Origin of the sequence: Bradyrhizobium sp. 186 (genome assembly GCF_023101685.1) — a bacterium.
In the GTDB taxonomy this organism is placed as follows: Bacteria; Pseudomonadota; Alphaproteobacteria; order Rhizobiales; family Xanthobacteraceae; genus Bradyrhizobium.
The window spans coordinates 5577461-5634166 of sequence record NZ_CP082164.1 but is presented as its reverse complement, the minus strand read 5'-3'; the positions used below and the strand labels follow the sequence as shown (position 1 = coordinate 5634166).

Genomic DNA, 56706 nt, shown 5'->3' with positions numbered 1-56706 from the left:
TTCGACGCAGGACGAGATCGGTGAGCTCGCCGCCGCCTTCAACCGCATGATCGAGCAGTTGCGTCACAATGAGCGCGTCCGCGAGACCTTTGGCCGCTACATCGACCCCAAGGTGGTGCAGGGGCTGATCGACCGGCCGGAGGTCGCCATCGACGGCCAGCGCCGGGTGATGACCATCATGTTCTGCGACATGAGCGGCTTCACCTCGATGAGCGAGGGCATAACCCCGCGCGGCCTCGTCAAGGTGATGAACCACTACTTCACGATGATGTCCGGCCCGATCAGGAACAATCGCGGCGTCATCGACAAATATATCGGCGATGCCATCATGTCCTATTGGGGCCCGCCCTTCATCGAGGAGGACGAGCAGGCGCTTCTTGCCGGGCTTGCTGCCATCGACATGGCCGATCAGGTGCCGGCGCTCCAGAAGCAGTTGCCGGATCTCCTCGGTATCCGCGCCATGCCTGCGCCTTGCGGATCGGCATCGCCACTGGCGAGGTCCTGACCGGCAGCATCGGCTCCGAGCTGATGATGAGCTTTACCGTGATGGGCGATGCCGTGAACCTCGCCTCGCGCCTCGAGGCCGTCAACAAGGCCTACGGCACCCGCATCCTGATCTCGCAGGCGACTGCGGACGCGATCGGATCGAGTCTCGAACTGCGCGAGATCGACCGTCTTGCGGTGGCAGGCCAAAGCGCGTCGCAGGCTATCTTCGAGGTAATGGGCAGGGCCGGCGCGCTCACCGGTGCGCAAGCGACCCTGAGCGCGCATTATGCCGACGGCCTCGCTGCCTACCGCGCCAGGCGTTTCGATGAGGCGCGAGCCGCGTTCAACGCGGCGCTCGAAGCCGTCCCCGGCGACGGCCCCTCGCGCACCATGCTCGCCCGCATCACGCAGTTCGAGGCCAATCCGCCGGACGCCGGTTGGGACGGTGCCTGGCGGTTGGAGCAGAAATAGCCGTCTGCGTCGGGAAAAATTGATTCTACCTCATAACGATGTTCGCCGTGACCTATTTCCCGGACTTAGGTTGAGTGTCCTTGAGGCGTTTGATGGGGATACGCCGATGACAGAATTTGAGGACAGGCTGGAACGGTTCGAGACGCTCACCGCCGAATGCGAGCTGATTACCAAGCTCGCCACCGACAGCACCAAGCGCGAGTTTTACCTGAAGCTCGGGGAGCAGTACCGCCAGCTGGCTGCGGATATGCGGCAGGTGATTGCGGCCAAGGCTGCGGCCTGAGGCCGGCTGCAATCCGTTCTTAATCTTTGGCGCGCATCCTTCCCGGATGTGAGCGTCGCGATCCGCGATTGCTCGTAGTGGGAATGCCGAGGTTCGTTGCGGTGCAGCGCGCCCCGCTGATTTCGCTTTGCCGGTTCTTACAGGGCAATCCCATGCGCCTTCTTGCGGTTCTCGTACTCGCGCTCATGACGGCAGCCTGCAATCAGGAACAGGACATCACCGGCTCGACCGCGTTCTGCCCGATGCGGAACTACGGCTCCTACAATCCCCGCGAACATGAACCAGTGCGTCAGCGCCTGCAAGTCGTGCGACCACGGCAACACGGTCACCTGCACCACGTCCTGCACCCTCAAGGGCGCGCGCTGAGCGCTCCCAATTCACGCGGCTTGAGCCCGGCGACGTCATCGCAACCGGCACGCGGGGCGGCGTTGGCTCCCGGCGAGTAGGACGTGGAGTCCAATGGAATGGGTATGCTCGATCCCGGTCGGTTTCTGGTGTCGTGCTCGCATTGCGGTGCCTGGCTGATGGCGGCCAATGTCAAACGTGCGAGCTGGTCGGCGTCCCGACACGAGGTCCGTTTCGTGTACCGGAGACCCGCTTGGGCTTGTTTCCACCGGATGTGTCCAAATGGGATCGTCTCTCGACAAATATGCTAGGATCACCGTTGGGAGACCAATCATGGCCGCTGACACGCTTTTGCCACATGCCGACCGTTTTCGGCTTCATCCGGTCGCACCGCGCCATGCGCCGATGTTCTGCTTTGCGCTGCTGACGGTGTCATGCGCACTCGCAAGCTTCGCGCTCGCCTGCGCAACGCCGTTTGCAGCATTCGCAGTCGCCGCGGCCGCGATGCTGCCGCTGCGGCCGGCGCTGCTGGTCGTCACCGGCGCGTGGCTGGTGAATCAGATCATCGGCTTCGGCGCGCTGCACTATCCCGTTGATGCCAGCACGATCGTCTGGGGCTTTGTCATCGGCGCCGCGGCGCTCGTCGCGACTGCGGCGTCGTCGGCCGTTCTCCGCGCGCTGCCGCAGGGCCGCACGCCACTGGTGTTGGGGTTCACCCTCGTTTGCGCCTACGCGGCCTACGAGCTCGCACTGCTCGCCGCGACCCCGTTCCTGGGCGGAGAGGGCGCCTTCACCGCGGCCATCGTGACGCGGTTCGGGCTTTTGAGCGCCGCCTGGCTCGCCGGCCTCGTCGCCGCCTGTGAAATCGTCCGCCTGGTCGATCCGTTCGGCCGCGCGATGCGGAACGCATAGGCCTCCGAGCTTCCAAGCGCTGAAGTCCGGTCATTGCGCTGACCGGACTTTGCTCCATCGCCGCAAGGCGACCGCCGTCCAGATCGTCTCGACAAGCCCGAACGGCCATGCGCCCTGGAGAAAGCCGTAAGCCGCGCTGAGCGCGCACGCCGCCGCGAAGGCCAGCACATAATGCGGGCCTCGCGCTTCCAGCGCGTAGAACAGCAGCATGGCGCCGACCGACAGCAGGCCGAAGACTGTCAGCCCTTCCATCAAGCGCTCGGCGGCTTCGGCTTCTTGGCGATCCCGAGGGAATGGAAGACGACAGGCTCGATGACCGGCCACAACGCGGCCGTCGCGGTCAGGACGGTCGCAGCGCACATCGCGGTCAGCACGGACGCTCGAATTTTCAGGCCGGTCGTTCGCGATCGCCAAACGATCCATGCCCAGGCGACCGACAGCTTCGTCATCAGGCCGTGGGCATGGTCGAGCGTGGCGATCAGGCCTCCGGCGCTGGCAAGCACGACAGCGGGCAGTGTGAAGGGGAGCACGCAGCACGCCGTGCAGGCCGCAGCGACCACCGCAGTGGTTACCGCCGCGCCTGCGGCCTTGCCGCCAGGCTGCACGGCCTTCTCCGCGCAGCCGCATCCTGGCGATGTCTCGGACGGAAGGTCGCAGGACGGTCCAATAACGCTCATGTGATTCTCCTGATGCTTGTGCGTCTCAGACCGGATCGGTACGCCCTCAAGCCTCTTGAGGTTCAAGCAAAAAGTGAGAGCTTCCATGAGAATTGGCGTCCTCGCCAAAGCGGCCGGTGTCTCGGTCCCCACGATCCGCTACTACGAGAGCATCGGTCTTCTGACGCTGCCGGCGCGGCGAGGCGGCCAGCGCGTCTACGGCGGCGAAGATCTCAAGGCACTCAGCCTCATCCGGCACTGCCGCGAACTCGATTTCTCGATCGACGAGACTCGCGACATCCTCGCATCGGTTCAGAACCGGTTGCCGTGTAGCGAAACGAACACCTTCGCGAAGAAGCACCTCGGATTGATCGGGAAGAAGATCAACGAACTGCGTGTGCTCGAAACGATGGTAGGCTCGCTGGTCAGCGGTTGTGAGGCGACATGCAGCGACGGCGTGGCATCGGATTGCGTGATCTTGCAAGCAGGCTGCAACGCCGCGTGACCCGGATGTATGGTCCGGCCGCGCGTTGCAAGAGGTTTCGTCAACCTGGCAGATGCGGTCTTGCATCAATGTATCCGGCCTCTGATTGGAGCGTGTTGTGCTCCGGGCCATCATGGATATCAGCGCGCATTCGAGCTAATTAGCGGACAGGCCTCGAAGGGGCCATTCGGGTCACCAGTGTTCGCATGCGCCGGGAAGACCGATTCTCCATCGTCGTCTCATCCTCTCGCAGACCTCGGCGGGTAAGGGATGTTGGTTACGTCATCGATAGCTCCTCACTTCGCACTGTTCCTTTGTTCGTGCCTGGCGGTCGTTCCTTCGTCCCGGCCTGCGCGCGCAGACGCGCCGCGCGCAAGGGCCGTCAAGGCCGGCCGTCGTGCTGTCCTGACGGCTTGCTCGACCGCTGCCAGGCTGCGCCTTGACGGCCCCGAGCACGGCGCGAGGATCAAGCAGGTCGGGACGCCACCTCATCTGTCTTGACGCACTCGAAGGCGCGCCCCTTGTTGAGAACCGCCCAGGCGATGCGGGCGAGCTTGTTGGCGAGCGCAATCGCCAGCACGTTGTGGTGCAATCGTTTCTTGGCGGCTTCGATCCAAGATTTGAGGCCATAGCGCTCCCAACACTTGACCTTGACCAGCACAACCCACGCGGCTTGCACGAACAGAACGCGCAGGTAGCGATTGCCGCGCCTTGATATCTTGCCGAGGATCGTGCGGTCGCCTGTCGATATCTGCTTCGGCACCAGTCCAAGCCAGGCGCCGAAGTCGCGGCCTTTCGAGAACACGTCTCCAGTGCCGATCGCGGCTACCATCGCGCTCGAGATGATCGGGCCGATGCCCGGGACCGTCATCAGTCGCTCGCAGCCTTTGTCTTGACGAGCCAATGCTTCGATCTCGCTGGAGAGGTCCTCAATGCGCGCGTCCAGTCGGCGCCAGTCTCCTGCCAGGTCCTCGATGATGCGCAACATGCGAGGCGCGAGGACATCGGTGCGCGTCGCGAGAATACCCGGCAACTCGGACCGCAGCGAACGCAGGCCTTGCCGCACGGCGATGCCCCGCTCCAGCAGGAACGCACGGATCTGATTGATGACGCCGGTACGCTGGCCGACCAATCGCTCGCGCACGCGGTGCAGCGCCTGCAGGTCGAGCTGGTCGGCGGTCTTGGTCGCGACGAACTTCATGGTCGGGCGTTGGACAGCCTCGGCGATGGCTTCCGCATCACGGAAGTCATTCTTCTGTCCCTTCGAATAGGGGCGCACGTATTTCGCGGGCATCAGACGGGCGTCGTGGTCGAGCATTTGGAGCTTGCGACTGAGATGATGCGCGCCGACGCAGGCCTCCATACCGATTAAGCACGCTGGCAGGTTGGCGAGCCGTGCTTCTACCTGGCCGCGTGACCACTTCTGCCGCAGCACGATTGCGCCGCGCTGATCGTGGCCCACGATGTGGAACGAGTTCTTGCCGATATCGATGCCTATCACGGCGATCGCTGAGCTGAGTTTCTGAGACATGGCGTGCTCCTGTCTTGGGCGCCCCTTGCCAGCTTGTCGTGCTGGCAGGGCCGGAGCACGGCCGGACCATCCCATTAGCGGAGCGGCGAGGCCGATGCATCGTCGCTCGGTTGAAGGCTCGGTCCGATCGCACGACCGCCTCCGCTGCATGCACAGCGGCTGATCCCCAGCCTTCGCTACGCTAGGACGGAAAAGCTCGCAAATGACGGGGGATGTGGCGGTACGTCGCGTAGTGTCTGCCCATGATGCAATTTTGCCGGTGTTTTGCCCGACGAGTCAAACGTCGGAGCGGCTTAAAACTCCAACGCTGCCAGCGCCGTTCTACTTTGCATGGGGTTGTTTTCGAGTTTTTTTTGAAGCGCCCCTAACCCCGGCGCCGGAAATGGGAACTCCCTCCGTCTCCCGCGGGTTCTCCCCTGTCGCTGCCGGCACCTTGCCGGGCGACTTAGAGGGGAAAAGACACCCGCATGCAGTGGAGCCTGCTCCGACCGGTTGGCCTTGCCCCCGCGGCACTTGTCCTTACGACCATTGCGGCCAGTGCCGAGGGCGGCAAATCGGCCGGTCCGTCCGAATTCCTCCTGGTGGCGCAGATCGTGCTGCTGATCGGCGTCGGCCGCGGTCTCGGCGAGATCATGCAGCGAATCGGCCAGCCCTCGGTGATCGGCGAGCTGCTCGCCGGCATCCTGCTCGGGCCGTCGCTGTTCGGCTGGCTCTGGCCGGAGGCGCAACAAGCGGTGTTCCCGAAGACGCCCGAGCAGAAGGCGATGATCGACGGTATCGCGCAATTCGGCATTCTGCTGTTGTTGCTGCTGACCGGGATGGAAACCGACCTCAAGCTGGTCCGAAGGGTAGGCAAGGCCGCGATCGCGATCTCGATTACCGGCATCCTCGTGCCCTTCGCCTGCGGCTTCGCGCTCGGCGAGTTTCTCCCCGACGCGCTCTTGCCCGATCCGCAGCAGCGGCTTGTCGCCTCGCTGTTCATGGGAACCGCGTTGTCGATCTCGTCGGTGAAGATCGTCGCGGTGGTCGTGCGCGAGATGAATTTCATGCGTCGCAATGTCGGGCAGATCATCGTCGCGACCGCCGTCATCGACGACACCATCGGCTGGATCATCATCGCGGTGATCTTCAGTCTCGCCTCGCACGGCACGCTCGATGTCGTCTCGGTCGCGAAAGCCGTGCTGGGCACACTCACCTTCCTGGCGGTCAGCTTCACCATCGGCCGCCGGCTGGTGTTTCAACTCATCCGCTGGGCCAATGACAACCTCGTCAGCACCGCGCCCGTCATCACTGTGATCCTGCTGCTGATGAGCGGCATGGCGCTGATCACGCATCTGATCGGCGTTCACACCGTGCTGGGTGCTTTCGTTGCGGGCATTTTGGTCGGCGAGTCCCCGATCCTGACCCGGCAGATCGACGAACGCCTGCGCGGGCTGATCTCGAGCTTCTTCATGCCGGTGTTCTTCGGACTTGCCGGGTTTAGCGCCGATCTCTCGGTACTCCGCGATCCCAATCTACTGATGCTCACCGGCCTGCTCGTCGTGATCGCCAGCGTCGGGAAGTTCGGCGGCGCCTTCGTCGGTGGCACCGTCGGCGGCCTGAATTATCGGGAGTCGCTGGCGCTCGCGAGCGGGATGAATGCGCGCGGCTCGACCGAGGTGATCATCGCGACCATCGGCCTCTCGGTCGGCGTGCTCAGCCAGAACCTGTTCACGATGATCGTGACCATGGCGATCGTGACCACGATGGCGATGCCGCCGATGCTGCGCGCGGCGCTGGCAAAACTGCCGATGAACAAGGAGGAGAAGGAGCGGCTGGAGCGAGAAGAATTCGAAAAGCGCGGCTTTGTCGCCAATCTCGAGCGTCCCTTGCTGGCGGTGGACGAGAGCGTCAATGCCTCCTTCGCCGCGCATATCGCCGGCCTGATCGCCGGCATGCGCGGCCTGCCGATCACGGTGCTGCATATCGGCCGGCGCGCGACGGAACAGGAGAGGGGCCGCGACGAGGACGAAAGCCACGAGGCCGCGGTGAAGAAGGCGGCTGAAGCGGTGTCGATCAATGGCGCCGGGGACACCGGCAGCGTCGATGTCAGCACGCGAGTCCGTAAGTCCGGGCTCGGCGATGCAATCGGGGAAGAGGCAAAGAAGGGCTTTGATCTCCTGGTCGTCGGCATCGACAAGGTCACCGCGACCAAGGATCGTTTCGACAAAAAGATCGAAGACATTGCAGCGGAGTTCGAGGGGCCGCTTGCGATCGTGGCGGCCAAGGGCAGGCATCTAAAGCAGCCCGTGCCTGACGCGCTCAAGATCCTCGTACCGGTCTCTGGCAGCGGCGTCTCCAAGCGCGGCGCCGAGGTCGCGGTGGCGCTAGCGCAGTCCGGATCAGGCTCGCTCCGCGTGATCTATGTGGCGACGACGAGGGACAAGGGCGCGCAGCGCGGCGCCTCACGTGGCCCGAGCCAGGAGGAGGGCATTCTGAAGGATACCAGCGATCTTGCCGCCCGCTACGAGGTCGACATCACGACGACACTGCGAGTGAACCGGGCGCCAGAGGCGGCGATCCTGCGCGAGATCGACACCACCGATGTCGATCTCGTGGTGATGGGTGTCGATCGTATCCAGGCCGATCACCTCTCCTTCGGCGGCGTCGCCGATGCCGTGATCAGGCAGTCGAAGGTGTCGGTGCTTTTGGTGTCGAGCGGCGAGGCGCACCGGGCGCCCGCGGAGAAGGCCTAGGACTTCACCTCGGCGGCCGGCTGCGCCGTCGGCGCCGCCTTCTTCGACGAACGCCAGTTCTCGAAGCGCTGCACCACCACGAAGAAGGCCGGCACGAACAGCACGGCGAGGCAGGTCGAGGCCAGCATGCCCGAGAATACCGTGATGCCGATCGACTTGCGCGCGCTGGCACCGGCGCCGGTCGCGATCACCAGCGGCACCACGCCGAGGATGAAGGCGAACGAGGTCATCAGGATCGGGCGGAAGCGCGCACGCGCCGCCTGGATCGCGGATTCCAGCACCGGCTTGCCGTCGCGGCCGTGCAGCTCGAGCCCGACCTCCACGATCAGGATGGCGTTCTTTGCCGACAGCGCGATCAAGAGGATCAGGCCGATCTGGCAATAGAGGTTGTTATCGATCTTCAAGGCGTTGAGGATCAGCATCGGCCCGATCAGCGACAGCGGCACCGCGAGGATCACCGAGATCGGCGCGTACCAGCTTTCGTACTGGCCGGCGAGGACGAGATAGACCAGCAGCATGGCGAGCCCGAACACCCAGTAGATCTGGTTGGAGATGGCCTTCTCCTGGTAGGACATCGCGGTCCATTCAAAGCCGGTGCCCGGCGGCAGCGTCTTGTCGGCGATCTCTTCCATCAGTTGCAGCGACTGGCCGGACGAATAGCTCTGCGCCGGCAGGCCGACGATGGTCGAGGATGGATAGAGATTGTAGAGGCTGATCAGCGACGGGCCGGTGACCGGCGTGATCGTGGCGACGGTGCCGATCGGGATCATGTCGCCGTTCTGGTTGCGCACCATCATGTTGGCTATGTCGCGTTCGGTGACGCGGAACGACGGATCGGCCTGGGTATAGACCTGGAACACGCGGCCGAACTTGTTGAACTGGTTGACGTAGGACGAGCCGAGATAGGTCGATAGCGCCGCGAACACCTGATCCGTCGTCACGTGCAGGGTCTGGATCTTGATGCGGTCGATCTCGACGTTGAACTGCGGCACAGAAGAACGGAACGAGGACGAGACGCGCTGCAGCGCGCTCTGGCTCTGGGCGTTGCTGACCATCGCGCCGGTGATGGCCTGGAGTTTTGCGAAATCGCTGTTGCCGTCACGCAGCTCGACCTGCATCGAGAAGCCGGCCGCGTTGCCGATGCCCTGGATCGGTGGCGGCGGCAGCACCAGCGTGCGCGCCTCCATGATGGTCGCGACCTTGTCGTTCAAGCCATACACCAGCGAGCGCAAATCCTCGCCTTTGCCGCGCGCATCCCAATCCTTCAGGATGATGTAAGCGACGCCGGCATTGGCAAGGCTCGCGCTGCTGTCGAGTGCGGAGATGCCGGCGATGGTGATGACCTGCTGGACGCCCGGCGTCTCCTTGATGAGCTCGCTCGCCCGATCAAGCACCTTCTGGGTTCGCTCGAGCGAGGCGCCGTCGGGCAGCTGCACGGCGGCGATCAGATAGCCCTGGTCCTCGATCGGCAGGAATCCGGTCGGTACCCGCGACAGGCCGTACCCGCCGATCCCGATCAGGACCAGCGCAACCGCGACCGATACCGTGGCATGCCCGACCAGGAAGCCGATCAGCCGGATGTAGCCGCGCTCGACGCGGTTATAGACCGCGTTGAAACCGCGGTAGAAGAAATTGCGCTGCTCCGGCGGCACCGTCGGCCGCAGCCAGAGCGCGCATTGCGTCGGCTTCAGCGTCGCCGCGTTGATGGCGCTGAGCAGCGCGGTCGCCGCGATCACCAGCGCGAATTGCGAATAGATGCGGCCCGTGAGACCCGCGAGGAACGACGCCGGCAAGAACACCGAGATCAGCACCAGCGTGATGCCGACGATCGGCGCGAACAGCTGGTCCATTGCCTTGATTGCGGCGTCGTGGCCGTTCATGCCCTGCTCGATATTGTGCGACGCGCCTTCGACCACGACGATGGCGTCGTCGACGACGATGCCGATCGCGAGCACAATCGCAAACAGCGTCGACATGTTGATGGTGAAGCCGAGCGCCGCCATCGCGGCGAAGGCACCGATGATGGTCACCGGCACGGTCGTCGCCGGCACCAGCATCGCGCGCCAGTCCTGGAGGAACACCAGGATCACGACCAGCACGAGCAGGCCGGCTTCGATCAGGGTCATGTAGACCTCGTGCACCGAGGCCTGCACGAACTTCGTGGTGTCGAACGGCGTGTCGTATTTGATGCCTTCCGGGAATCGCTTGGCGAGCTCCGCCATTTTCTTCTCGACGGCCTGCTCGACCTGGAGCGCGTTGGCACCGGGCGACTGGAATACGCCGATGCCCGTGGCGGGCTGCTTGTTGAGTGAGAAGATCTGGCTGTAGGTTTGCGCGCCCAATTCGACCCAGCCGACGTCGCGCACGCGCGTGACGTCGCCGCTGGTGCCGGTCTTGACGATGATGGTCTCGAACTGGCTGGTATCGTCCAGCCTTCCGTTGACGTTGAGCGTGTACTGGAATGCCTGTCCCGGCGGCGTCGGTGGTGCGCCAACCTGGCCGGCCGAGACCTGCTGGCTCTGCTGTTGGATCGCCTGGATGACGTCCTGCGGCACCAGTCCGCGGGCCTGGAGCTTGTTCGGATCGAGCCACACCCGCATCGAATATTGTCCGGCGCCGAACACCGTAACGTTGCCGACGCCGGGCAGGCGGGACAGCTCGTCGCGGAGGTTGATGGTGGCGTAGTTGCTTAAGTACAGGCTGTCGAACCTGGAGTCCGGCGAGGTCAGCGCCACGAACAGCAGGATCGAGGTCGATCGCTTCTGCACGGTGACGCCCTGGTTCTGCACAGAAGCCGGCAGTTGCGACAACGCGCTGGAGACGCGGTTCTGCACCAGTACCTGCGCGAAGTTGAGGTCGGTGCCGATCTTGAAGGTCACGGTCAGCGTGTAGGTGCCGTCTGAGCCGCTGTAGGACTGCATGTAGAGCATGTCCTCGACGCCGTTGACCTGCTGCTCGATCGGCAGCGCCACGGTGTCGATCACGGTCTTGGCGCTGGCGCCGGGATAGCGCGTGGTGACCTGTACCGTCGGCGGCACCACGTCCGGGTATTGCGCGATCGCGAGATTGAACAGCGCTACCCCGCCGATCAGGATCATCAAAAGCGCGATGACGTTCGAGAGGACCGGCCGCTCGATGAAGAATTTTGAGATCATGGCCGGCGGCTCCTACTTGGCAGACGCCTGCGGCTGCTCGATCTTCGTCAGTTGAGGGTCGATCTTCTGGCCCGGGATCACCCGCAGCAGTCCCGCGATCACGACGCGGTCGTCCGGCTTCAGGCCGTTCTCGATCACGCGCAGGCCGTTGTCGACGGGGCCGATCTGCACCTTGCGCTGTTCGACCGTGTTGTCGCCGCCGACCACCAGCAGATAGCGGCCGCCCTGGTCGCTGCCGAGCGCGGTGTCGGGAACGAGCAGCGCCGCCTTCTCCTGGTCGAAGGGAACGCGGACGCGGACGAAATAGCCGGGCAGCAGCACCCGCTTGTCATTTGGCACCAGACCGCGCACAGCGAGCGTTCCGGTCGACTGGTTGATGGTGGGCGCGACGTAATCGAGGTGGCCTTCATGCGGATAGCCAGACTCGGTCTGCAGGCCGACTTGGAGCGGGAAGTGTTTGAGGTCGGTAGGCGTAAGGCCCCGCCGAGCCGCCTCGGCGCGAATGCGCAGCACGTCCTGCTCGTTGACGGTGAAGTTCACAAAGATCGGGTCCATCGCAACGATGGATGCGAGCTGGGTCGGGGAGGCGACGCCGACCAGCTCGCCGATCGAGACCATGTGCGCGCTGACGATGCCGTCGAACGGCGCGCTCACCTTGGTGTAGCCGTAATTGATCTCGGCAAGCCTGGTGCTGGCCTGGGCCTGCTGAAGATTGGCCTGGGCGTTGTCGCGGGTCGACGTCGAGGTGTCGAGGGTGGCCTGCGAAACCGCCTGGCGCTGCACGAGGTCGACCTGCCGCTTGAAGTCGGCTTCGGCCTGCTTGAGCGTGGCCTGCGCGCCGACCTCGGCGGCCTGCGCCTGCTCGAGCTTGAGCTTGTAGGTCTCGGGCTCGATCGTGAAAACCTGGGTGCCCTGCTTGACGAAAGTGCCGTCCGTGTAGTCGATCGATTGCAGGAAGCCTTGCACGCGCGCCACGAGATCGACGCTCTTGATCGGCGCCGTGTTGCCGGTGGCCTCGACATAGCGCGTCACCGCGCGCTGCACCGGCGTGGCGACGTCCACCTTGGGCGGCGGCGGCGCCACGAACGTGTTCTTGTCCTCGCAGCCGGCGAGTACGGCCACGGCCGCTACGGCGGCCAGTGCCCGCCCGATATGTCTCCACTCTCCATTGCGATGTGCGGGACGAGCGAGATTCGCGCAGGTCATTCGATGGCCCCCGATAGCTGTCTGTCGGAGCGGCAGGCTAGCAACAAATGACCCGCCGTGGAACACCATAGCCATGGCAGTCACAGGCCTTGCACTGCAAACGGCGGCGTGGCCTTTGACAAGTTTGTCATGACAAATCGCTTTTCACCGAGCGCATGATCGATCAGAATTGTGTCAAAGGCCGCGCGACGGGCGCGAGGCTGGCGGAATGAAGCAGATGAGAAAAGAAGAAACGGTGAGGAGAGAATGACATGCCAACGCCACTCCGATCGGCCCTTGTCGGCCTCGTTCTCGCAGCGGCGGTTGCCATGCCCGCGCTAGCCGATGGCCTGAAGGACGACATCGCGCCGACCGGCAAGCTGCGGGTCGCGATCGCGATCAGCCCGGCGGGCGGCGCGTTCTGGTCGACCAAGACGGAAGCCGGTTATGCCGGCGTGCCGGTCGACCTCGGCAGGGAGATGGCCGCCCAGCTCGGCGTCCCCGTTGAATATGTCGTGCACCAGAATTCCGGGCAGATCACCGACGCGGCGTCGAAAGGCACTCTTGAAAAAGGTGCTTGGGACGTCACCTGGCTGCCCAAGGATCCCGAGCGCGAGGCCAAGATGATGTTCGGCCCGATCTACGAGGTCGCGGACGCCACCTACATCGTCAAGCCCGGCTCCGCCGTCACCAATTTCGCGACGCTCGACCAGCCCGGCATCAAGGTCGCGGCCGTCAACGCCACGACCACCATGCGCGGCGCGATCGCGCATCTGAAGAATGCGAAAGTCACGGGCTATCAGACCTATGACGAGATCTTCGGCCTCCTGAAGAGCGGCGAGATCGACGCCTTCGCACTGTCGCGCGACCAGCTCAACAAGATGGCGCAGAAGATTCCGGGCACGCGGGTGCTGGACGAGACCTTCAAGAAGACCGTCACGGCAGTCGCCGTGCCGCTGGGTCATCCCCAGGCGTTGACCTTCGTCACCAGGTTCATGAACGAGGCGGTGACGAACGGCACGCTGCGCAAGGCCTATGACAATAATGGCCTGAAGGACACGCCGATCCGGACGGAGTAGGGCAGGCGACTCCGTGAGAGAGATTGAAATCCGCGCCTTCTCGCCGCCCGATGCAGCCGCCGTGCGCGAGCTGTTCATCCGGGTGAATCGTCTGTTGGCGCCCGCGCACATGGCGGAGGAATTTGAAAGCTACATTGCCCGCTCCCTCGCCGAGGAGATCGATCAGCTTGCCGATTATTATTCGAGCCGGAACGGCGGTTTCTGGGTCGCTGTCGATGGCGACGAGATCGCCGGCATGTTCGGTCTGGAGGCCTCGGGCGAGCACGCGATGGAGTTGCGGCGTATGTATGTCGCTCCCGGCTTGCGCCGCCGGGGAATTGCGCGGAACATGCTGGCGTTCGCGGAGAATGAGTGCCGCCGGCGCAATCGGCTGCGACTGCAGCTGAGTACGTCGGAGCTTCAGAACGACGCGCTGGCACTGTATCGAAACGCGGGATACCAAAGCGTACGCGAAGAGATTGCCGATGCCACCAGCAATAAGACCGTAGGCGGCGGCATTCGTCGCTACCATTTCACCAAGACGCTTTGACAACCTTTCCCAGCTCTGTGCCTGCCATTCCGTGATGTGGTGACGGGATCCGCGGTCGCGCGTTGTGAAAAACTTTGTCTGAACCACCGCGCAAAGTGTCTCGTGCGTCAAACTGACACGGCTTTGTCACCCGTGATCGCTAAGGTCCCCGACGTCGGCGTCATTCCTTTGGGGCAAAAAAGATGAAATCAAAACTTCTTGCGACGGTCGCGTTTTTCGCGGCCGCGACGGCACTTGCGTGCAGCATTCCGGTGCTCGCGGACGATTTCGGCCGGGACCGTGATCACGATCACGATCTCGACCATCACCGTCATCCGCATGACATCCACACCGAGACGCCGATCAAGCATCTCGTGATCATCTTCAACGAGAACCGCTCGTTCGATCATTACTTTGCGACCTATCCGAACGCGGCCAATCCATCGGGCTCGATTCCGTTCGTGCCGAAACCGCGTACGCCGAAGGTGAACAACCTCGCCAACGCCAACCTGCTCGTCAACAATCCGAACGGCGGTCCGGCCAACGGCACCGGTGCGACGGATCCGTTCCGTCTCGACCGCACCCAAGCCAATACGCGTTCGCAGAACCACGCCTACACGCCCGAGCAGCAGGCCGTCGACAACGGCAAGGAAGACCTGTTCCCGAAATTCACCGGCCGCGGCACCGCTGGTGGCGCCGGCGCGTTCGGCACCAACGGGCAGGTGATGGGCTATTTCGACGGCAACACCGTCACCGCCTTCTGGAACTACGCCCAGCACTTCGCCATGAGCGACAATCACTGGACTGATACGTTTGGTCCGTCGACGCCCGGCATGCTCGAAATGATCTCCGGGCAGACCAACGGCGTGCAAAACATCGTCGGCACGTCGGCGTCGGTGGCCGACGGCCAGGGCGGCCTGACGCTGATCGGCGACACCGATCCGGGCAACGATTCGTGCTCGAGCAAGACGAGCACGATCCTGATGGACGGCAAGAACATCGGCGACCTGCTCAACGCCGAGCACATCAGCTGGGGCAGCTTCATGGGCGGCTTCGACCCGACGCTCAAGAACGCCAACGGCACCACCGGCTGCGCCCGCAGCACGTTCTCCAGCAACGTCAACGGCACCATCGTGGACTACATCCCGCACCACGCCTGGTTCCAGTACTACAAGTCGACCGCCAACCCGACCCATGCGCGGCCGAGTTCGGTCCACGCGGTCGGCCATACCTACGCGATGGACGGCAAGCTCGATCCCGCCAATCACGGCTACGATCTCGAGGACTTCTACGCCGCGGTGAAGGCCGGCAATTTCCCGGCCGTCTCCTATATCAAGATGCCTGCGTTCCAGGACGGTCATGCCGGCAACTCCGATCCGCTCGACGAGCAGGTCGGCAACGTCGAGCTGATCAACTTCCTCCAGAAGCAGCCGGAGTGGCGCGAGACCGCCGTCATCATCAGCTATGACGACTCCGACGGCTGGTACGATCATCAGTACGTTGCGCCGAAGAGCGCCTCCTATGATCCGACCGCTGATCAGGTCAACGGTCCCGGCCTGTGCGGCCTCGGTCCACAGAAGCAGCCGGCGCCGAAGGGCCTCAGCGGCAAGCCGGTGAATGGCCGCTGCGGTCCGGGCACGCGCGTTCCCTTCATCGTGGTCTCGCCCTACGCCAAGACGAACTTCGTCAGCCACACCTACATCTCGCAGGCATCCGTGGTGCGGTTCATCGAGGATAACTGGCTGCGCGGCCAGCGTCTCGGCGGCGGCTCGTTCGACGCCAGCGCCGGATCGATCATGGACCTGTTCGACTTCGATCAGGACCATAGCCACGACTTCCGGATGGACGCGCTGTTCCTCGATCCCACCGCCGGCACGGTCATCGTCAGCCCGCCGGACGAGCATCACCATCACTAGCTAGGACGTCTGGTCATATGAACAGCCGCACCAAGTGGCTTCTCGGCGCCGGCCTGCTTTGTCTGGCCGGCGCCGTCTTTGCCGTCGAGACGAAAGGATTTGCGCAAGTGAACCCGGCGGGTGCGAACCCGAACCCGGTTCGTCTCATGCGTCCGCCAGTCGCTCCGTTGTCCGCGATGGCGCAGCTCGGCAAGGAGATCTTCTATGACGTCTCACTGTCTTCGTCCGGCGCGCTGTCCTGCGCGTCCTGCCACAGTCCGGATCACGCCTACGGCCCGCCCAACGACGGACCGGTCATGCTCGGTGGCGCGACCCTGTCGCGGCAAGGCGCACGCGCGGTGCCGTCGCTGACCTATCTCGATCGCCACCCGAATTTCAGCATCGGCCCCGACAAGGGCGACGACGACAACATCATCGACCTCGCGCAGATGGCCGCGCTCGGCCAGCAGACCGCACGTACCACAAAAACCGCGGGCGGCACCGCGGCGTCCGCTGCGAACATCGTGCCGCAGGGAGGCCTGTTCTGGGACGGCCGCGCCGATACGCTGCAGGACCAGGCGCTGTTCCCGCTGCTCGACCCCAACGAGATGGACGGCGGCAGCGCCGAGATCGTCGCGGACAAGCTGCGCCGCGCGCCTTACGTCCAGCGCTTCGTCGAGCTGTTCGGCGGCCGCGTCCTCGACAACCAGCGGCTGCTGATCGCGGAGGCAATGTTCGCCGTCGCGCGCTATCAGGTGGAAGAGCCAAGCTTCCATCCCTACACCAGCAAGTACGATTACTGGCTCGAGGGCAAGGCGTGGCTCAGCGAGAGCGAGCTGCGCGGCCTGCAATTGTTCAACGATCCCGACAAGGCCAATTGCGCCGGCTGCCACACGTCGGCGCCGACCCGTGACGGGCTGCCGCCGTTGTTCACCGATCATCAATACGAGGCGCTCGGTGCGCCGCGCAATACCGCGCTCGCCGGCAATCGCGATCCTGATCATTTCGATCTCGGTGTCTGCGGTCCGCACCGCACCGACATTCCCGAGCAGACGCAATATTGCGGCATGTTCCTGACGCCGACGCTGCGCAACACTGCAATGCGCCGCGCGTTCTTCCACAACGGCGTCTTCCGCAGTCTCGAGCAGGTGCTCGATTTCTACAATTTCCGCGACACCGACCCGGAAAAGGTTTTAGCGCGCGCCGCGGACGGCACGGTGCAGAAATACGATGACTTGCCGGCGAAATATCACGCCAATATCGACGTCAGCGATCCGCCTTTCGATCGTCACCTCGGCGACAAGCCGGCGATGACGGAGCAGGACGAAGCCGACATCATCGCGTTCCTGAAGACGCTGACGGACGGCTACCAGCCGGAGAACTAGGGGGCTCGATGCGGACGAAGCGGGCGGCGGCCGCGTTGGTGCTGTTGATGACATCCCCATCGGGGCGCAGAGGATGTGGGATATGAAACCCATGACATCCAGTGGTCGGCGCAACCGATCCCTCAGCGGGCCCTGATCTCCGCGTATTTCGCCATCGCGCGCTCGAACTTCCGATTGAACAGCCACATCGCAGCGAGAATTTCGCGGAAGCTTGCCGACGTCCTCGCCCGGTCGGCCTGTCCGAAGGCGAAGATGCTGTTGTTGCGCAGATGCTTCATGATCGTGGGATTGGAGACCCTGTAGTCGAGCAGATTGCCTGACTTGAGTGCGGACCGCGTCGGGGTGGGAACGATCTGAATCAGCTCGAACAATTTCATCTGGTCGATCGGGTCGGGCAATGTCTTCACGATCACGGGGATCTCCCGGAACAGATCCGCATGCGCATTCATGAGGCCGTCGCGCACCGCGGTCCAGTGATTGAAGCGGTGATCGGCGCCGCGAGCCCGCGCCTCTTCCTTGTCGTCGCGCGCATTCAGTTCGGGATCGGCCGTCGCGATCTCGGGCTTGATGGCCTCCCATTTCCTGCGCCCGTTCCGGTCTTCGGACGGGCCGGTTTGCAAGCTGCCCATATAAGTGTTCGAGCGCCCGTTGCGGACATTCTGCTTGCCGTTGGTCTCCGCGAAGAACAGCCCGAGGCTGATCCGGCCCGCCGCTTCGGCATGAACCGGCGCAAGCCCCTTGGCGCGCGCGATCGCAACGGCGAGATCGACGACGTCCTTGAACGGTGTCGCCGAGGCTTGCGCGCCGGCAGGCGGCGCCTCCATGAGGTCGAACAGCCCTCCGTATTCGTCGATCAGCGGTTCGATGTCGGCATCGAAATAGGCTGGAGGAATTTCGAACTTGTTGGGTCGGCCGATCCTCGACGGCATGGCATCCGTGAGATCCTTGTAGCTGCTGATCACCGCGACCCGAGCGAGGTAGATGGCCTGGCCCGGCAGGTTCGGCAGCGGCTGCTTTGCCTCGATCTGGCCGCGCCGCTCGGCAAGAATCGATTTGAAGTCGCCGAGCGCGCGATCATAGGCGGCAAGCGCATCCGATTGCTTTGTCGTGGACGTTTGCGCCTGGCTCGCGGCGAATGTCGTGAGGATCAGCGCAAACGCCGCGATGGCTGCGGTGGCAAGACGTCGTGCACGCATAGCCGGTTCCCCTGCGATTCGTTGTCAGGGGATCGTAAGCATCAGATGGGAAGGCTGGCGAGATGAAATCCCATCCCGCCGCCGCAGCACCGCGGCACAGAAGGCCGGCCGCCTAGTCGTTGGCTTCGGGCGGCAGGAAGTCGACCTCATGCATGGCCGAGATGCGCACAACCTCGGCTGGGTCGGTTAGATTATGGAGCTGGTTGAACAGTGCCTCCAGCTTCTGCATCGGCGAGACCCAGAACAGCGCGCGGCACGGCTTGTCGGACTTGTTGAAATAGCCGTGCGGGATGCCGCGCGGCATGCGGACGAGGTCGCCGGCATGAGCCTTCACCCACTGGCCGTCGAGCTTGAGATCGAGCACGCCTTCCTGCACCAGGATGAACTCGTCCTGGGCCGGATGGATGTGCACCGGCACGAACGGGCCGGGCTCGCTGTTGGTCTCGAACGCGAAGGTGGAGTCGGTGATGGCCTTCGGGAAGTAGACCTGGCCCAGGATATTCCAGCTCTTGCCGCCAAAGCCTGTGCCGTTCGCGGTAATGCCTTTTTCGAGTGCAGTCATGGCTCGCCTCCAATGGGATTCCAACTGTGTCGGAGTTTTGCGCAGGCGTCGCGCGCTGTCCATCCGCGAAACCGGCCTTTGCCTGCGCTAGCGCCCGTCGCGATCCGTCGCCTGCTTGCGTAGGAATCCCGCGACATCGGCCTGCACCGAATAGGGCGTCGGGATCGGGTCGCCTGCGGAATCGACGGCGGTGTCGAGGGAGCGGCGCAGCATGCGCGCGAGCTCCGCCTTGCGGTAGGGTTTTGTCAGCAGCGGCGCGCCCATTGTGGCGCGTCCCTGCGCGTGGAGCGAGTCATAGGCATAGCCCGACGTGAACAGGACCCGCAGCGAGGGCCGCGCAGCTACCATCTGCTCGGCAAGCTCCCGCCCGTTGATGCCGCCGGCCATCACGATGTCGGTGAAGAGCAGATCGAACGGCGCACCTTCGGCTGCGATGGCGAGCGCTTCGGTCGCGTTGGCGGCGGGGATGACCTTGTAGCCGAGGCTCTCGAGCTGGACCGTGACGTATTGGCGGACATCGCGATCGTCCTCGACGCAGAGGATGGTTTCCGCCCCGCCCACGACCCTGCGATCGTCATAGCCTGTCGGGCGAAGCGCGCTGGTCTCGGCTTTCGGCAAGTAGATCGTGAAGCTCGTGCCGCGGCCTTCCGCCGAATCGACCTTGATGCCGCCGCCGGACTGCTTGACGAAACCGAACACCATGCTGAGCCCGAGACCTGTGCCCTTGCCGACCTCCTTCGTGGAGAAGAAGGGATCGAAGATCCGCTCGAGTATCGCTTGCGGAATGCCCGTTCCGGTGTCGGCGATCTCGATCTCGACATAGTCGCCGGCATAGCCGGCTCCGACCGCCACGGCTTCGCCGACGCCGAACACGACGTTGCGCGTCGTCAGCGTGAGCCTGCCGCCATCGGACATCGCGTCGCGGGCATTGATTGCGAGGTTGAGCAGCGCCGAGCTCAATTGTCCGCGGTCGACGAGGGCCAGCCAGACGTTGCCATCGAGCTTCGTCACGATTTCGATGTTCTTGTCGAAGGTCGCCAGCAGCAGTTTTGCGAGTTCTTCAAGGAGCTCGTTGACGTCGATCTCGGCCGGCTGCAGCGCTTGCTTTCGCGCAAAGGAGAGCAGGCTCGATGTCAGCGCAGCGCCGCGATCGGCCGCCTCGCTGATCAGCTTGGTGATGGTCGAAAGCGGCGGGTTGTCCTTCACCGCATCCGCGAGGATCTCGATCGTCCCCGTGATCACCGTGAGCATGTTATTGAATTCGTGCGCGATGCCGCCGGTGAGCTGGCCGACCGCTTCCATTTTCTGGGCCTGGACCAGCTGCTCCTCGGCGGCTCGCTTCTGGGTGATGTCTCTCACGAAGGTATTGACGACGTAACGCTCTCCCAGCCGCAGCGCCGTGCTTGAAGCCTCGGTCAGGATCCGATCGCCGTTCCTGTGGATCAACGTCACCTCGAAGCGCATGCCGGTCGGCGTATCAGACAATTCGGGCACGAGCCGCATCATGCGTTGTCTGAAGCCCGCGCGCAGCGGCGCGGCGACGACGAGGTCGACGACGTCGGCGCCAACGGCCTCCCGTCGTGTCCATCCGGTCAGGGCCTCGGCCTGAGCGCTCCACTCCAAGACGACGCCGTTTTCGCTGGTCTGAAGGAAGGCATCGAGCGCGGTCTTGACGATGGCCTGCATCATCTGGGTGCTATCCGCGCTGGCCTGCGCCGGATCGGCCGATTGCGCGGCGCGCTTCGCCTGTGACGTCTCGATGGCGCGCGCGCAGAGACGCGCGAGCAGCACCGCGACGACACCGCTTGCCACGACCGCGACGAGCTGGGCCATGCCGAACCCGCGCGGGCCGGCGGTGCCGGTTAGAGCATAGGAGGCTAGCAAGGCGGCGGCGGTCACGATGACCTGCGCGGCCATCGCGAGTGTCACTAGCCCCCTGAGTTTCATGGTCTCACACCAAAGACGCCAGCCGCGGACCGTCCCGGCCGCCCTGTCGAGGAGTCCGGCTTCAGTTGAGCTACAGACTCCACGCGTTCCCGTCGAGGGTCAATTTCCGGCAATGCGGGGCGTGGGCTTCAACTTGCAGGCGAGTCGGTCTGGCGCAGTGTCGTGACCCAGATCACGCGCGCCACCTGCTGGGTCGGGTTGTCGAACATGTGCGGCACGATGCTCGGAAAGCGAAAGCTGTCGCCGGCCTCGAGCAGATGGGCCTGGTTGTCGAGCCAGAGCCGCAGGCTGCCCGACAGGATGTAGCCGGCCTTCTCGCCGGTGTGCTGCAAGAAGTCGGTGCCGGACGAGGCGCCGGGATTGAGCGTGAGCTCGTAGAGTTCGAGCTGGCCGTTGTCCGCCGGCGTCAGCGCTTCCTTGACGACCCCGCTGGCGGTGAGCCGCAGCAGGCGCCGGCTGTTCTTGCGCACGATATAGCGCTGCACGTCGGCGGGATCGCTGGTTTCGAAGAAGTAGGAGATAGGCACGTCGAGGGCGATGCTGAGCAGGCGCAGCGTGCGTATCGACGGCATGGCGCGCGCGCGTTCGAGCTGGCTGATCATGCCGTTGGAGAGGCCGGTGCGGTTGGCGACGTCCTGGATCGAGAGGCCGGCGCGCTGGCGCAGCAGCCTCACGGTCTCGCCGAGGCGCTGGTCGACGGCATCGTCGCTGTCGATCGTCGGGGCGTCCTTCGGACTGCTCGTGTCGCCGCGACCATCCATGTCGCTCTCCCATGCATCTCTCGCCGCCGGACCGCATTGGTCCGAGGCTTCAGTCGGAGTGAAAAGGTCGCGCATTCTAGCAATGTGATTGACAGATGTATTTAGTCGTGATGAAATTTTGGTAGAAAAATTTAGAAGCACTAAAGCCCACTCCTGTCCCTTTGCCGGGGTCTCGGGGCGCGGGAGACGGTGCCGCATGCGACAACGGAGAGTGGTCATGGCAGACGACACCGGCAAGTTCGGCGTGGGGGCACCGCATCTCGGCATTCCGAATCGCCGCCAGTTTTTCCAGCTCGGCGCCGGCGCGGCGGCGGGATGGACTGTTTCGGGCTCCGCCTTTGCGCAGAGCGAGCGCCCGGGCAACCCGCCGGACAAGCCGCGCGGGCAGGTGATCGCGGCGCTGTCGCAGGAGCCGACCGTCTTTCACCCCCTGATGCCCGGGATCGAGGTCGATCAGGGCATCTGGTGGCAGGTGTTCTCGCCGCTCTGGTACATCGATCCCGACGGCAACTTCATTCCCGACCTGGCCCGCGAAGTCCCCACGATCGAAAATGGCGGGCTGTCGGCCGACGGTTTGACCTGGAAGATCAAGCTGCGCAGCGACGTGAAGTGGCACGACGGCACGCCGTTCACGGCGGACGACGTGAAGTTCTCGCTCGAACTGATCAACAATCCCGATTTCCGCGCGCGCAGCCGCGTCGGCCATAGCCTCGTGAAGGACATCAAGATCGTCGCGCCCGACGAGATTCATTGGCGGATGGAAGCTGCCTATTCGCCCTATATGTCGATCCTGGGGGCGCTGACTTTCATCGTGCCAAAGCACATCCTGGAGAAGCTGTCCGATCCGAATGCCTCGCCGTTCCACAACGCGCCGGTCGGGACTGGGCCGTTCCGCTGGGGCGAGCGCGTACCGGGCGACCACATCCAGTTGAATGCCCATACCGGCTACCACGGCAAGGGGCCTTACGTCGAACGCGTGGTCTTCAAATACATCCCGGACCTCACCGTTCTCTACACGCAGTTCCGCACCGGCCAGGTTGACTACACCGGCCTGCAAGGCATTCTGCCGAACTTCGTGCAGGAGGCGAAGACGTTGAAGGGGCGCAAGATCTTCGTTTCCTCGACGTCCTCGGTCGAGCACATCGCGCCCAATCTGGAGTTCGGTGGGCTCGCCGACCGCACGGTGCGCGAAGCGCTGTATCTCGCGATCAACAAGCAGGCGATCATCGATGCGCTGAACTACGGCCTGCCGACGCTGACCGAAAGCTTCGTGCCGCAGCAGGCCTGGTCGTTCCAGCAGGGCCTGCCGCAGCACAAATATGATCCTGCCAAGGCCAACGCGCTGCTCGATGCGGCGGGATGGGTCCGCGGCTCCGGTGGCGTGCGCGAGAAGGGCGGCGTCAAGCTCGAATTCACCAATTCGACGACGTCAGGCAACGCCGTGCGCGAGCAGACCCAGCAGCTCCTGATCCAGGACTGGCGCGCAATTGGTGCTGCGATGCGCGTCAACAACATGCCGGCTGCTGTGATCTGGGGCGACTTCTGGCAGCAATCGAAATTCAACTCGGTGATCGTGGGGGTGAACTTCATGCTGGGCAGCGACCCCGACGTGACGCCGCGGTTCGGCTCCGGCGCTACCCCTGCCAAGGGCGGCCGCGGCTACAACACCTATCAGTATCGCAGCCCGGAGGCGGATCGGCTTCTCGCCGAAGGCGCCAAGCAGTTCGATCTCGCGCAGCGCAAGACGACCTATGGCGATCTGCAAAAACTCATCCGCAACGACCTCGCCATCCTGCCGCTGTTCCAGGGCTTCATCGCCGAAGGCGTGAAGGAAGGGCTCCAGGGTTTCCGCCCCAACATCAACATGTCGATCAACTGCTGGAACATCCGCGAATGGTATTGGGCCTGATGCGTCCGGTGCGCGGGCCAGCCTGAAATGGCGCGTTACGTCATCAATCGCCTGGCGCAGGCGATCATGTTGCTGGTGATCGTGTCCGCGATCGGTTTCGCCATCCTGCATCTGGCGCCTGGCGGTCCGCTCTCGCAATTTGCGGCCTCCGCGCAGATGACGCAGGAGGACCTCGATCGTGTCACCAAGCAGCTTGGCCTCGATCGTCCGCTGCCGATCCAGTATCTCGACTGGTTCGGCCGGATGCTGAGGGGCGACTGGGGCCGCTCGTATCGCGATGGTGAGGCGGTATTGTCAGTGATCTCTTCGCATCTCGGCGCCACGCTGGAGCTGATGGCGACGGCGACGATCATTGCGGTGCTGCTCGGCTGTTGGATCGGCGTGCTCGGTGCGCTGCGCCGCTATTCGCTGTTCGATACGCTCGCAACCGTCGGCGCCATGATCGCGCTGTCGATCCCGACCTTCTGGTTCGGGCTCGTCACGATCTATGTGTTCTCGGTGAAGCTCGGCTGGCTGCCGGCCGGCAACCGCGAGACCGTCGGCGACGGCTCGCTGCTCGACCTCCTGCATCATCTGATCGCACCGGCTTTGGTGCTGGCGCTGGTCGAGACCGCGATGTGGGGCCGCTTCATGCGCTCCTCGATGTTGGAGGTCATCAACCAGGATTACATCCGTACAGCGCGGGCCAAGGGCATGCCGGAATGGCGCATCCTCACCGTGCACGCCTTGCGCAACGCGCTGCTGCCGATGATCACCGTTGCTGGCCTTCAGTTTCCGACGCTGCTCGGCGGCGCGCTGGTTGCCGAGACCGTGTTCACCTGGCCCGGCATGGGCCGGCTGTTCCTCGATTCCATCGGCTATCGCGACTATCCGGTGGTGATGGGCATCCTGATGTTTTCGGCGACGATGGTGCTGATCGGCTCGCTGCTGGCCGATATCTTTTATGCCGTCGTCGATCCGCGCATCCGGGTGGGCTAGGCGATGACGACTGCGGCCCTCTCTACCGATCAGCTCGCGCCCGGCCAGGCTGCCTGGCGGCGATTCCGCCGTCACCGGCTTGCGCTCGCCGGCGCCGTGATCATTCTGGTTCTCGTTCTCGGTTCGGCGCTCGGTCCTTATCTGCTGCCGTTCGACGACACCTATATCGACATCATGAAGCGGTTCGCGCCGCCGTTTTCCGGCGCGCATATCCTTGGCACGGACGAGCTCGGCCGCGACGTGCTGGCACGGCTGATGATGGGCGGGCGCGTGTCGCTCTCGATCGGCATCGTCGCGATGGTGATCGCGATGGCGGTCGGCATCGTCGTCGGTGCCTTCGCCGGCTTCTATGGCGGCGTCGTTGGCGCGGTGCTGATGCGGCTTGTCGATGCGGTGCTGTGCTTCCCGACGATTTTTCTCCTGCTCGCGCTCGCGGCACTCACCGAGCCGGGCCTCGTCACCACCACCGTGCTGATTGCGGCCACCGCCTGGATGGGCGTCGCCCGCGTCGTCGAAGCCCAGGTGCGCTCGCTGCGGGAGCGTGAATTCGCAGTCGCAGCTCTCGCCTTCGGCTCGTCGAACCTGCGGATCATGTTCCGCGAGCTCGTGCCCAATGCGATGGCGCCGATCGTGGTGGCGGCGACGCTGAACGTCGCCAAGGCGATCCTGCTCGAATCCTATGTCAGCTATCTCGGCTACGGCATCCAGCCGCCCGCCGCGAGCTGGGGCAACATGCTCAACAACGCCCAGATCTATCTCACCAGCGCGCCGTGGCTGGCGATCGCGCCGGGCCTTGCCATTACGCTTGCGGTGACCAGCTTCAACTTCCTCGGCGATGGCCTGCGCGATGCGCTCGATCCGCGAATGAACATCCCATGACGAGCCGCCTCGCTTCGATCGAACTGAATACCAGGAGTGTCCCATGTCCCCGCCGCTCAACCGTATAACCAGCGACGAGCGCCTGCCGGCGCAGGTTGACGTCGTCGTCATCGGCGGCGGCGTTATCGGCGTTTCCGCGGCCTATCATCTGGCGAAGAAGGGCCATTCCGTCGCGCTGGTCGAGAAGGGCCATGTCGGCGGCGAGCAGTCGAGCCGCAATTGGGGCTGGTGCCGCCAGCAGGGCCGCGCGCGCGAGGAGATCCCGCTCGCCCGCGAGGCACTGCGGCTGTGGGACGACATGCAGAACGACGCCGGTGTCGATGCCGGCTTCCGCCGCACCGGCGTGCTGTTCCTGACCAAGAGCAAGGACGAGCTCGCTAGTTGGGAGCGCTGGGCGGCGATGGCGCGCGAACAGCAGGTTCACTCTACAATCCTGACGCCGGCCGAGATCGCCGAGCGCCTGCCCGGCAGTGCCGACAAATGGATCGGCGGCTTGCACACACCAAGCGACGGACGCGCCGAGCCGTCGATGGCCGTGCCTGCCCTGGCCACGGCGGCCCGCAAGCACGGCGTCACCATCCATCAGGGCTGCGCCGCGCGCGGGCTCGAGACGCAAGGCGGGCGGGTCAGCGCGGTCGTCACCGAGAAGGGAACCATCCGCACGCAATCGGTGCTGCTTTCGGGCGGCGCATGGTCGTCGCTGTTCTGCCGACGCCACGGCATTGAGCTGCCGATCGGCCTCGTCAACGCCACCGCATGCAGGACCACGCCTGGGCCGGAGATCACCTCGGGCGCGCTCGGCACCGATTTCTACTGCATCCGCCGCCGCCTCGACGGTGGCTTCACGCTGGCGCTGCGCAACCGTGGCACGGTGGAGCTATCACCCGATCTGTTCCGCTACGCGCGGTCGTTCTGGCCGACCTACCTGCATCGCCGCAACGGGCTAAAACTGTCGTTCGGCAAGTCGTTCTTCGACCAGATCGTGCGCGGCACAGGCTGGAGCTTCGACAAGGCGTCGCCGTTCGAGACCGAGCGCGTACGCGATCCGGCGCCGGACATGTCGATCGTCAACTCCGCGCTCGCCGCCCTGATCAAGTCGAATCCTGAATTGAAGGACATCGAGATCGCGGAAGCCTGGGGCGGCACGATCGACTGCACGCCCGACACGATCCCGGTGATCTCGCCCGTCGATGCGCTGCCCGGCTTCTTCCTCGCGACCGGCTTCTCGGGCCACGGTTTTGGCATCGGGCCTGCGGCCGGCAAGCTCGCAGCCGACATCGTGACGGGCTCGACGCCGCTGGTCGATCCTGCCGCTTACAGCCACAAACGCCTGATTGACGGCCGGCGGCTCGCGCCGGTCAGCCCGTTCTGAGAGCAGGGCGGCATGACGGTTCTCTACAAGGCCAACATGGTTCGCGGCGCCGAATGGGCGACCTTATTCGCGGAGCGCGCACCGGATCTGCCGTTCCGGCTCTGGCCCGACATCGGTGATCCCGCAGAGGTGCGCTATCTGGTGGCGTGGGTGCCGCCGGATGACATCGCGGCGACCTTCCCCAATCTCGAGCTCGTCTTTTCGGTCGGTGCGGGCGTCGATCAGTTCGATATCACCAAGCTTCCACCCCATGTTCCGCTCGTCCGCATGCTGGAGCCGGGCATCACCGAGCGCATGGTCGAATATGCCTGCATGTCCGTGCTCGCGCTGCATCGCGATCTCGTGCAGTTCATCGCTCAGCAGCGGGAGCAGGTCTGGCGCGAGCTCCCGGTCACGCAAACCGGGAAGCGGCGTGTCGGCGTGATGGGGCTCGGTCTGCTCGGTCAGGCTGTGCTGGGGCGACTCAAATCGTTCGGCTTTCCGCTGGCGGGCTGGAATCGATCGCCGCGCAGCATCGAGGGCGTCACTTGTTATGCGGGCGCAGACGCGTTGCCGGATTTCCTCGGGCACACCGACATTCTGGTCTGCCTGCTGCCGCTGACACCAGAGACGCGCGGCCTCCTCAACGCAAATCTGTTCGCGCGTCTGCCGCGCGGCGCGCGGCTGCTCAATGTCGGGCGGGGCGGGCATTTGATCGAAGCCGATCTGATCGCGGCACTCGACAGCGGCGTGCTGTCGGCTGCCGTTCTCGATGTCGCCGAGCCCGAGCCTCTGCCTGCGGGCCATCCGTTCTGGGGCCATCCGCGCATTCTTCTGACGCCGCACATCGCGAGCACGACAGCGCCGGAAACGGCCGTCGATTTCGTGCTCGACACCATCGCGCGTCGCCACCGCGGCGAGGCCTTGCCGGGGCGTGTAGACCGGACGCGAGGTTACTGAGGGTGCGATGGTGATGGTAGGATCGATTTCGCCACGAGTCCCTCTTACCTCTCCCGCTTGCGGGAGAGGTCGGCGCGAAGCGCCGGGTGAGGGCTTTCTCCTCATCGGGAATATCGCCCGCGGAGACACCCTCACCCCAACCCTCTCCCGCAAGCGGGAGAGGGAGCGCACCTTCCTCGCGGCAAGCGTTAGGGTTTACGCATGAGCATCGGCGCGAGCAGACCTGACCAAGTCGTTGCCGAGGCCTCAGTGCTGTCAGTGTCAGGCCTCACCACCTCCTTCATGCGCGAGCGGCAGTGGATTCCCGTGGTTCGCAACGTGTCATTCGACATCGCGCCCAGGGAAACCGTCGCGATCGTGGGCGAGTCCGGCTCGGGCAAGAGCGTCACCGCGCTCTCCATCATGCGGCTCATTCCGAAGGAGAGCGGCCGCATCGAGGGCCGCGTCATGCTGGCCGGCCGCGAACTTCTGACGCTGCCCGAGCCGAGCATGAAGGACGTGCGCGGCAACGAAGTCGCCATGATTTTCCAGGAGCCGATGACGAGCCTCAATCCGGTGCTCACCGTTGGCTTCCAGATCGCCGAAGCGCTGATCTACCACCGCCGCCTGTCGCGGGCTGCCGCCGAGGCGGAGACCGTGCGCCTGCTCGACCGCGTCCGCATTCCCGCGGCAAAATCGCGCTTCCACGAGCATCCGCACCGTTTTTCCGGCGGCATGCGCCAGCGCGTGATGATCGCGATGGCGCTGGCCTGCAAGCCAAAACTCCTGATCGCGGACGAGCCGACCACCGCGCTCGATGTCACGATCCAGGCTCAGATCCTGGAGCTCCTCAAGGAACTCCAGCAAGAGGAGGGGATGTCGATCCTTTTCATCACCCACGATATGGGCGTGGTCGCGGAGATCGCGGACCGCACCGTGGTGATGTATGGCGGGCAGGCGGTGGAGACCGACACGACCTCGCGTATCTTCGCCGCGCCGTCGCATCCCTATACCCGTGCGCTGCTCGCGGCCGTGCCGCGGCTCGGCTCCATGGATGGACGGCCGCGGCCGATGCGCTTTCCGATCGTCGACAAGGTGACGGGGTCGTCGGACGATCCGACGGAGACGCCGGATACGGTCTCGATCGCCGAGCGGCCGCTGCTCGAAGTGTCCAACCTCACCACGCGCTTTCCGATCCGGTCGGGATTGTTCGGCAAGATCTCGGGCCGCGTGCATGCGGTCGAGAACATCTCCTTCACTTTGCGCGCCGGCGAAACGCTGGCGCTGGTCGGCGAATCCGGTTGCGGCAAGTCGACAACGGGCCGCTCGATCCTCAAGCTGGTCGAGCCGGACAGCGGCACCGTCCTGCTCGACGGCCGGGATGTTCTGAGCATGAACGGTCGCACCTTGCGCGACTGTCGCAAGCAGATGCAGATCGTGTTCCAGGATCCGTTCGCGAGCCTCAATCCGCGCATGTCGGTGGGAACGGCGATCGCTGCGCCCTTGCTTGCCAACGGTCTCGCGTCCGCGTCGCAGGCGCGAGAGAAGGTCGCCGACCTCCTCGTCCGTGTCGGCCTGACGGCGGACATGGCCGCGCGCTTTCCGCACGAGTTCTCCGGCGGCCAACGCCAGCGTATCTGCATCGCCCGTGCGCTCACGCTCGGGCCCAAGCTGATCGTCGCCGACGAGGCGGTCTCGGCGCTCGACGTCTCGGTCAAGGCGCAGGTCGTCAACCTGATGCTCGACCTGCAGGCCAGCATGGGCCTTGCTTATCTGTTCATTTCCCACGACATCGCGGTCGTCGAGCGCATGAGCCATCGCGTCGCGGTGATGTATCTCGGCGAGATCGTCGAGATCGGCCCTCGTGCCTCCGTGTTCGGCAATCCGCAGCACCCCTACACGAAGAAGCTGATGGCCGCTGTGCCGGTCCCCGATCCTGCCCGCCGCGGCGCCAAACGTGAAGCCTCGAACGACGAGATCAGAAGTCCGGTGCGCGCGCCCGACTATCAGCCGCCGGTCTGGCAATATCGCGAGGTCAGGCCGGGCCATGTCGTCCAGGTGTGGGATGAGGGGAGCTGGTCGTGAAAAAAAAGGACGCAAGGAGACTCGCAACAGTCAACATGGCCTGCGAAGCCATTGTCAGGGTTAGAGGCCCTCTGATTTCGTTGCGTTGACGCCCGGGGGTGGTGTCCGAGACCTGGCTCAGGTCGCGCTCTGTGGATCGGTCAGCAGTTTGGCCAGCAGCCGGCCACTCGGTGGAAGCGGTCGACTGATCGCCGAGATCAGCGAAAACTGGGTCGTATAGCGAAACGCCTCGGCGCCCGAGACTTCCTCCAGTTGATGGATCGGTCTCAGCATCTCGACATAATGCTTCGGCAAAAAGCCGACAAACCCGCCGCCGACCAGCATTGTTGCGACTGCCTCCAGTCCGAAGGCGAGAGCGTGCTGCTTGATATGGAGCCGCCGAGCGAGATTTTGTGTGCGTCGATCGTTTGTTCGCGTCACCAGAGCCACACCGCCGTCACGCAAGGCGTCCAGCGCAAGCGGCCTCGCTGCCGCCGTGTAAAGCCGGAACTCCTCGGTGAACAGCGAGACGTATTCCAGCTTGCTGTTGACGGCAGGCTGCCCGCTGATGGCGAGATGCAGTCGTCGCTCCAGCACGTCCTCGACGAGCGCGCTCGGCAGGCCGATCGCAATGTTCAGGGTGACATTGGGGGCGGCAGCGCGAAACTGAGCCAGCGTGTCCGCCAACCGGCAATGCGGGTTGGACAGGCAGTTGTCAGCGATGCCGATCCTCAGTTCGCCCGACAGGATGTTCCGGGCCAGATTGAGCTCGTGATGCACCATTTCAAGGGCGTCGCAGGCTGCGATGCTGGCCAGCAGGGCCCTGTGGCCGAAATCGGTCAACTCGAACCCGGAGGGGCCGCGAAAGCAGAGCCGGCTGCCCAATCGCGTCTCCAGCGCCAGCAGATGCCGGCTGATGGTCGATCGCTCCATCCCGAGTTGGGCTTCCGCTGCGGTCAGGCCACCCGCCTCAGCGACGGCGCGAAAGATCCGCAGCAACCGGAGATCGGCCTCCGTGAGATGCGGAACGGGTGCTGGCGCGACGTGCTTCATGTTGCGGTTCCTACAAGCATGGTTTCGCGAATCGTCATTCCGCGCGTTGTCGGGTCCACGCTACGGTTGCAGAACACCCGAGCGATGCGCAGACCGCTCGCTTGGTGGCCGGATGCCGATTTGTTCGGCAAGACCAAACTGCTGTGACCTGGAGGACGTATGGCTCTCCCCCTGACGGTGCCACCTTCGCTCCAGCACCAGAGCCTGCTCTGGTCGCCTATTTGCACCGATCTCGACGCTCTCGACGCGCATATTGCCATCCTCGGCATTCCGTTTGGTAGCGCCTACCATGCCGCCGCGATCACCAACGACCAGACGAAGGCACCCGATGCTGTCCGTTCGGTCACCGATCGCATCTGTCGCGGCCTGGAGCGCTACGATTTCGACGTCGGCGGCCCGATCTACGGCGGACGTGCCTTGAAGGTGGTCGATGTCGGCAACGTGCCTGCCGACATGACCAATCTCCAGAGCCACTACGTCCGCGCCGAAGAAGCGGTAAGCAAGATTCTTGCCGCTGGCGCCATGCCCATCACCATCGGCGGCGACCACGGCATCCCGATCCCGATTCTGCGCGCCTTCAAGGGCCATGGACCGATCACGCTGATCCAGGTCGATGCCCATATCGACTGGCGCGATGAGGTGAACGGCGTTCGGGATGGCCTCTCGAGCCCGATCCGGCGGGCCTCCGAAATGCCCCACATCGGCGAGATCTTCCAGATCGGCATCCGCTCCTCGGGCAGCGCACGGACCGAAGAGGTCGAGGCGGCGGCCGCCTACGGCTCCAACATTATTCCGGCCTTCGAGGTGCACGACAAGGGCATGGATTCGGTGCTCGAGCGGATTCCGGAGGGCGGCCAGTATTACATCACCATCGACGCCGATGGCCTCGATCCGACCGTCATGCCTGCCGTCGAGGGCCCGGCTCCGGGCGGGCTCACCTTCCACCAGGTCCGCAAGCTTATCCACGGTCTGGTGCGCAAGGGGCGGGTGGTCGGCATGGACATCGTGGAGATCACGCCGTCCATCGACGTCAACATGATCACGTGCATCACGGCCGGCCGCCTGATCGTGAATCTGATCGGCGCGGCGGTGAGGGCGAATTATTTCGACGCGCCGCCTGCCTGAGGCGGCGGCAACCTTTGCGGACATCGACAACGAAGGGATCAGCCATGCGGAAGACCAATCGCACGATATTCGGCGTTCTGGCGGGCAGCGCCTGCCTCGCGCTGGTCGCGAGCCAGCAGGCCTTCGCCGAGACGACGCTGGACAAGATCAAGCGGACCGGCGAGTTGACGGTCGGCACCGAGGCTGCCTTTCCTCCCTTCGAATTCGTCAAGGATGGCAAAGTCGTCGGTTACGGTTCTGATATTCTGGCAGAAGTGGTCAAGGAGCTCGGCGTCAAGAAGCTGAACCAGCTCGATCTGCCTTGGCAGGGCATCCTGCCGGGCGTGCTGGCCGGCAAGTTCGATTTTGTCGCCACCACGGTCGGCATCAATGCGGAGCGCGCCAAGCGCTACGCCTACACGATGCCAATCGCCGACGGCGTGCCCTACGCCATGAAGCGCAAGGGCGACGGGCTCACCAAGGTGGAAGACCTCAACGGCAAGGTGGTCGGAACCCAACTTGCGTCGTCAACCGAACCGGTCGCTCGCGCGCTCGATGCCAAGCTGAAGGCCGCGGGTGGAGCAGGCTTCAAGGAACTGAAGCTGTTCACCGCTTTCCCCGAGAGTTACGTGGCGCTCGCCAGTGGCGAAGTCGACGCCGTGATCCAGTCGCTGCCGAGCCTCGCGGCGCTGGTCAAGGACAAGCCCGACGTTTTCGAACTGCTGGCGCCGACGCCCCAGGAAGGCGGATTCACCTATCTCGCCTGGGTGACGCGGCCCGACGACAAGGACCTGCGGGACGCCATCTCCGCGGTGATCCGCAAGATGCGTGACGACGGCCGCCTCGCGGCCCTTCAGAAGAAATGGTTCGGCTTCGAGATGACGATCCCGGACCAGGGCTATCTGCCGCCCGGCGCGATGTAGCCGTTCGAAGGCGGGTGACCAGGGGTAACGGTGGGATCAGGCTTCTCGCGACATGAAAGGCCCGTGTCATGGGCTTCAAGCTCGATTATCTGGTGTCGATCCTGCCTGGTCTGATCGGTGCGGCGGCCGTGAATGTCCGGCTGGCGATCATCATCATCACGCTGGCCCTTGCGCTCGGCACCGCGTTGACCATCGTCCGCTCGCTGAAGATCGCCGTGGTGAATGCGTTCGCTGCCGTCGTTATCAGCTTCGTGCGCGGCACGCCGCTCCTCATCCAGATCTTTATGGCCTATTACGTGCTTCCGGCAGTTGGTCTCGACCTCTCGCCGGAAGTGGCGGGCGTCTCGGCCATCGCCTTCAACAGCATGGTCTTCGTCAGCGAAAGCATGCGCGGCGGTCTCGCCACCATCGATACCGGTCAAATCGAGGCTTCGACGGCGCTCGGCCTCCCGCCGCATGCCATCTGGCTCAAGGTCGTACTGCCCCAACTGTTCCGGCGCATCGTTCCGGTGCTGATCAATGAAGCGACGATCATCGTGAAGGGCACGGCACTCTTGTCGGTCATCACCGTTGTCGAAGTGCTGCGCACTGCGCAGCAGATCGCCAGCGCGAACTATCGACCGTTCGAGACCATGATCGGTTCGGCGCTCGTCTTCCTCGTCATCAATCTCGTCATCAGCCTGTCCGGCAGGGTGGCCGAAAGTCGCTTCGCTGCGGCGCGGGTCTGAGCGATGCATTTCGATCCCGCCGTGCTGGTCGACTATTGGCCACTCCTCTTGCAAGGTGCATGGCTGACCCTCCGGGTCTCGGTTGCGGCCCTGGTGATCGGCTATGTCGCCGGGATCGCGGCCGCCTTGATCGCGTTGATGCCGGGTTGGCTGCCGAGGCTCGTCATCGCGCTCTATGTTGAAACACTGCGCAACATCCCCTTCATCATCATTCTCTTCATCGTCTACTACGGATTGCCGTTTTGGGGCATCCGTCTGCCGGCAACCCTGGTCGGGATCGTGGCGCTCGCGCTGTTCGCCAGCGCCTACTATGCCGAGATCGTGCGCGCTGCGATTCTCACCCTGCCGCGCGGCCAGTTCGAAAGCGCGCGCGCCATCGGCATGTCGCCGATGAGCGCGATGTGGCACGTGGTGGCGCCGCAGATCCTGCGCGCATTGGTGCCGCCGTCCACCAACATGACGCTGACCATGATGAAAGAGTCGGCTGTCCTGTCCTCCATCACGGTGCCGGAGCTCACCTACCAGAGCCTCGTCGTGCAGGGAAACACCTTCGCTCCCTTCGAGGTGTTCGCGGCGGTAGCGTCGATCTACTGGCTGATCGCGGTCACCATCGCGGAAGCATCCAGGCGGCTGGAACGCCGCGTCGGGGCCGTCCAGGCAAACGGCGTCAGCCGCAACCGGATCGCCGAGCGCTATCTCTCGCTGGTCGCCAGGAGGACGTGATGAGCGCGACGCCTGTCCTCCGTGTCTCGGCCCTGACCAAGTGCTTTCACGGCGTGCCCGCGCTCGATCAGGTCTATCTCGATGTGCACGCGGGCGAGATCGTTGCGCTGATCGGTCCGAGCGGGTGCGGCAAGAGCACCTTGCTGCGCTGTCTGACCTGGCTCGAACAGCCCGACGACGGCTTCATCGAGGTGGCGGGCAAGCCGCTGGGGCGCGAATTGACGCCTGGCGGCGTCGTGCGCCACCAGAGCCGCCGGCAGATCGACGCCCTGCGCCCGCAGGTCGGCATCGTCTTCCAGCAACTCCATCTCTGGCCGCATATGACGGCGCTCGAAAACGTGGTGCGGCCGCAGATCGTGGTGCTGGGCCGGCCGCGCGCCGAGGCGAAGCGGCGCGGCGCAGACCTGCTGACGCGGCTTGGGCTTGCCGACCGGATGGACCGCTATCCGCACGCACTCTCCGGAGGCCAGAAGCAGCGTGTGGCCATTGCCCGCGCACTGGCGATGGATCCGGCGCTGATACTGTTCGATGAGCCGACCTCGGCGCTCGATCCGGAGCTGGTGAGCGAGGTCCTCAGCGTGCTGCGCTCGCTAGCCGCCATCGGCATGACCATGCTGGTCGTCACCCACGAAATCGGCTTCGCGGCCGGCCTGGCCGACCGCATTGCCTTCATGGATCGCGGCCGCATCCTGGAGGAGGGGCCGGCGCGCGACATCATCGCCGCGCCGAAGGAGCCGCGCCTGCGAAACTTTCTCGAGCTGGTGCGGGCGGACCACCGCATCGCTCGCACCACAGCCAACCCTACGGAGTAGTGCCATGACCCGCGTCAACCGTCCCTATGTCGGTATCCCGTCCTTCCTGCGCTCGCGGATCTGCGAGGATGTGTCGAGGCTCGACGCGGCCATTGCCGTGCTCGGCGTGCCTTTCGACGAGGGTTCGCCGTTCCTGCCCGGCAGCCGCTTTGCGCCCCGCGCGCTACGCGAGCACTCGCTGCGCTTCTATGGCAGTGGCAGCGGCTATTACGATCCGGAGACCCGGCGCGAATATCTGGTCGAGGAAATGTCACAGGGCCTGATCGCCGACGTTGGCGATGTCGATATCCATCCGGCCAATGCGCCTCGAACCTTCGAAAACATCACCGCCATGGTACGCGGGATCCTCGATCGCGGGGCGCTTCCGGTGGTGCTCGGCGGCGATCATTCGATCACCTATCCGGTCTTTCGCGCCTTCCAGGAGAAGCTGCACGTCATCCATTTCGACGCGCATACAGACTACGCGCCGTTCGAGAACGATCTGACCATCACCAACAGCCACGCCTTTCGCCATATCGCCGGCATGGACAACACGCTCAGCCTGACGCAAGTCGGCATCCGCAGCCTGCGTCATTCGCCGGCTCAGGTGGAGGAGGTCATCGCCGCCGGCAATCGGATCATCCCGATGGGCGAGTTCCGGCGGGCGGGTCCCGAGGGGATCGCCGCTCTGCTGCCGGCCAATTCCCGCGTCTACGTCAGCATCGACGTGGACGCCATGGACATGTCGCTGGTCCCGGGCTGCGTCTCGGCTGAGCCCAACGGGATGAGCTATGCCGAACTCCGCGACAGCCTGAAGGCGATCGCCGAGAGACACGATATCGCGGGTTTCGACTTCGTCGAGGTCAACCCGCCGCTCGATGTCGGTACCGGGGTCACCGCCTATCTTGGCGCGCTGACCGTCATCGAATTCCTGGGCCACATCTGCGCCCAGCCACGCTGGGCAGCTCGCCGCAGCGCCCGTCTCGCCGCTTGAAGGAGGAAATCATGAATGGGACACTTGACGTCATCCCGGCCACGCGCGGCAAGGCCGTTCGGCTGAGCAAGGGGCAGGCCGTCCAGGTCATCAACACCCATGGCTCTCAGGTCGTGGACACATGGGCGTTCTGCATCGAGGATCTCGGACACCACATGTCGATGGAGCATACCCGGGTCGAGAACGCCCGGCTGATGCCGGCCGCCGGGCAGACGCTTTTCACGAACAAGCGGGAGCCGATCCTGGTGCTGGAGCAAGACACATCGCCCGGCATCCACGACACCCTGATGGCGGCATGCGACCGCTGGCGCTATGAGCATCTGGGTTGCACGGACTATCATCGCAACTGCGCGGACAACATGGTCGAGGCCTTGGACGAGATCGGCCTGAAGGCGAGCCATGTGCCGCAGCCGCTCAATCTGTTCATGAACATCCCGGTCAACGGCGATCTGAGCCTGACGCAGGGCGAGCCTGTCAGCAAGCCTGGCGACCATGTGGTGCTGCGAGCTGTCCGGGATTGTTACGTGGTCTTCTCGGCCTGCCCGCAGGACATCACGCCGATCAACGGCGCCGGGCGCAAGCCGACAGCCGCACATCTCCGGCTGAAGGCCACTTAAAAATGACGCTGCGCTTCACGAATTGACGTGCACGAAGCACGGCAAGAGTGGATAGATCGGACTTCGGCGAAACGCGGGACAGCTTGCGAGCTGACCGCGCCTTTCAGCTCCCGCTCGCGCGCTCCCGGGTATCGCGACGATGCAGACTCGTCCTCCGGAAATTGTGACCGGATGGAGCGACAGGGAACTGCGGTATGTGAACGATCTCATATTCCATCACTCTCTTTTCGCGCTATCACCCCCGCAAGAAATTGCCGCACCCGGACCTAACTGACAGACACGGGTGGGATGCAATGCCTGCGAAGCCGCGAGCTCGCAGCTTTGGATTGGCCCTCGCCTTGCTCACGAGCAAGCCAGCGCCACCACTCAGAACAGATCCTTCAGAAATTGGAATCAGGGGCATAGCGAAACGCGTCCAGGACGCAGCCTCTATTCCGGTCCACCGGAAGGTTGCTACTTACCTGAGAAGGAGTTCACCAATGAAGATAAGCAATGCAGTTTCCAGCGCATTGTCCGTAACGAAGCAAACCGGCAATCTTCGGATCGCTCGTTCCAGTCTGATCAAATCGGCCCATCTTCTTGAAAGAATTGGACTCGCAGCCGTTGGGGCGTCTTGCGGCCTCTATGTGGGTGCGACCCTGTTGCGTCAGAGAGGCGGACTGTTTGAAAGCGGCTGGATCGTGCTGCTGACGATGCTGTACGGAGCTCTTAGCTATTATGTCGGAATTGATTTGTCCCGCACTGCCGCTCAGAGGTCGATTTCGAGCATCTCGGAAGAATGGAACGGTTTCGAGGCGGCTGAGATCATGAGTGCGGCCGGAACGTTCGGCGCCGCGATTGCAGCAACTCTGTCCGTCAGCATCCTTGTCCTTGATCAAACCTTGCCCAATGGCCTGATAGGCTTTGTTGCCGGCTGTTGGGTGGTTGGTTCTTCGCTTCAAGTTGCGGCGGGCACGATGGCTCGCAACTACGAAGCGCCCATGGACAAGGAATGAAGAAAGCTGTGCTCACAGAAAAACGTCTGCTTGGCGTCGTGGGCACAAGCCGCAGTGTTGGTTTCGGCTTCAGGTCTGAAAGTGAGTAGCTGACGACTCATCGCAACCTCTGTCGTCCAACGCTGCGTGCTGACGATTTTTAGTAGCGCAGCTGTTCGCATCGAGCAATGTCCCTGCTTGGAAGCGGTGCCGGTACTGAGCAACCTAAGTTATCGCGCAACAAACAAGGCGTGCCATCATGGTGGTGTTGGGATATTGTCCCCGCGCGCCGTGGTCCAAAATTCTGCTAACCGCCAACCACACGATCGGTGGAGCCAATGCAGATTGCGGAGTGGCTCGAGAAGCTGGGGCTTGGGCAATACGCAGAGCGTTTTGCCCAAAATGGGATCGACATGGGCGTCCTTCCCGAACTGATGGGCGAGGACTTCGATAAGCTCGGAGTCCTGCTCGGCCATCGCCGTAAAATGCTGCGTGCTATTGCCGACCTCGATCCAGCCGCGTTGATCGCATCGCCGGCTCCTCCTCACGACGCCGAGCGGCGTCACCTTACCGTTATGTTTTGCGATCTGGTCGGCTCGACGGCGCTCTCGGCGCGTCTCGATCCCGAGGATATGTGGGAAGTGATCCGGGCCTATCGTGCCGCCTGCGCGAACGTCATCGCTGCTTATGACGGCAGGATAGTCAGGTTCGTCGGCGACGGAATACTCGTCTATTTCGGCTATCCCCGTGCCCACGAGGATGATGCGGAGCGCGCGGTGCGAGCGGGCCTCGACATCATCTCTGCGATTAGGCAGCTCAGAACAGGCGCCGACGAACGGGTTGAACTGCGGATCGCAATCGCGACCGGGCTTGTGGTGGTCGGCGACCTCATCAGCGGAGATGCGTCAGAGGAGCACGCAACGGTCGGCGATACGCCAAACCTCGCTGCCCGGCTCCAGAGCCTGGCGGAACCGGGGGCGGTCGTCGTTGCCTCGTCGACGCGCCGGCTGCTTGGCGATCTCTTCACTTTTCGCAATCTCGGCCGCCGCGCGGTCAAGGGGATATCCGAACCCATTGCGGTCTGGGCGGTCGAGGGGGCGACCGCATCGGAGAGTCGCTTCGAGGCGGTCCGCGCAGCGCGCTCGATCGGCTTTGTCGGCCGCAAGGAGGAGATCGAATTCACGCTCTCGCGCCAGCGGCTGGCATGGCAGGGGCAGGGCCAGATGGTGTTGATTTCTGGCGAAGCGGGCATCGGCAAGTCGTGCATGGTCGCAACGCTGTCCGAAAGCCCCGCGTTGGGGACGCACCGCCGGGTGCGATATCAGTGTTCGCCCTACCACACCAACAGTGCGCTTCATCCCTTTGTCGCGCAGCTCGAGCGCGCCGCCGGCATCCGCTCGCACGACACGCCCGGGCAAAAGCTCGACAAGCTTGAGGCAATGCTGGCGCTTGGAACACAGCAGGTCGCCCGAGCGACACCGCTCATTGCGGCTCTCCTTTCGATTCCAACCGGCGACCGTTGTCCGCCGCTTGGTTTGAGCCCGGCGCAGCAGCGGCGACAGACATTTGCCACCCTTCTCGATCAGCTTGAGGGGTTGGCGCGAGAGCAACCCCTGCTGATTGTCTGCGAGGATATGCATTGGGCCGATGCCACGACACGTGAACTGTTCGATCTCGGCGTCGACCGGATCAGGGGACTGCCGATACTCGTGCTCATGACGTCCCGTCCAGAGTTCGAGCCCCCCTGGTCGGGCCTTGCCAACGTCAGTCTGTTGCGGCTCGACCGGCTCGATCGGCGGGACACGCGCGCGCTGGTCGAGCAGGTGACCGTTGGTCGCCAGCTGCCCCGCGAGATGATGAAGCAGATCATCGACAAGACGGATGGCATCCCGTTATTCGTCGAGGAATTGACCAAGATGGTGCTGGAGTCCGGACTGCTCGTCGAGGATGCCGGGCGCTATCGCCTCGATAGTCCGCTCCCGCCGCTCGCTATTCCCGCGACGCTGCAAGATTCGCTGATGGCGCGGCTCGACCGGCTGGCTCCAGTCAAGGAGGTGGCGCAGATAGGCGCCGCCATCGGCCGCGACTTCTCATACACGCTGCTGAGATATGTGGCGGGACGCGATGATCTGACGCTGAGCGCTGCGCTAGGGCAACTCGAAGAGGCCGAACTGCTGGTGCGTCGCGGGGCTCCGCCCGAAGCAAACTATAGTTTCAAGCACGCTCTCGTTCAGGAAGCGGCCTACGAGAGCCTGCTCAAGAGCAAACGGCATGTGCTTCACACGCGCATCGGCGATGTCCTGCGCGAAAAGTTTCCAGTCATCGCCGAGACTGAGCCGGAAGTTCTGGCACACCACTTCACCGAGGCGGGGCTGAGCGAGGTCGCCCACGAGTGGTGGCGCAAGGCGGGACAGCAGGCGCTGAAGCGCTCGGCCTATTCCGAGGCGATCGCACATCTCGGCAAGGCGATTGCCACCGCCGATGAGTTGCCTGATGAGCCCCGCGGGATGATGAGTAGGCTCCATCTTCAAATCGCATATGGCCGCGCACTACGGGGCAGCCTCGGGCACAGCGCTCCCGAAACGGTAGCCGCATGGACGCGCGCTCGTCAGTTCGCAGCCGACATCAATGATCCAGTTGAACTTGCGCCGGTCCATTCGGGCCTCTTCAACGCCTGCCTGACACACGGCGAACTCGCTCCGATGCGGGAGCTGGCGGATGCCATCATGAGCGCCGCTAACCGACGACCGGACTCGCCGGTGGCGGCCGTCGTTGCGCATTGGACGGGCGGCGTCACCTGCTGGTTCGGGGGCGACTACTTGAACGCGAGAACGCATCTTGAGCAGGCACTAGCGATCTATGGCGCCGAGCCGGATCCCGCGACGTTCAGGGCTTCGGCGCTGGATCTCCCGTTCGTGATCATGAGGTTTCTTGCCCTGGTGCTCTGGCCGCTTGGCAGGATCGCTCGCGCGCGCGGGCTTGCCGCCGAAGCGGTGAGCGCTTCAGGAGAAAAACGGGCGCTTTCCCAGGCCAATGCGCTTGTTCATCGAGCTGTGTTCGACGGACTATGCGGGGGCATGTTGCAGCAAACAGAGACCATCCTGGCGCTCGGTCTCGCTCGCGACCATACGATGCCGCTGTATGTGGCCGCCGGGACCTACCTGAATGGCCTGGCCAAGTGGCGTGCCGGCGACCGAATGGCCGGACCGATGGAAATGCGTCGCGGCTGGACCTTGCTGCATGAGAATGACTGCTATCTCTGTGAACCGTTTTGGGGGATGCATGTCGCCATGGCGGATGCAGAGGCGGGCCAACTCGAAACCGGGCTGGAAATCTTGAGCGACTTGATCGCGTGGGCGGGGCAATCCGGCCAGCATTGGCTTGATGCCGAGCTGCATCGCGTCCAGGGGGAGCTTTTGTTGCGTCATGACCCTCCAGACGATTCCAGGGCCGAAAATGCCTTCAACCGAGCGCTGGAAATCGCACGACACCAACAGGCGAAGTCTTTCGAGCTGCGCAGCGCCCTTGGACTTGCACGCCTGCACAAGAAAAATGGCCGAGCGGGCGCGGTATCCGAGCTGCTCGCTCCCGTCCTCGCTGAATTCGATGCGGAGCGAAATCTTCCCGAATTTGAAGAAGCGAAAGAGCTGCTCAAGAAAGAGCGTTAGCCACGTGCCGCTTCTCTAAAGCATGATCCGGAAAAGCGCGAATCGGTTTTCCGAAAAGATCATATGCTCAAACAACAACCTAAAGCGCGATGATGATCTATCCTCATCTCATCGCGCTTTAGCCGGCCGTTTGGGGGCAAGAGAGGCGTCTCGATCATGCCGCCAGCACCTGCGAACGTGACGTACGGGCCAGGGAATGACGGTTACGAATTGACGTGCACGAAATCCCGCAACAGCGGATAGATCTCGTTGTTCCAGCGTTTGCCTGAGAACACGCCGTAATGGCCGACGCCGGCCTGCATGTGGTGCACACGGCGATAGGCGCGCACGCTGGTGCAGAGGTCTTGCGCCGCGAGCGTCTGGCCGATCGAGCAGATGTCGTCCTTTTCGCCCTCGACCGTCATCAGGCCCATGCGGCTGACGGCCTTGGTGTTCACGGGACGCCCGCGGTGCATCAGCTTGCCCTGCGGCAGCAGATGCTCCTGGAACACGTCGCGCACGGTCTCGATATAGAACTCCGCGGGCAAATCCATCACCGCAAAGTATTCGTCGTAGAAGGTCTTGATGCTGGCGGCCTTGTCCTTTTCGCCCTTGGCGATGTGGTTGGCGAGATCCATGTGCTGCTTGATATGGCGCTCGAGATTCATCGAGACGAAGGCGGTGAGCTGCACGAAGCCGGGATACACTTTCCGGAGCGCGCCGCGGCACTGCATCGGCACGTAGTTGATCAGATTGCTCTCGAACCAGTCGATCGGCTTGCTCTTGGCGAACTCGTTGACCCTGGTCGGCTGGATGCGCGTGTCGATCGGACCTGCCATCAGCGTCAGCGTCGCGGGTCGCGAGGGATGGTTGTCCTCGCACATGATCGCGGCGGCCGCGAGCGCCGACACCGACGGCTGGCAGATCGCGACCATGTGCGGGCGCGGTCCCAACTGTCCGAGGAAGTCGATGAGATGCTCGGTGTAGTCGTCGAGCCCGAAGCGGCCCTCGCTGCGGGGAATGTCGCGCGGATTGTGCCAGTCGGTGATGTAGACGTCGTGGTCCTGGAGCAGCGTCTTCACGGTGCCGCGCAGCAGCGTGGCGAAATGGCCGGACATCGGCGCCACCAGCAGCATGCGCGGCTGCTCGCCCACGTCCTTTTTCTTGAAGTGCAGGAGTGAGCCGAACGGCGTGGCGTAGGCGATCTCCTCGGTGACGGCGACCTCGCGGTTGCCCACCATGACGCTGTCGATGCCGTAGGCCGGGCGGTGGTAGGTGAGGGTGGAGCGCGAGATCAGCTCCAGCGCCGCCGAGAGCCGGCCGACGACCTGGTCCGACATGCCCTGGGGCACCAGATTGAGGAATTTGAGCGCAGACGAAGCTCCCGCCCGCCACGGCGCCGTCAGGTCCATCTGGTTCTGAAAGGTCTGATAAAACATCGACATCATACTGAAACGCCCACCTTCCCGTGCTGCTATGCAATATCGAAGCCAAAGCTGAGTCAAATCGCCCGGAAAACTGGCACATCGCTTGCTCCTCAAGCGGGGTGAACACACGGGAAGCACAGGTAATGGGCACGCCCGCGGGCCGGGAGGGGTGCCGGTATCAGACGTGAGAGAAGGGGCCATATGGCGAAAGCGACACTGACCATCAGCAGCAAGAACTATTCGTCCTGGTCACTGCGCGGCTGGCTGCTGACGAAGTTTTCCGGGCTCGATTTCGAGGAGATCGTGACCGCGCCGGACGACGCATCCGCACGGGCCGAGATTCTCCTGCTGTCGTCCTCGATCCTGGTGCCGTGCCTGCGGCACGACGGCGCCACGGTCTGGGACACGCTGGCCATCGCCGAATATCTCAACGAGGCGATGCCGGAGGCTGGGCTATTGCCGGCCGATCGCGTCCAGCGCGCGCATTGCCGCTCGATCTGCGGCGAAATCCATTCCGGCTTCACCACGCTGCGCGCCTCCTTGCCGGTCAATCTGAAAGGGCATTTCCCCGGCTTCAAGATCTGGTCGCGCGCGCAGGCCGACATCGACCGGGTTTGGGCGATCTGGCGCGACTGCCTGGAGAAGTCGGGCGGTCCGTTCCTGTTCGGTGAGAAGCGCACCATGGCGGATGCGATGTACGCGCCCGTGGTGACGCGCTTCGTGACCTATAACGTCAAGCTCGAGCCGCGGCTCCAGGCCTATGCTGATACCATCATGGCCATGCCCGAGATGACGGAATGGGTCGCGGCGGCGAAGGAGGAGCCGGCCGAGATCGAGGAGCTCGAGGTCGAATATTAGGCAGGCGCGCGAAGCCCTGCCTGTTTCGGCGGCGAGGGGTGAGGGCCGCCGTTGAGCAGCATTTGCTTAACTTCCCGTCAGGACGCGAGGCTGCATCGCGGACGATCCGCTCGCACTGAAGTGGTGCGACCTTAGGAATTCCTGCGGCAGGCCAGCCACTTCACGATGAGCCACGCAACCCTTCGCTGCATTGCAGCGGCGCTGGCAGGATTTTCGCATAGCACAACAGGCTGCGAACGCGACGGACGGACGCTGCCGACAATTTAGACGCCGACGCGGAGCGCACGCAGATGCACATCAGTGGAGGCCGTCATGAACCAGCATTCGGACGTCAAGAAATTCTCCCACGTCAAACCCGCCGACACTGATTACGGCGGCGGGGGCCTGCGCGACTTCTTCCTCTATCGTGATCTCGGCATTGCCGACGCAACCGGCGGGCAGGTGATCTGCCATCTCGTCAAGGCCAACCCGGATTGCCCGCCGGTGGACGGCACCGGCTGGCATCGCCACGATTGCGAATTCCAGATCGTGGTGATGCTGAAGGGCTGGGCGCGCTTCATGTACGAGGACAAGCCGACCCTGGTCGAGGCCGGCGACGTCGTGCATCAGCGCCCGGGCATCACGCACTATCTCTACGATTACTCGTCCGACATGGAATACATGGAGATCGTCAGCCCGGCCGACTTCAAGACGGTCGACATGCCGCCGGCGATCGAGAACGTGCCGCCGGTGACGCCCTGGAAGTGAAGGCGCCGCGCCGTTTCAGGAATTAACGTTTGTTCTCGGCCGCGGGCCGGAGCCAGCTCGCGCGTTTCGCAGATATGGTACGATCGTGCGGGTCGGCCTCGACATCTAGCCGTGAACAGGCGTGGACAGAGCTTCACGGCTGATTCGGACGTGATTCGTTCGGGCCGCGTTCCGAAGGTTAAGGCGGCGCGCGGCGCCGTTGCATTTTAAGACAGACGCGGCCTATCAGGCCGCCCCGCTATGCTTCATGCGCGGCAGGCGCCAGCCGATCACGGTCGCTTCCACCGCGACGCCAGCCGCGTCGTTCTGCCATCGGCCCGCAACATAGCGACAGGCGAACGGCAGTTGATACGTTCCGCTATGGTCCTCGCAAAGCACTTCGACCGGCAGGCCGGGTGGTGGTTCTCCGGCGCCATCGAATTCCGCCAGACGTCTGTCGCGCGTTGCCATTCCAAAAATCTCCCCTAAACAAAGCCGCGGAAAGAGCGCCCACTTCTTCCGCGTCCGGATCATTGCTCCCCGTCCCGGGGGAACACGGCAAGCTCAACGCGAGAATGCGGTGCCAGTATGGTAGCCTGACGCGGCAAGCGATGCGCGTGCCGCGCAATTTGCCGTGATCGATATTGGAATGAGGAACCATGCCGCCCCGGAGCGCCAGCCTGTGTTTCGCGATATTGCTGCTCGCCACGTTGGCGCCTCTGCCACTCCGCGCTCAGGACGTGCCGGGCATCGAGATCTGCACGGTCGAGAAGACCATGGAGCGGCGCACGAGCTGTCTCCAGAGCAATGTGGATCTCCTTCAGAAGACGATCACGAAGCTCACGCTCGATCACCAGCAGAAGCTGGATGCGGCCAATCGCCAGATCGACGCGTTAAAGACGAGCGTCGCCGGCTTGCAGAAGACGCTCGGCGATCTCCAGGCCGCGCAGGCGAAGTTGGCGGAGGATTTGAAGAAGAAGCAGGACGCACAGCCTGCGAAGGACAGGTAGCGTGGGCAAAGCGAAGCATGCCCACCACGTCTCGCGACGAATGCGGATCAATGGTGGGCACGGCGCAAGTGCGCCTTTGCCGGTGCGGGAGTAGCGCAACGCTGGCATACCCTCCCGCTTGCTTGGCAAGCCTAGGCGACTTTGCCATAACCGCTGGCAAATCTTGCCTGCGGGGCCCCGTGCCGGACATCCCAGGTAAGGCATAACAAGCAGCCGGGAGGTCCAAAAATGTCCAACGTCCGTGTTCTCGCCACCGACCTTGAATTTCCCGAAGGGCCGGTCGTGATGCCGGACGGCTCGGTGGTGCTGGTGGAGATCCGTGGCCAGCGCCTGACCCGCGTTTATCCCGATGGCCGCAAGGAGATCGTGGCCAAGGTTCCGGGTGGCCCGAACGGCGCAGCCCTCGGTCCCGACGGCAAGATCTACATCTGCAATAATGGCGGTTTTTCCTGGATTCCGACCCGCAACATGATCATGCCGGGACCGCAGCCGGACGATTACCTCGGCGGCTCGATCCAGCGCGTCGATCTGCAATCCGGCAAGATCGAAACCGTCGTAACGAAGTGCGGCGAGCACGATCTGCGCGGGCCGAATGATCTCGTCTTCGACAAGCAGGGCGGCCTCTGGTTCTCCGATCTGGGAAAACGCCGCGCGCGCGAGATGGACGTCGGCGGCATGTATTACCTCAAGCCCGGCATGAAGGAGATCGTGGAAGTCGTGCATGGGGTGCTGCCGGCGAACGGCATCGGGCTGTCGCCGGACGAAAACACCGTCTACATCGCGGAGACGCCCACGGGGCGGCTCTGGGCCTACGAACTCTCGGCGCCCGGCACGCTCAAGCCCCGCGACGTGATCTATCGCGGCGAGCGGGGAAAGCCGATCTGCGGTCTCGGCGGTTACCAGATGTTCGATTCGCTTGCGGTGGAAGCCAACGGCAATGTCTGCGTTGCGACCCTCGTCTCCGGCTGCATCTCGGTGATCGCGCCTGACGGCACGCTGGTCGAGCAGGTTCCGACCGGCGACCGCGTCACCACCAACATCGCCTTCGGCGGCCCCGAGCTCAAGACCGCCTACATTACGCTGTCCGGCAAGGGCGAACTGATAGCCATGGACTGGCCGCGCGGCGGATTGCCGTTGAATTTTTTGAATAAGTGACGATCGCGTATAACGCGATCGTCACTCCGGGGCGATGCGAAGCATCGAGCCCGGGATCTCGAGATTCCGGGTTCGGCTCTTCGAGCCGCCCCGGAATGACAATCATGAGGAACGATAGAATGCCCTGGCCTGATCCCATCACCCTGCGCGGACAGCACGCCCGTCTCGAACCGCTGTCGCATCAGCACAGCGAGGGGCTGGTGGAGGCCGTGAAGGACGGCGAGCTCTATACGATTTGGTACACCGCGATCCCGACGCCGGAAAAAATGGCGAAGGAAATCGACCGCCGGCTCGGCCTTCAGACCACGGGCTCGATGCTCCCGTTCACGGTGTTCGACGGCGGCGGCAAGATTGTCGGCATGACAACCTACATGAACATCGATGCCGCCAACCGCCGCGTCGAGATCGGCTCGACCTGGTATGGCAAGAGCGCGCAGCGCGGGCCGCTCAACACGCAGTGCAAGCTCTTGCTGCTCACGCACGCCTTTGAGACCTTGAGCTGCATCGCGGTCGAGTTCCGCACGCACTTCTTCAATCAACAGAGCCGCCGTGCCATCGAGCGCCTCGGCGCCAAGCAGGACGGCATTTTGCGCAGCCATCAGGTCGCGCCGAACGGCACGCTGCGCGACACCGTCGTCTACAGCATCACCGCCGCCGAATGGCCGACGGTGCAAACGCATTTGAATTATCAACTCAACGACAAGCCGCGCTGAGCGACGGCCGAGGCACCATGGATAGATTCGACTATGTGATCGTCGGCGCGGGCTCGGCGGGTTGCGTGCTTACCAGCCGGCTGAGCGAAGATCCCAACACCAGCGTCTGCGTGCTCGAGGCCGGGCCCAGCGACTGGCATCCCTACATCCATCTGCCGGCGGGTTTCATCAAGACCTTCCACATGAAGAGCATCAACTGGGCCTACCAGCAGGAGGTCGGGCCCTGGACTGGCGGGCGCAGCATCTACGCGCCGCGCGGCAAGACGCTCGGCGGCTCGTCCTCGATCAACGGCCACATCTACAACCGCGGCCAGCACATGGATTTCGACACATGGGCGCAGATGGGCAATCGCGGCTGGGGCTATGCCGACGTGCTGCCCTACTTCAAGCGATTGGAGAAGCGGGTCGGCGAGGGCGAGGACACCTATCGCGGCCGCGACGGCAACCTCACCGTCACCACGATGGAGTGGCGCGATCCGCTCTGCGAAGCCTTTATGGAAGGCGCGGTGAGGCTCGGCATCCCGCGTAACCCCGACTACAACGGCAAGACCCAGGAAGGCGTCTCCTACTGCCAGCGCACCATCGACAAGGGCCTGCGCGTCTCCGGCTCGACCGCGTTCCTCAAGCCCGCGATGAAGCGGCCCAATGTGCATGTGCGCACGCATGCGCATGCGACCGAGATCATTTTCGAGGGCAAGCGCGCCGTCGGCGTGCGCTACATGAAGGGCGGCCGCGGCGGCACGCCGGTCGAGGTCCGCGCCAACAAGGAAGTGATCCTCTCGGGCGGTACCTATAATTCGCCGCAGCTGCTTCAGCTCTCCGGCGTCGGCTCGCCGGACCTGCTCCAGGCCCATGGCATCCAGGTGCGTCACGCGCTGCCGGTCGGTGAGGGCCTCCAGGATCATTACGCGCCGCGCACCGTGGCGCGGGTCAAGGACATCAAGACGATCAACGAACTTCGCCGCGGTCTGTCGCTCTGGGTCGAGGCGCTGAAATGGGCGACGACGCGCGGCGGCCTGCTCTCGCTGTCGCCGACCATGGTCTACTGCTTCTGGCACTCCGGCGAGAGCGCGGACAGCTCCGACCTCCAGCTCACCTTCACGCCGGCAAGCTACAAGGAAGGCGTGCAGGGTCAGCTCGAGGACCAGCCCGGCATGACGGTCGCGTCCTGGCAGCAGCGCCCCGAGAGCCGCGGCTATGTCCGCATCCGCTCAGCTGATCCGTTCGCGCCGCCGATCATCCAGACCAACTATCTCGACGCCGAACTCGACCGCCGCGTCATCGTCGGCGGCATGAAGCTCGCGCGCAGGCTCCTGAAGTCCGCGCCCTTGTCGCCCTATTACGCCTACGAGGATTTCCCCGGCCCCAACATCAACACAGACGACGAGTTTCTGGCCGCCGCGACCGAACGCGGCACCACCACCTTCCACCCCGGCTGCACCTGCCGCATGGGCCCGGCGGATTCCACCTGGGCGGTGGTCGATGATCAGCTCCGCGTCCACGGCCTCGAAGGCCTGCGTGTCATCGACGCCTCGGTGATGCCGCGGATGATCTCGGCGAACCTCAACGCCGCGACGATGATGATCGCCGACCGCGCCTCGGATTTGCTCCGCGGCAAGCAGGCGATGGAAGCGGCGAACGTGCCGGATGCGGCGGTGGCGTGAAGGCGCATCTTCGCTCGACCCATGGGGCTCCGCGTAAATTCGATTCGGGGTCAACATGATAAAGAAGGTCTTGCTGGGCACGGTTGCCCTCGTCGCGCTCGCCGTTCCTGCCTCGGCCGCTGATCTGGCGGCGCGGCCGTACACCAAAGCGCCTCCTCCAACGGTCGCTCCGATCTATGACTGGAGCGGCTTCTACATCGGCATCAATGGCGGCGGCGGCTCCGCCCATAAGTGCTGGGACCTTGTCAATACCGGCGGCGTGGTCGTCGCTCCGCCCGTTCCCATGGGGTGCCACGATGCAACAGGGGGCACGGTCGGCGGTCAGATCGGCTACCGCTGGCAGACGGCGAACTGGGTGTTCGGCGTGGAGGCGCAGGGCAACTGGGCCGATTTCAAGGGCTCCAACGCCAACCTCGCTTTCGCAGGGGTCCAGAATGAGACCAAAATCGATGCGTTCGGCCTGTTCACGGGCCAGGTTGGCTATGCCTGGAATAACGTGCTGCTCTACGTGAAAGGTGGCGCCGCGGTCGTCCGCGACAAGTACCGGGTTTTCGATTTTGCGACCGGCCTGACGCTCAATGACGGCAGCGAAACCCGCTGGGGCGGCACGGTAGGAGCGGGCCTTGAATTTGGCTTCGCCCCGAACTGGTCGGTCGGTGTCGAGTACGACCACCTGTTCATGGGCCATCGGGACGTGGACTTCTTCTCAACCGGAATCGTGGGCACTCCGGCCGGCGCTTTTGCAGGAAGCGCCCGTATTGGCCAGGACGTCGACATCGGCCTGGTTCGCCTGAGCTACCGTTGGGGTGGCCCGCTCGTCGGGAAGTACTGATCTTCGTTCGAACGGCAGCGCGCGAATTGAACTGGTCCAATGCCGCGCGGGCGATCGTGACGTCCTTGCGCTCGATTGGTCGCAGCCCGCAGGGTAGAGCCCTTGCGAAACCCATCGCCAGTCGTCGGTACGGGAAAAGTTTGATGGGTTTCGCTTTCGAGGCTGGGCAAGTATTCATTGCGGCGGCCGCGTCGTAGAACATCGTTCTTATCGCGTGGGCCCAAGGCGACTTTGATGGAATTTCCTGACTGCCTCCTCGTACAACAACGGATAATTTTCTACAGCATTGAAGATGCATTGGATACTTGCCCAGCCTCTTTCGCTCTACCCATCCTACAGCGGCCTGTCGAGCGAAATACCGCGCGCTAACGAAAGTGTGTCAATCCCTCTCCACAAAAATATTCCACTTTACCGAAATTCGGAATTGCGGCATATATCGAACCAGCCCGGTCCGAGGAAGAGGGGCGGTTCGCGAGTCGTTCGAAACGCGGACCGGGTTGCGGTGGACGCGGCAGCGTCGGGCGCGAGAGGTGCGGGCAGGGCGGATTGCTCTCCGTGAGCCCGAGGCTTCGCGCGGACGGACGGCGCTGAAAGTTCGCCTCGCCAGCATTCTTCCGGTAACGTCGACAAGGCCGGGAGACAATGCGGTGAACAAACGAACGTGCGTACGGCGAAACCGTGTGGTCCTTGCTGCAAGGTCCTTTTCGGCTATCCAAAGAACGGATAAAACGCAACAAAGCCAATGGGTTGGCTGACGTAGACCGATCAAGATAAAGGCCCGCCCGGACCAGGCGGGCCCTAATAGGCCCCAAGTTTCACTATGAAGGTCATAGTTCATCGATCTCGGCCAATACGCCTATGACCTCTTGCCGCTGTTGCTCCTCGCGTTCATGGACACGCTCTAGCGCAGATCGGTCAGCGCTGCGTGTAGGTCACTATCTGCGCGTCGGCCGCTTTTCTTGTCGGGGTCGTGCTTCTGCAGCACACCACGCTGCACCAGTTCGTAGAACAGGAACCGCGCGTTCGTCGGCAGGCCATCCTCGCCTGCGGCCTCATGCTCTTTTAGTAGGTCGAACACAACCCTTGCGCAGTGCACCGATCTTCGTTTTGGGGTCGAAAAGCTTCATGATGGAGTAAGACAGCGGCCGCGCCCCTTGCCTCTGCGACGGCGCGGATCATATGCGTTAACCTCGCGCTGCCAGCGGGCAACCTCGCTCGCAAGCCACACCCGCCGGTTCTGCGAAATGAAAGTGCCACGAGGAAATTTGCCCTCCCGCATCAGCCTGAAAAGCGTTGCTCGCGAAATCGGGACGAGCTTCAAAAGCTCCGCCTCTGCCAACATACGCTGAGGTTCGGATTTCTCGTCGGTCGCATCGCCGGGCTCGGCTCCTGGCCGCGCTGCTGCAATCATCACGCAAACTCCCATCATTGATCTTGCTTCGACTTCTCGGTCTTCGCCATTGCGGCGAGGATCGTGCCACCTTCGCGACCTTCGCCTGCAGCACGCCAACATTGTCGGCGTCATCTGCCTTCACCATCTCTCGCAGCGTGCGCGTCGACTTGTCCGTAAGATCAGCGACGATGATCCGTGCGCTATTCCGCGCAAGAGTATGGCCTTCCCTTTCCCCGGAAGTGATGCGCCGGGGTCTATCGTCAATGTCTACCGTTTGGTGGTGCCGCCCGCTGAGACGAAGCTGCGAGCAGTGACGCCGTGGCACCGGCTGATGCTGGCTGCAATCGCCCTTCAACCCATAAATTCTCAATCTGCTTCGCCAGCACAGTCAATATGTCCGCTCAAAAAAAAGCCGACAGAGGAACTTGCAGCCAGTGCCAACAGCGGTGCCGCATGACGAAGAATTTGAAAAGCTTCGATTTACGCAATTGGCCAACATAGATCGCAGTTTACGCATGACACGCGCAAAAATCTGAGCCACCTTTACGACATGGGGCTGCATGAACTCGCGCCGCGCGCTCATCATGAGAGGTTCGCCATCGTGCCCACATCATCGCATGCTGTTCACGACCCCGCGCGGTCATGCCTGATCGGCTTCCCGTTGCCACCACGCGCGGTCCGGCGATCATTTCCCTATTCGCCGGGCCGTGCCGAACGCAAAGGGAAGCCCGATGGCAAAATCAGCCGCTGCGACGAATGACTTTGATGTCAAAATAGCATGGAAGGTCCTCAGCAAGATCGAGAAGGCCGATCTCGCCTCGTTGAGTGATCCGCCGCTCCGGTGCGCGACCACCGTGAGCGCGATGGGAGCAGCCAGCGCGCCCGTCCAATAGCGGAGCGCGCGCCGTGAGCAACGCAGTCGTTGCAATCGACAGTGCAAAGGCGTGGCAGGATTACATCGGCAGGATCAGTGCCGCCGACGCTCGTTCCTGTCCGAACATCGCTGTCTCCGCCAGCCTCGCACGCACCATCCTAAAGAAAACCCGCGCTGCGGTCCGCCACCGCGCGCGGGCACTTCCTTCAATTCGTCAACCATCGATGGAGATCGAAAATGGCCGACATCGGCAAAGCTATCGCGCGCCCCGACGGCGCGCAAGCCCATCACAGCGAAATTGCCCGTAGGTCTTTCGCGAGTTTCAAGTTCGATTGGATGAGCGCTCTGGCTGCTGATCCTCGTCTCGATGCGCGCGCCAAAGTGATCGGTAACTGCATTCTTAGCCACATCAATCAGCACTCCGGCGAGGCGATCCTTTCCGATCGTTCGATCAGCGATGAGACCGCAATTCCCGAACGCGGGATAATTAGGGGGCGCGGACCACTTCGGAAACATGGTTGGGTCGATTGGAGACGCACTGGCGGCGCGAATGTCTACCGCGTGAGGAGCGATCACATAGTGGCGATGAACGACCGATTAGCTCGCCTCAAATCGCAGCGGAATGCCGATACCAAGAGCCGCAAGGGGGCACGTCGCGTTGCGCCATCCGTGGCGGAACGGGACTATCGCAACGATATGCCACCCGTGGCGGAACGGAAAAACAATCAACCATCCCAGATCGGTCAATCCCAGCATTGCGATCCGTCACCCGTGGCGGAACACGTTCAGCCACCGGTGGCCGACAAACACCTTAATGGAACACCTAGTTCAACACCTATCATTCCGCCTCGCTTCGTTCGGCGGCCGCTTCGCGGCATTGGTCTTGAAGAAGGCGAAGAAACAGCGACGACAATTGATCAGTGGTTGGCGAGTACAACTATCGAGCACAGGGCTGCCGAATTGATGCCGTGCGCACACCGTCTCGGCCTCTCACGCGATCAAACTCGTGCTCTAGCGGATGAATTCGCTCGACATTGTCGCGCTACAAATAAAAGGAGCAATCAGTGGCCCGTTCTGTGTCGCAGATGGCTTCGAACTCACACTCCGAAAGCCGCCCGGAGTTAAAAGCTCATCAGCACGTTGTTTCCGCTCCTTACGAAGCTTAGCAGCGTCGAAGTTCCCGAGCCGCTATGACCGGGCCCGTCCGTATCAATCTGGCTTCGCTTACGCCGGACGACATAGCCAAACTCCGCGAGATGCTGCGTACGCAACCCGGCCAGCGGCGGCCGGAGACGTTGGCTGCCATTGCCGAGCGGGACCGGCTGATCCGCGCGTTGGCGATAACGTGCTTCGCCGATCTCTGCCGCCACCAACAATCGGTGCGTATCCACGATGCGCTTGTGCGCTATGCCGCGACCACGTGGGTGCGGGCGCGGGTCGACGTCGAATGCCGCCACGCCGATCATCGGCGGCGGCTGCTCTGGCAAATTCTGAAAACGCGCGGCGGCCACGTCCCGGCGGTACGGACTATTGACGATATCTTGGCCGGGTGCGACTAGGCGCTGCGCTCGCTCGTCAATGTCGATGCTGGCGACGGCCGAAGGCGTGAAGGATTTGCCGTTGTGGCGCGCCGCCGCGATGAACGCGGCGCTGGCACAGCCGCACAGCGCGACCGCGCATTAGGTGCGATCATGCGTGCTGTAGTGAAAGCCGTTGATCGCCCGGCGAGTGATGCTGCGATCGTCCGCGATGCCCCGATGCTGGCCTATGACCGTGGCCGCCGCGAACTGATGCAGGCGGTTGCGGTCGATGAAGTCAAGACGATCCGCGATCAGGCCGAAGCGTTGCGCCGTTATTGGGCGCAGCGTCACGACAAAGAGATGGAAGCCGCCTGCTCGGCGATCCGGCTGCGCGCCGATTATGAAATCGGCGTGCGCAGCAAGGCGCTGGAAGGTACATCAGGGCAATATCAGAGCAAATCGCCACCTAGCGGCGATTTGGGCAAGGAATCCGTTCTCCGGGAAGCCGGGATCGCGCCGCAGCGGGCGCGCGAATTCGAGAAACTGACCGAGATCATCACCGAGAAGGATGTTGACCGGCTGTGCCGCGAAGCTCATCAACGCTTTTGAGACTTTGCAGCAAGCTGGCTGTATTCGTTGCAAACGCGACGAGTTCTGATCTCTGCGATCAGGAGGTCCGTCATGACGACACACGATCGATATCAGCATTACGGCTTTGGCGGCGACCGGCCGCCGATCAGGAACGAAGCGGCGAGCTTTCCGGCAGGCGACGCCAGCAACAGCATTGTTTCCGGCCCGCTGCCCGGCATGATGGTGATCAATGCAGGCGACCCGCTCGACGTGCTGCCCCTGCCAGCCCGCGAAAAGGTTGCGGTCCTGCAACGCCGCCGCGCAGAACTCGTCACGTTGTACCGCTCTCATTTCGAGGAAGAGCAGGCGCTGCGCATCGAAATCTTCAAGCATGAAGCTCGCATCAAGGAATTGCAAAAGCCGCGCGGCGAAGGCGGCTACAATCTCGATAGTGACGCGCCACAAGTTGTTGCCGAGCAAAAGAAGCTCGACCACAAACGGGCCGATCTTGACCGCGTGCTTGCCGTGAAGGAGGCGCGGTCCCTAGAAGGCAAGCGCGTCGGCGATCTGCTTCGCAACATCGAGGTGGCAATTGCCGCGCGTCCTGCCGGGACCGTCGGCAAGATGGTCGAGATCGAACCACCACCGTTCAAAGGAAACATCGTTGATACGATTGCAGGCAAACAGCGCCGTGGTCGCGAATTGCTTGCCGATCTCGATCGCTGCCGCCACGCGCCCCGTCCCGCCGCCGTTCGCAAGGCGGCCATGATCGCTCAAGTCGAAGCATTGGCCGAGCAAGGCCGACCGGACGCGGCCAGTAGCATCGAGCATGGCGAGCCGATCGCTTGGCCGCTCGAACGCTTCCAGTGCGATATCTTCAATGGCGCGGCGCCTGGCGCTATCGCCTTCGGGCAACTCACCGATGTCGTCGCCTTCATTGCGTGGCTGTTCAAGGATCAACTGATCGAGCGGCTGCGCGCCGAACTTGACGCGGTCGCCGACGACGATGCGGCGCTCAGCGATCAGGAGCGGCGGGAGCGAGAGGCACAAATCTTGGCCGACTTGCTGGCCCTCGAACGTGAGGAGGTTCTGCTGATCGAAAGAGCGAGATCGCAAGGCCTTCCCGCTGACTTCCGGCCAGATTGCAGCGTGCTCGCCTTGCTGTCGATCACATGGGTGGCCGCGCCGCCGCCGGAGCCGCGCGAGGGCGCGGGCGAGGCTGGCATCGTTCGTCATGTTGGTTCGTGAGGGTCGCGAGATGCGTCGCCGGTTTCGGTCGAGCAGGCCAAGGCGGCGCAGCAGCGGCGGGTGGGTATATGCTGCACCATCCGCCGCTGTGCGGCTTATGGCCCCGGTAAATGGGTTGCGAGCTCTTTACCGCCGTTTACGCAAGCCTGCGCGGTCCTCCATAGGCCCCGCCGACCGCGCACAGGCGGCCATCCTAGCGAACCAAAGCCGAGAAATGGAACCGCCAGATATTCTCAAGGCGGGCGGTCGCGCGTCCCTGCGGTCGATTTTTTTGCTCAGAAGGACCCAAGCAACATCGATGGGTCCTCGCGGCTTTCCCCTTTTGAGTAGAAGCCCGTTTAGGACCGATCCGTGATAGGCTTCTGACCGAAGACCATGCCGGAGAGCGGCCATGCCGAAGGCTTACTTGATCGCTGAGCACGTCATCACCGAGCCCGCCGTATTTGAGGAGTACCGGGTCAAGGTTGGGCCGATGATCGAAAAATACGGCGGGCGGTATCTGACCAAGGGCAGCGCGCATCAATTTCCCGAAGGGGGCCACTGGGAGCCGGAGCGCGTTGTCATCATCGAATTCCCCGATAAGCAATCGCTCGACGCGTGGTACAACTCGCCAGAGTATCAGCCGCTCATAAAATTACGCAAAGAGAGCACGAGTGATCTCGATATGCTGATCACGCTTGAGGGCGTGTAGCCTACGAGGCTGCGGCAGTTCTTTTCGGCACCCGAAGATCGCTCGGGACATCTACCGAGAGCTTCTTGAGCACCGTGTTGGGAAAACGAAGCAGCTTCTCACCGATGCCGACACGGCCAGCATAACGATCGAAGATGATTTGTCCCGGCCCGTTGAATATGACCTCGTGGGTGCCGTCCCGAAACAGCTTGAAGCCGAGATACAGGTCGGGCGTCGTCTTAAACGTTAGATGATCCTGAAATGTTGCTTTGATCTGCACCCCACGGCCACCACGCGTTTTGCCATCGTGAACCGCTCGGCTTACGTCATCCAACTCGATGTCGAACTCCGCCGCCGCAATGATCTCGCCTATGTCGCCGATCAATCGGCCATCGATCGTGAAGCGCCTGTGCGAGAATTCGGCTTGGAGCATTCCGATGCCCTGAAAGATGAGGCCAAGGGCCTCCTTGATCTGTTTCTGTGACACAGGCGCGACGCTCGCATTAAGGCACTGACTTCGTTTCCGGGTCGCTGACAAACGCCAAAAACGATCGTCCCAAGTCGGTGGAGCGACGCTCAAGCAGACCGCTGCCCGTCATCATGACTTGTATGCCGCTCGACGTGGTAAGTCCCATCGCGTTCAGGTCGGCGACGACCCGGTTTAAAAGCTCGCCATTGCTTTGAATTTCCGGAAACGCTGCATCTATTAGATGCACTAACGCACCACCCAACGAGATGCTCTCAGCCTTCCGTATCGCGGCAGGATTACCGCGCGGGTTATCCAGAAATGCCAGCA

General features: G+C 63.4%; 52 protein-coding genes and 1 pseudogene (2 of these 53 only partly in view). 36 read left to right on the top strand and 17 right to left on the bottom strand.

Going from position 1 to position 56706, the window contains the following annotated elements; genetic code table 11:
- Together IVB18_RS27085 and IVB18_RS27080 are read left to right on the top strand one after the other, a co-directional pair.
- Positions 1 to 957 (top strand): annotated as a pseudogene (locus IVB18_RS27085) (adenylate/guanylate cyclase domain-containing protein); it begins 773 nt to the left of the window's first position.
- Between the two features lie 106 nt (positions 958 to 1063).
- On the top strand, positions 1064 to 1240 hold the full coding sequence (locus IVB18_RS27080) for a hypothetical protein (RefSeq protein ID WP_247983479.1): 177 nt from the start codon (positions 1064 to 1066) through the stop codon (positions 1238 to 1240).
- A gap of 137 nt (positions 1241 to 1377) precedes the next feature.
- Here the strand turns inward: IVB18_RS27080 and IVB18_RS27075 are convergent, their stop codons facing one another.
- Positions 1378 to 1578, bottom strand: coding sequence for a hypothetical protein (locus IVB18_RS27075; protein WP_247983478.1), 201 nt, complete (start codon positions 1576 to 1578; stop codon positions 1378 to 1380).
- A 340-nt stretch (positions 1579 to 1918) separates the two neighbouring features.
- Between IVB18_RS27075 and IVB18_RS27070 the strand changes: the two genes are divergently transcribed.
- Positions 1919 to 2497, top strand: a complete 579-nt coding sequence (locus IVB18_RS27070) for a hypothetical protein (protein ID WP_247983477.1) — start codon at positions 1919 to 1921, stop codon at positions 2495 to 2497.
- Positions 2498 to 2527: 30 nt separating this feature from the next.
- On the opposite strand, the gene IVB18_RS27065 is transcribed toward IVB18_RS27070, so the two are convergent.
- Together IVB18_RS27065 and IVB18_RS27060 are read right to left on the bottom strand one after the other, a co-directional pair.
- A complete protein-coding gene (locus tag IVB18_RS27065; protein ID WP_247983476.1) occupies positions 2528 to 2749 on the bottom strand; it encodes a hypothetical protein in 222 nt (73 codons plus the stop codon).
- Complete coding sequence (locus tag IVB18_RS27060; protein ID WP_247983475.1) at positions 2749 to 3174, bottom strand: hypothetical protein; 426 nt, start codon at positions 3172 to 3174, stop codon at positions 2749 to 2751. The genes IVB18_RS27065 and IVB18_RS27060 overlap by 1 nt, the downstream gene beginning before the upstream one ends.
- 85 nt (positions 3175 to 3259) lie before the next feature.
- On the opposite strand from IVB18_RS27060, the gene IVB18_RS27055 reads away from it, so the two are divergent.
- Positions 3260 to 3658 (top strand): MerR family transcriptional regulator, encoded by a 399-nt coding sequence (locus IVB18_RS27055; protein ID WP_247983474.1) that lies wholly within the window; start codon positions 3260 to 3262, stop codon positions 3656 to 3658.
- 445 nt (positions 3659 to 4103) lie between these two features.
- Here IVB18_RS27055 and IVB18_RS27050 read toward each other — a convergent pair whose 3' ends face one another.
- On the bottom strand, positions 4104 to 5168 hold the full coding sequence (locus IVB18_RS27050) for an IS110 family transposase (RefSeq protein ID WP_247983473.1): 1065 nt from the start codon (positions 5166 to 5168) through the stop codon (positions 4104 to 4106).
- A 467-nt stretch (positions 5169 to 5635) separates the two neighbouring features.
- Here IVB18_RS27050 and IVB18_RS27045 point away from each other — a divergent pair, with 467 nt between their 5' ends.
- The gene (locus IVB18_RS27045; protein ID WP_247983472.1) at positions 5636 to 7903 is read left to right on the top strand and encodes a cation:proton antiporter; all 2268 of its coding nucleotides are present in this window, start codon (positions 5636 to 5638) and stop codon (positions 7901 to 7903) included.
- Here the strand turns inward: IVB18_RS27045 and IVB18_RS27040 are convergent.
- Positions 7900 to 11058 carry an efflux RND transporter permease subunit gene (locus tag IVB18_RS27040; RefSeq protein WP_247983471.1) on the bottom strand — a complete coding sequence of 1053 codons (3159 nt, stop codon included), beginning with the start codon at positions 11056 to 11058 and terminating at the stop codon, positions 7900 to 7902. The genes IVB18_RS27045 and IVB18_RS27040 overlap by 4 nt on opposite strands.
- Before the next feature lie 12 nt (positions 11059 to 11070).
- A complete protein-coding gene (locus IVB18_RS27035) occupies positions 11071 to 12264 on the bottom strand; it encodes an efflux RND transporter periplasmic adaptor subunit (RefSeq protein WP_247983470.1) in 1194 nt (397 codons plus the stop codon).
- Positions 12265 to 12515: 251 nt separating this feature from the next.
- On the opposite strand from IVB18_RS27035, the gene IVB18_RS27030 reads away from it, so the two are divergent.
- The 4 genes from IVB18_RS27030 (at position 12516) to IVB18_RS27015 (ending at position 17110) form a co-directional block, all read left to right on the top strand.
- A complete protein-coding gene (locus tag IVB18_RS27030) occupies positions 12516 to 13322 on the top strand; it encodes an ABC transporter substrate-binding protein (protein WP_247983469.1) in 807 nt (268 codons plus the stop codon).
- A 13-nt stretch (positions 13323 to 13335) separates the two neighbouring features.
- Positions 13336 to 13851 (top strand): GNAT family N-acetyltransferase, encoded by a 516-nt coding sequence (locus IVB18_RS27025; protein WP_247983468.1) that lies wholly within the window; start codon positions 13336 to 13338, stop codon positions 13849 to 13851.
- Positions 13852 to 14033: 182 nt separating this feature from the next.
- Positions 14034 to 15746: an alkaline phosphatase family protein gene (locus tag IVB18_RS27020; protein ID WP_247983467.1), complete on the top strand. Its 1713-nt coding sequence runs from the start codon at positions 14034 to 14036 to the stop codon at positions 15744 to 15746.
- 17 nt (positions 15747 to 15763) lie between these two features.
- A complete protein-coding gene (locus tag IVB18_RS27015) occupies positions 15764 to 17110 on the top strand; it encodes a cytochrome c peroxidase (RefSeq protein ID WP_247983466.1) in 1347 nt (448 codons plus the stop codon).
- Between the two features lie 122 nt (positions 17111 to 17232).
- Here IVB18_RS27015 and IVB18_RS27010 read toward each other — a convergent pair whose 3' ends face one another.
- From IVB18_RS27010 to IVB18_RS26995, 4 genes are all read right to left on the bottom strand, one after another.
- On the bottom strand, positions 17233 to 18306 hold the full coding sequence (locus IVB18_RS27010; RefSeq protein WP_247983465.1) for a hypothetical protein: 1074 nt from the start codon (positions 18304 to 18306) through the stop codon (positions 17233 to 17235).
- 112 nt (positions 18307 to 18418) lie between these two features.
- Positions 18419 to 18868: a cupin domain-containing protein gene (locus IVB18_RS27005; RefSeq protein ID WP_247983464.1), complete on the bottom strand. Its 450-nt coding sequence runs from the start codon at positions 18866 to 18868 to the stop codon at positions 18419 to 18421.
- A gap of 87 nt (positions 18869 to 18955) precedes the next feature.
- The gene (locus IVB18_RS27000) at positions 18956 to 20815 is read right to left on the bottom strand and encodes an ATP-binding protein (protein WP_247983463.1); all 1860 of its coding nucleotides are present in this window, start codon (positions 20813 to 20815) and stop codon (positions 18956 to 18958) included.
- Positions 20816 to 20943: 128 nt separating this feature from the next.
- Positions 20944 to 21576 carry a cupin domain-containing protein gene (locus IVB18_RS26995; protein ID WP_247983462.1) on the bottom strand — a complete coding sequence of 211 codons (633 nt, stop codon included), beginning with the start codon at positions 21574 to 21576 and terminating at the stop codon, positions 20944 to 20946.
- Positions 21577 to 21793: 217 nt separating this feature from the next.
- On the opposite strand from IVB18_RS26995, the gene IVB18_RS26990 reads away from it, so the two are divergent.
- The 6 genes from IVB18_RS26990 (at position 21794) to IVB18_RS26965 (ending at position 29717) form a co-directional block, all read left to right on the top strand.
- Positions 21794 to 23485: a peptide ABC transporter substrate-binding protein gene (locus tag IVB18_RS26990; RefSeq protein WP_247983461.1), complete on the top strand. Its 1692-nt coding sequence runs from the start codon at positions 21794 to 21796 to the stop codon at positions 23483 to 23485.
- A gap of 27 nt (positions 23486 to 23512) precedes the next feature.
- Positions 23513 to 24463, top strand: a complete 951-nt coding sequence (locus tag IVB18_RS26985; protein ID WP_247983460.1) for an ABC transporter permease — start codon at positions 23513 to 23515, stop codon at positions 24461 to 24463.
- Positions 24464 to 24466: 3 nt separating this feature from the next.
- On the top strand, positions 24467 to 25342 hold the full coding sequence (locus IVB18_RS26980) for an ABC transporter permease (RefSeq protein WP_247983459.1): 876 nt from the start codon (positions 24467 to 24469) through the stop codon (positions 25340 to 25342).
- Positions 25343 to 25385: 43 nt separating this feature from the next.
- A complete protein-coding gene (locus tag IVB18_RS26975) occupies positions 25386 to 26714 on the top strand; it encodes an FAD-binding oxidoreductase (protein WP_247983458.1) in 1329 nt (442 codons plus the stop codon).
- A gap of 12 nt (positions 26715 to 26726) precedes the next feature.
- A complete protein-coding gene (locus IVB18_RS26970) occupies positions 26727 to 27653 on the top strand; it encodes a glyoxylate/hydroxypyruvate reductase A (protein WP_247983457.1) in 927 nt (308 codons plus the stop codon).
- Between the two features lie 201 nt (positions 27654 to 27854).
- On the top strand, positions 27855 to 29717 hold the full coding sequence (locus IVB18_RS26965) for an ABC transporter ATP-binding protein (RefSeq protein WP_247983456.1): 1863 nt from the start codon (positions 27855 to 27857) through the stop codon (positions 29715 to 29717).
- A 117-nt stretch (positions 29718 to 29834) separates the two neighbouring features.
- On the opposite strand, the gene IVB18_RS26960 is transcribed toward IVB18_RS26965, so the two are convergent.
- Positions 29835 to 30749, bottom strand: coding sequence for a LysR family transcriptional regulator (locus IVB18_RS26960; RefSeq protein WP_247983455.1), 915 nt, complete (start codon positions 30747 to 30749; stop codon positions 29835 to 29837).
- A 159-nt stretch (positions 30750 to 30908) separates the two neighbouring features.
- On the opposite strand from IVB18_RS26960, the gene IVB18_RS26955 reads away from it, so the two are divergent.
- From IVB18_RS26955 to IVB18_RS26915, 9 genes are all read left to right on the top strand, one after another.
- Positions 30909 to 31874, top strand: coding sequence for an agmatinase (locus IVB18_RS26955; RefSeq protein ID WP_247983454.1), 966 nt, complete (start codon positions 30909 to 30911; stop codon positions 31872 to 31874).
- Between the two features lie 44 nt (positions 31875 to 31918).
- Positions 31919 to 32776, top strand: a complete 858-nt coding sequence (locus tag IVB18_RS26950) for a transporter substrate-binding domain-containing protein (RefSeq protein ID WP_247983453.1) — start codon at positions 31919 to 31921, stop codon at positions 32774 to 32776.
- 68 nt (positions 32777 to 32844) lie between these two features.
- The gene (locus tag IVB18_RS26945; RefSeq protein ID WP_247983452.1) at positions 32845 to 33504 is read left to right on the top strand and encodes an amino acid ABC transporter permease; all 660 of its coding nucleotides are present in this window, start codon (positions 32845 to 32847) and stop codon (positions 33502 to 33504) included.
- Positions 33505 to 33507: 3 nt separating this feature from the next.
- On the top strand, positions 33508 to 34227 hold the full coding sequence (locus tag IVB18_RS26940) for an amino acid ABC transporter permease (protein WP_247983451.1): 720 nt from the start codon (positions 33508 to 33510) through the stop codon (positions 34225 to 34227).
- Positions 34227 to 35039 (top strand): amino acid ABC transporter ATP-binding protein, encoded by an 813-nt coding sequence (locus tag IVB18_RS26935; protein ID WP_247983450.1) that lies wholly within the window; start codon positions 34227 to 34229, stop codon positions 35037 to 35039. Before IVB18_RS26940 ends, IVB18_RS26935 begins: the two co-directional genes overlap by 1 nt.
- Positions 35040 to 35043: 4 nt before the next feature.
- The gene (locus tag IVB18_RS26930; protein ID WP_247983449.1) at positions 35044 to 36012 is read left to right on the top strand and encodes an arginase family protein; all 969 of its coding nucleotides are present in this window, start codon (positions 35044 to 35046) and stop codon (positions 36010 to 36012) included.
- 11 nt (positions 36013 to 36023) lie between these two features.
- A complete protein-coding gene (locus tag IVB18_RS26925) occupies positions 36024 to 36629 on the top strand; it encodes an urea carboxylase-associated family protein (RefSeq protein ID WP_247983448.1) in 606 nt (201 codons plus the stop codon).
- Positions 36630 to 37108: 479 nt separating this feature from the next.
- Positions 37109 to 37624 carry a hypothetical protein gene (locus tag IVB18_RS26920; protein WP_247983447.1) on the top strand — a complete coding sequence of 172 codons (516 nt, stop codon included), beginning with the start codon at positions 37109 to 37111 and terminating at the stop codon, positions 37622 to 37624.
- A gap of 317 nt (positions 37625 to 37941) precedes the next feature.
- Positions 37942 to 41271 (top strand): adenylate/guanylate cyclase domain-containing protein, encoded by a 3330-nt coding sequence (locus tag IVB18_RS26915; RefSeq protein ID WP_247983446.1) that lies wholly within the window; start codon positions 37942 to 37944, stop codon positions 41269 to 41271.
- Positions 41272 to 41474: 203 nt separating this feature from the next.
- Here the strand turns inward: IVB18_RS26915 and phaZ are convergent, their stop codons facing one another.
- Complete coding sequence (gene phaZ, locus IVB18_RS26910; protein WP_247983445.1) at positions 41475 to 42698, bottom strand: polyhydroxyalkanoate depolymerase; 1224 nt, start codon at positions 42696 to 42698, stop codon at positions 41475 to 41477.
- 180 nt (positions 42699 to 42878) lie between these two features.
- On the opposite strand from phaZ, the gene IVB18_RS26905 reads away from it, so the two are divergent.
- The gene (locus IVB18_RS26905) at positions 42879 to 43535 is read left to right on the top strand and encodes a glutathione S-transferase family protein (protein ID WP_247983444.1); all 657 of its coding nucleotides are present in this window, start codon (positions 42879 to 42881) and stop codon (positions 43533 to 43535) included.
- Between the two features lie 312 nt (positions 43536 to 43847).
- Positions 43848 to 44282: a cupin domain-containing protein gene (locus IVB18_RS26900; protein WP_247983443.1), complete on the top strand. Its 435-nt coding sequence runs from the start codon at positions 43848 to 43850 to the stop codon at positions 44280 to 44282.
- 225 nt (positions 44283 to 44507) lie between these two features.
- On the opposite strand, the gene IVB18_RS26895 is transcribed toward IVB18_RS26900, so the two are convergent.
- Positions 44508 to 44732, bottom strand: coding sequence for a hypothetical protein (locus tag IVB18_RS26895; RefSeq protein ID WP_247983442.1), 225 nt, complete (start codon positions 44730 to 44732; stop codon positions 44508 to 44510).
- A 188-nt stretch (positions 44733 to 44920) separates the two neighbouring features.
- Here IVB18_RS26895 and IVB18_RS26890 point away from each other — a divergent pair, with 188 nt between their 5' ends.
- The 5 genes from IVB18_RS26890 to IVB18_RS26870 all read left to right on the top strand — a co-directional run bounded on the left by IVB18_RS26890 (position 44921) and on the right by IVB18_RS26870 (position 49635).
- Positions 44921 to 45271, top strand: coding sequence for a hypothetical protein (locus IVB18_RS26890; protein ID WP_247983441.1), 351 nt, complete (start codon positions 44921 to 44923; stop codon positions 45269 to 45271).
- A gap of 228 nt (positions 45272 to 45499) precedes the next feature.
- Positions 45500 to 46426, top strand: a complete 927-nt coding sequence (locus tag IVB18_RS26885; protein WP_247983440.1) for an SMP-30/gluconolactonase/LRE family protein — start codon at positions 45500 to 45502, stop codon at positions 46424 to 46426.
- 119 nt (positions 46427 to 46545) lie between these two features.
- Positions 46546 to 47139 carry a GNAT family protein gene (locus IVB18_RS26880; protein ID WP_247991739.1) on the top strand — a complete coding sequence of 198 codons (594 nt, stop codon included), beginning with the start codon at positions 46546 to 46548 and terminating at the stop codon, positions 47137 to 47139.
- 17 nt (positions 47140 to 47156) lie between these two features.
- Positions 47157 to 48803, top strand: a complete 1647-nt coding sequence (locus IVB18_RS26875; RefSeq protein WP_247983439.1) for a GMC family oxidoreductase N-terminal domain-containing protein — start codon at positions 47157 to 47159, stop codon at positions 48801 to 48803.
- 55 nt (positions 48804 to 48858) lie between these two features.
- On the top strand, positions 48859 to 49635 hold the full coding sequence (locus IVB18_RS26870) for an outer membrane beta-barrel protein (protein ID WP_247983438.1): 777 nt from the start codon (positions 48859 to 48861) through the stop codon (positions 49633 to 49635).
- A 901-nt stretch (positions 49636 to 50536) separates the two neighbouring features.
- Here IVB18_RS26870 and IVB18_RS26865 read toward each other — a convergent pair.
- On the bottom strand, positions 50537 to 50713 hold the full coding sequence (locus IVB18_RS26865) for a hypothetical protein (protein WP_247983437.1): 177 nt from the start codon (positions 50711 to 50713) through the stop codon (positions 50537 to 50539).
- A gap of 45 nt (positions 50714 to 50758) precedes the next feature.
- Entirely contained in the window at positions 50759 to 51046 is a 288-nt protein-coding gene (locus IVB18_RS26860; RefSeq protein WP_247983436.1) for an AlpA family phage regulatory protein, read from the bottom strand.
- Positions 51047 to 52139: 1093 nt separating this feature from the next.
- Here IVB18_RS26860 and IVB18_RS26855 point away from each other — a divergent pair.
- From IVB18_RS26855 to IVB18_RS26835, 5 genes are all read left to right on the top strand, one after another.
- Entirely contained in the window at positions 52140 to 53027 is an 888-nt protein-coding gene (locus tag IVB18_RS26855) for a hypothetical protein (RefSeq protein ID WP_247983435.1), read from the top strand.
- Between the two features lie 65 nt (positions 53028 to 53092).
- Positions 53093 to 53461, top strand: coding sequence for a hypothetical protein (locus IVB18_RS26850; RefSeq protein ID WP_247983434.1), 369 nt, complete (start codon positions 53093 to 53095; stop codon positions 53459 to 53461).
- A gap of 63 nt (positions 53462 to 53524) precedes the next feature.
- Complete coding sequence (locus tag IVB18_RS26845; protein ID WP_247983433.1) at positions 53525 to 54031, top strand: hypothetical protein; 507 nt, start codon at positions 53525 to 53527, stop codon at positions 54029 to 54031.
- A 72-nt stretch (positions 54032 to 54103) separates the two neighbouring features.
- Complete coding sequence (locus IVB18_RS26840; protein WP_247983432.1) at positions 54104 to 55240, top strand: hypothetical protein; 1137 nt, start codon at positions 54104 to 54106, stop codon at positions 55238 to 55240.
- Between the two features lie 391 nt (positions 55241 to 55631).
- A complete protein-coding gene (locus IVB18_RS26835) occupies positions 55632 to 55931 on the top strand; it encodes a DUF1330 domain-containing protein (protein WP_247983431.1) in 300 nt (99 codons plus the stop codon).
- Position 55932: 1 nt separating this feature from the next.
- Here IVB18_RS26835 and IVB18_RS26830 read toward each other — a convergent pair whose 3' ends face one another.
- Entirely contained in the window at positions 55933 to 56397 is a 465-nt protein-coding gene (locus IVB18_RS26830) for a hypothetical protein (protein ID WP_247983430.1), read from the bottom strand.
- A gap of 16 nt (positions 56398 to 56413) precedes the next feature.
- Positions 56414 to 56706, bottom strand: partial view of a hypothetical protein gene (locus tag IVB18_RS26825; RefSeq protein ID WP_247983429.1) — the 3' portion only. Its footprint extends 406 nt past the window's final position; only the last 293 of its 699 coding nucleotides appear in the window; its start codon lies beyond the right edge, outside the window — the gene reads right to left on this strand; its stop codon occupies positions 56414 to 56416.

Excerpts from the sequence above, each read along its gene's own strand:
- IVB18_RS27080 (WP_247983479.1), top strand. The coding sequence starts at position 1,064 with ATGACAGAATTTGAGGACAGGCTGGAACGGTTCGAGACGCTCACCGCC.
- IVB18_RS27070 (WP_247983477.1), top strand. The coding sequence starts at position 1,919 with ATGGCCGCTGACACGCTTTTGCCACATGCCGACCGTTTTCGGCTTCAT.
- IVB18_RS27065 (WP_247983476.1), bottom strand. The coding sequence starts at position 2,749 with ATGGAAGGGCTGACAGTCTTCGGCCTGCTGTCGGTCGGCGCCATGCTG.
- IVB18_RS27060 (WP_247983475.1), bottom strand. The coding sequence starts at position 3,174 with ATGAGCGTTATTGGACCGTCCTGCGACCTTCCGTCCGAGACATCGCCA.
- IVB18_RS27055 (WP_247983474.1), top strand. The coding sequence starts at position 3,260 with ATGAGAATTGGCGTCCTCGCCAAAGCGGCCGGTGTCTCGGTCCCCACG.
- IVB18_RS27050 (WP_247983473.1), bottom strand. The coding sequence starts at position 5,168 with ATGTCTCAGAAACTCAGCTCAGCGATCGCCGTGATAGGCATCGATATC.
- IVB18_RS27045 (WP_247983472.1), top strand. The coding sequence starts at position 5,636 with ATGCAGTGGAGCCTGCTCCGACCGGTTGGCCTTGCCCCCGCGGCACTT.
- IVB18_RS27040 (WP_247983471.1), bottom strand. The coding sequence starts at position 11,058 with ATGATCTCAAAATTCTTCATCGAGCGGCCGGTCCTCTCGAACGTCATC.
- IVB18_RS27035 (WP_247983470.1), bottom strand. The coding sequence starts at position 12,264 with ATGACCTGCGCGAATCTCGCTCGTCCCGCACATCGCAATGGAGAGTGG.
- IVB18_RS27030 (WP_247983469.1), top strand. The coding sequence starts at position 12,516 with ATGCCAACGCCACTCCGATCGGCCCTTGTCGGCCTCGTTCTCGCAGCG.
- IVB18_RS27020 (WP_247983467.1), top strand. The coding sequence starts at position 14,034 with ATGAAATCAAAACTTCTTGCGACGGTCGCGTTTTTCGCGGCCGCGACG.
- IVB18_RS27015 (WP_247983466.1), top strand. The coding sequence starts at position 15,764 with ATGAACAGCCGCACCAAGTGGCTTCTCGGCGCCGGCCTGCTTTGTCTG.
- IVB18_RS27010 (WP_247983465.1), bottom strand. The coding sequence starts at position 18,306 with ATGCGTGCACGACGTCTTGCCACCGCAGCCATCGCGGCGTTTGCGCTG.
- IVB18_RS27005 (WP_247983464.1), bottom strand. The coding sequence starts at position 18,868 with ATGACTGCACTCGAAAAAGGCATTACCGCGAACGGCACAGGCTTTGGC.
- IVB18_RS27000 (WP_247983463.1), bottom strand. The coding sequence starts at position 20,815 with ATGAAACTCAGGGGGCTAGTGACACTCGCGATGGCCGCGCAGGTCATC.
- IVB18_RS26995 (WP_247983462.1), bottom strand. The coding sequence starts at position 21,576 with ATGGATGGTCGCGGCGACACGAGCAGTCCGAAGGACGCCCCGACGATC.
- IVB18_RS26990 (WP_247983461.1), top strand. The coding sequence starts at position 21,794 with ATGGCAGACGACACCGGCAAGTTCGGCGTGGGGGCACCGCATCTCGGC.
- IVB18_RS26985 (WP_247983460.1), top strand. The coding sequence starts at position 23,513 with ATGGCGCGTTACGTCATCAATCGCCTGGCGCAGGCGATCATGTTGCTG.
- IVB18_RS26980 (WP_247983459.1), top strand. The coding sequence starts at position 24,467 with ATGACGACTGCGGCCCTCTCTACCGATCAGCTCGCGCCCGGCCAGGCT.
- IVB18_RS26975 (WP_247983458.1), top strand. The coding sequence starts at position 25,386 with ATGTCCCCGCCGCTCAACCGTATAACCAGCGACGAGCGCCTGCCGGCG.
- IVB18_RS26970 (WP_247983457.1), top strand. The coding sequence starts at position 26,727 with ATGACGGTTCTCTACAAGGCCAACATGGTTCGCGGCGCCGAATGGGCG.
- IVB18_RS26965 (WP_247983456.1), top strand. The coding sequence starts at position 27,855 with ATGAGCATCGGCGCGAGCAGACCTGACCAAGTCGTTGCCGAGGCCTCA.
- IVB18_RS26960 (WP_247983455.1), bottom strand. The coding sequence starts at position 30,749 with ATGAAGCACGTCGCGCCAGCACCCGTTCCGCATCTCACGGAGGCCGAT.
- IVB18_RS26955 (WP_247983454.1), top strand. The coding sequence starts at position 30,909 with ATGGCTCTCCCCCTGACGGTGCCACCTTCGCTCCAGCACCAGAGCCTG.
- IVB18_RS26950 (WP_247983453.1), top strand. The coding sequence starts at position 31,919 with ATGCGGAAGACCAATCGCACGATATTCGGCGTTCTGGCGGGCAGCGCC.
- IVB18_RS26945 (WP_247983452.1), top strand. The coding sequence starts at position 32,845 with ATGGGCTTCAAGCTCGATTATCTGGTGTCGATCCTGCCTGGTCTGATC.
- IVB18_RS26940 (WP_247983451.1), top strand. The coding sequence starts at position 33,508 with ATGCATTTCGATCCCGCCGTGCTGGTCGACTATTGGCCACTCCTCTTG.
- IVB18_RS26935 (WP_247983450.1), top strand. The coding sequence starts at position 34,227 with ATGAGCGCGACGCCTGTCCTCCGTGTCTCGGCCCTGACCAAGTGCTTT.
- IVB18_RS26930 (WP_247983449.1), top strand. The coding sequence starts at position 35,044 with ATGACCCGCGTCAACCGTCCCTATGTCGGTATCCCGTCCTTCCTGCGC.
- IVB18_RS26925 (WP_247983448.1), top strand. The coding sequence starts at position 36,024 with ATGAATGGGACACTTGACGTCATCCCGGCCACGCGCGGCAAGGCCGTT.
- IVB18_RS26920 (WP_247983447.1), top strand. The coding sequence starts at position 37,109 with ATGAAGATAAGCAATGCAGTTTCCAGCGCATTGTCCGTAACGAAGCAA.
- IVB18_RS26915 (WP_247983446.1), top strand. The coding sequence starts at position 37,942 with ATGCAGATTGCGGAGTGGCTCGAGAAGCTGGGGCTTGGGCAATACGCA.
- phaZ (WP_247983445.1), bottom strand. The coding sequence starts at position 42,698 with ATGATGTCGATGTTTTATCAGACCTTTCAGAACCAGATGGACCTGACG.
- IVB18_RS26905 (WP_247983444.1), top strand. The coding sequence starts at position 42,879 with ATGGCGAAAGCGACACTGACCATCAGCAGCAAGAACTATTCGTCCTGG.
- IVB18_RS26900 (WP_247983443.1), top strand. The coding sequence starts at position 43,848 with ATGAACCAGCATTCGGACGTCAAGAAATTCTCCCACGTCAAACCCGCC.
- IVB18_RS26895 (WP_247983442.1), bottom strand. The coding sequence starts at position 44,732 with ATGGCAACGCGCGACAGACGTCTGGCGGAATTCGATGGCGCCGGAGAA.
- IVB18_RS26890 (WP_247983441.1), top strand. The coding sequence starts at position 44,921 with ATGCCGCCCCGGAGCGCCAGCCTGTGTTTCGCGATATTGCTGCTCGCC.
- IVB18_RS26885 (WP_247983440.1), top strand. The coding sequence starts at position 45,500 with ATGTCCAACGTCCGTGTTCTCGCCACCGACCTTGAATTTCCCGAAGGG.
- IVB18_RS26880 (WP_247991739.1), top strand. The coding sequence starts at position 46,546 with ATGCCCTGGCCTGATCCCATCACCCTGCGCGGACAGCACGCCCGTCTC.
- IVB18_RS26875 (WP_247983439.1), top strand. The coding sequence starts at position 47,157 with ATGGATAGATTCGACTATGTGATCGTCGGCGCGGGCTCGGCGGGTTGC.
- IVB18_RS26870 (WP_247983438.1), top strand. The coding sequence starts at position 48,859 with ATGATAAAGAAGGTCTTGCTGGGCACGGTTGCCCTCGTCGCGCTCGCC.
- IVB18_RS26860 (WP_247983436.1), bottom strand. The coding sequence starts at position 51,046 with ATGATTGCAGCAGCGCGGCCAGGAGCCGAGCCCGGCGATGCGACCGAC.
- IVB18_RS26855 (WP_247983435.1), top strand. The coding sequence starts at position 52,140 with ATGGCCGACATCGGCAAAGCTATCGCGCGCCCCGACGGCGCGCAAGCC.
- IVB18_RS26850 (WP_247983434.1), top strand. The coding sequence starts at position 53,093 with ATGACCGGGCCCGTCCGTATCAATCTGGCTTCGCTTACGCCGGACGAC.
- IVB18_RS26840 (WP_247983432.1), top strand. The coding sequence starts at position 54,104 with ATGACGACACACGATCGATATCAGCATTACGGCTTTGGCGGCGACCGG.
- IVB18_RS26835 (WP_247983431.1), top strand. The coding sequence starts at position 55,632 with ATGCCGAAGGCTTACTTGATCGCTGAGCACGTCATCACCGAGCCCGCC.